This window comes from Maribacter taeanensis, from assembly GCF_047345145.1.
Taxonomy (GTDB): domain Bacteria; phylum Bacteroidota; class Bacteroidia; order Flavobacteriales; family Flavobacteriaceae; genus Maribacter_C.
This window is the reverse complement of sequence record NZ_JBLFER010000007.1, coordinates 115,343-173,013: the sequence shown is the minus strand read 5'-3', so window position 1 is coordinate 173,013 and position 57,671 is coordinate 115,343. Positions and strand designations below refer to the sequence as shown.

Here is a 57,671-nt window from a genome sequence, read left to right as displayed (position 1 = left end):
ATCAAAGAACCCAAAGAGGTTTTAATGACCGATGTGATGCGGGTTTTAGAAGGGCCGATAGCTATGGTGCCGTGTGTAAGCCTTAATTTCTACGAAAAGTGTGATGATTGTCCCAGTGAGGAAGATTGTTCAGTACACATGTTAATGCTTAAAGTGCGCGATAGTGCTTTGGAAGTGTATCGCAACAATACGTTGGCGGATTTAATTGCGTAACTTTTATTTTCATTCCGGAGCCTGTACTGAATTCATTTCAGTAAAGTCAGGAATCTGTTTAATTATCCACCTAAATTCCCATCAACATTTCTCTTTTTGTATTAAAGAATTATCAAAAAAAGAGTTTGATTTTTATTAATCTATTAAATCTATAGGTTAATAGTAGTTTTATAACCTTTTTAACGTTTCGGAGTTATAAATAATTCTATTTTTGATTATCCTACTAAATCTATGGGTTATTATATTATGAAAAAAAATATCGATTTAGACTATTACAACAAACAGTTTCAGGGCATACCTCCAGAGGAAATTATAAGTTGGGCGCTCCAGTTATCTAATAAGAGAATCATTACCACAAGTTTTGGAAAATATTCCGCTGTGCTACTTAGCACCTTTCAGAAAATTGACCCCAAGATTAATGTAGTGTGGTGCGATACGGGTTATAATCTTCCGGAGACTTATGAGCATGCTGAATATTTAAAAAGGCGATTTAATTTGAATCTAAAGACGTACGTGCCCAAAGAAACTAGAGCTTTTACTGAGCATCGCTTAGGCTTTCCTTCGGCTGAGCAACCCGAGCATTCTGAGTTTTCAGAAATTGTAAAACTAGAACCATTTCGAAGAGCTTTAGAAGAGCACCAGCCTGACATTTGGTTTACTAACATTCGAATTCGTCAAACTGAACTAAGAAGTTCTAAAGATATTTTAAGCCAAAGTAAAAATGGAATTTTAAAGGTTAGTCCATTTTATTATTGGACAGATGACGATTTGGATAATTATTTAGAAGCCAACGACCTGCCAAAGAACAGCACCTATTTTGACCCCGTTAAAGCCCTTGAGACTAGGGAATGTGGAATTCATCTTCAGTAAATACCCTCAGTACAGGCCCACGAGGCACTAAAAGAAAAGTTAACATTGATTTCGACGTCCCGAGGATTCGGGATCGAATCATTTTAAATCTCGATTATCGAGTAAGTTATGCAAAGTTTTAGAACAGAAATAGAAAATCCAGTAGTTGAAAAAGACATTCTTGAACTCGAGCGAAAAATACGCGAGTTTAAAGAAGGGAATTTAGATGAGGAGAAATTTCGAAGCCTGCGATTGGCAAGAGGGGTTTACGGACAACGCCAACAAGGTGTTCAGATGATTCGTATCAAACTGCCTTATGGAAAAGTGACCTCGAAACAACTTAAAAGAATCGCTGATGTTTCAGACGAATATTCTACGGGTCGTTTGCACATAACTACACGTCAAGATTTACAGATTCACTACGTAGATTTAGACCGAACACCTGAGCTTTGGGCGCAATTAGAAAAGGATGATGTTACACTGCGTGAAGCCTGCGGAAATGCCGTTCGAAATGTAACCGCAAGTGAAACAGCGGGTATTGCTATTGATGAACCCTTTGATGTTTCTCCGTATGCTGAGGCTTTGTTCAAATATTTTCTTCGGAATCCGATAAGTCAAGAAATGGGTAGAAAGTTCAAGGTTTCCTTTTCAGGAAGTGATGCCGATACCGGACTTTCATACATGCACGATTTAGGTTTTATCGCTAAAATCGAAAATGGGGTAAGAGGTTTTAAAGTGATGTTGGGCGGTGGTTTAGGTTCACAACCACGTTATGCTGATGTGCTTTTTGAGTTTCTGACATCGGATAAAATCATTCCACTTATGGATGGCGTGATTCGTGTTTTTGATAGGTATGGTGAACGAAAAAGTAGAGCCAAGGCGAGATTAAAATTCTTATTAAAAGACTTGGGTCTTGACGGTTTCAAAGATTTGTTAGCGGAAGAACAAAAAGCGGTCCCGCACAAAACTTTTCCAATCGATGCCGAAAGCTATCCTAAAATCAAGGTTGCCGAAAACGAGATTCCGAATGTTGAAATCAATAATAAAGAGGTTTTTGAAATCTGGAAGTCCACCAATTTGGTCCCTCAAAAACAGAGTGGCTTTGTAGCCATCGGAATCAAAGTTTTACTCGGGGATTTCTACTCAGATAAAGCAAGATTACTTGCCTATTTGGTTGAGAAGTATGCTGCGGGAGAAATTCGTTTGTCCCTAAGACAGAACATTTTGATTCCTTATGTAAAAGAAGAATTGGTTCCGTTTTTCTATTCGGAATTAGAGAAATTAGGTTTCGTAGAAGCGGGTTATAATAAGGCCTTAGATATCACCGCATGCCCTGGAACAGACACCTGTAACTTAGGAATTGCCAGCAGCACCGGAATCGCTGAAGAACTAGAACGTGTTATAAAAGCAGAATATCCGGAGTATATCAGCAACCCAGATGTGGTTATCAAAATTAGCGGTTGCATGAATGCCTGTGGGCAGCATAATATGGCCAATATCGGATTTCAGGGCATGAGTGTTCGTACCAAAGACAAATTAGTAGCTCCCGCGCTTCAAGTTTTATTGGGAGGAGGTAACGATGGAAATGGAAATGGTCGCTTTGCTGATAAGGTAGTGAAAGTGCCAAGCAGAAGAGGTCCAGAAGCTTTGCGCTTAATTCTTGATGATTTTAATACCAACGGCAACGGAAACACTTTTGCGGATTATTATGCCGAAAAAGGAGAGCATTATTTCTATGATTTTCTAAAACCCTTAACAGCTATTGATAATTTAACCCAAGAAGATTTTATCGATTGGGGGAATTCCGAAAAATATAAAAAGGAAATCGGTATTGGCGAATGTGCAGGTGTTGTAATTGATTTGATAGCTACGTTGTTGTTCGAAAGCGAGGAAAAAATTCAGAATTCAGAGGAAGCCTTTACGGCAGGTAATTGGGCGGCAAGCATTTATTATGCCTATACCTCAATGGTCAATACAGCAAAAGCTTTACTAACTGCTGAAAAGACTAAGACCAATACACATTCTAGCATTATTAAAGATTTCGATGAAAAGTTTGTGAAAGACGGCCGCCTTGAGATTCAAGGAGGTTTTGAAAATCTGGTGCTGCAATTGAATAGAAATGAACCCAGTGAGGACTTCGCCAAAAGCTATTTGGAAGATGCAAAAGGCTTTTTACAATCAGTTGAGACATATAGAAGGCAGGAATTAGCAGAAGTATAGAAATGATTAATAGAGAAGCAAATTTTAAAGATATCGATTCCCTCCTTGAGGGGGGCTTGGGGGGTGTTTCCATCCGAGTAAAAGTCCCCCCTTCGGGGGCTAGGGGGCTCTTAACGGTAGTAGGTGCAGGTCCTGGTGATGTGGAGTTGATAACGCTCAAAGGAATTCGAGTGTTGGAAAATGCTGATGTCGTCTTGTACGATGCTTTGGCGGCTACCGAATTGCTGGAGTATGCACCCCAAGCGGAACATATTTTTGTTGGGAAGCGCAAGGGATGCTATTCCTATCAACAAGAACAAATCAACGAATTGATTGTAAGTCGAGCCAATAGTCATGGGCACGTGGTTCGATTAAAAGGGGGTGACCCTTTTGTTTTTGGTAGGGGTTCAGAGGAGATGGAATATGCAGCCGAGCATGGACTAGAAGTTGCCATGGTACCCGGAATATCCTCTTGTCTTTCTGTTCCTGCGGCGCAGAACATTCCGGTAACCAAAAGAGGTTCTTCGGAGAGTTTTTGGGTAATTACGGGTACGACAAAAGAACACAAATTATCTAATGATGTAAGATTGGCAGCGAAGTCAAGTGCAACAGTGGTCATACTTATGGGAATGTCGAAACTCCCGCAAATAGTGGAACTTTTCAGAAAGGAAGGAAAATCCAAAACGCCAATTGCGATAATTCAAAATGGTACCAGAGCTGATGAGAAAGTAGGGGTAGGAACAATTGCATCCATAGAAAAAGAGGTATCGCGACAAGAATTGGTAAATCCAGCAATCATCATTATAGGTGAGGTGGTTCGCCATCGCAAGCAAGTTTTGGAGATTCAAAAACAGTATGATAGACAACAACTTATTGAATTAGTTTAAAAGGTCTGGTCTAGTGCAGTCGAGACCTATTATTTCAAAATCAGCATATGATTTAACAGATTCCCTTCTTCAAGGGAATGAAATTAAACAGTAGTAATGGAACGAAACAATCTTTATCCGGTTTTTCTAAAGACTTCAAATCTTCATATTCTGATTGTAGGTGGAGGAAATGTGGCAGAAGAAAAATTACACTTTTTGACAAAGTCGAGTCCTGATGCTAAGGTAACTATGGTTTCTCCCATGTATCGAAAGGCAACGAAAGAGTTGGCGCTAAAGTTCGATGTAGATTTGATTACCGATTCATACCAAGCCAAATATTTGATGGGAAAGCATATGGTAATTGCCACAACCGATGTCCCTGAAGTGAATATTCAGGTATATAATGACTGTAGGTCTTTTGATAAACTGGTGAATGTTGCCGACAATCCGCCATACTGTGATTTTTATATGGGCGGAATCGTAACCAAAGGAAACGTGAAAATTGCCATTTCGACGAACGGAAAATCACCTACAACAGCAAAAAGATTGCGTCAGTTTTTTGAAGATGTTATTCCAGAAGATATCACCAAAATGGTGCAAAATTTGAACGATTATAGAAAAACGATAAAGGGTGATTTTGAGCAAAAAGTGGACAAAATGAACGAAATAACTCAAAAATTAATCGAAAAAGTATAAAAAAAAAGTAAAAAGTACGAAGTATAAAGTATAAGTAAAAAAAATACTGAAACACTCTTTGTACTCATTACTTAAGACTTAATACTAAAAAAGAAATGATAAAAACAGATATACTGATAATCGGTGCAGGTCCGACCGGACTCTTCACAGTTTTTGAAGCGGGATTGCTAAAATTGAAATGCCATTTGATAGATGCATTACCACAACCAGGTGGACAATGTTCTGAAATCTATCCGAAGAAACCGATTTATGATATTCCTGCATTTCCAGAAATATTAGCGGGTGATTTGGTAGACAATCTCGTGGAGCAAATAAAACCTTTTGAAGCAGGTTTTACCTTGGGAGAACGCGCCGAAACTTTAGACAAGCAAGAAGATGATTCGTATGTCGTTACGACAAACAAAGGGACCAAGCACCACGCTCCTGTAGTTGTCATTGCAGGCGGATTAGGTTCTTTCGAACCGCGAAAACCGCCTATTGAGAATATTACTGATTTTGAGGATAAAGGAGTTGCCTATATCATCAAGAATCCCGAGGTGTATCGCGATAAGAAGGTGGTCATTGCAGGTGGTGGCGATTCTGCCTTAGACTGGGCAATTTATCTAACCGATGTCGCTTCAGAAGTTTCTTTGGTACACAGAAGAAATGAGTTTAGAGGGGCATTGGATTCCGTAGAAAAAGCATCTGAATTAGCAAAACTGGGAAAAATCAAATTGTTCACAGAAGCGCAGGTGAAAAAGCTTTATGGTGATGAACAGTTAGAGGCGGTTGTCGTAAAGCACAATGATTCTGAGAAAGGAGAAACCTATTTGGAAGTGGACAACTTTATTCCCTTATTCGGACTATCTCCAAAGTTAGGTCCCATAGGCGATTGGGGACTTGAGATAGAGAAAAACGCTATAAAGGTGAACAATGCCAAGGACTATCAGACGAACATTCCAGGAGTGTTTGCTATTGGAGATGTAAACACCTACGAAGGGAAACTTAAATTGATTTTATCTGGTTTTCATGAGGCGGCTGTGATGTGTCAGTATGCGTATCAAATCATAAATCCAGGTAAGCGTTATGTAATAAAATATACTACCGTAGGCGGAGTTGAAGGTTTTGATGGTACTAAAAAGGAGGCTAAAAAAGAAGTAGTCCAAAGCATTCTCTAGAACATTCCATTTTTAATTCGCTAGAAACCCTTCTTTTATTATAATAGGGTTTTTCGTTTGTCTTTAACATTATCAAAAAAAGCATCTATAATTTGGTTTTCATTGGTCTGTAGCTTTACTTTGTGATTAGTTCATATAAACATTGAAATTGTTATCAAGAAAGGTGGAGGGATTAGACCCTATGAAACCTTAGCAACCCTTTAACTTTAAAGAAGGTGCTACATTCTATCTTAATTCTGAACTAGTTTCAGGACCAGTTTGAGAAATCGATTGGTTTAAGGCAGATAACCAAGAAAGACATTACGTCTTACACTTCTCCTTACTTGATAATTTACATAACCAATCCATTGTATTTGGAGATTATTTTATGGTAAATATCAAAGATATATTACAAGAACGAATTCTCGTTTTAGATGGTGCGATGGGCACCATGTTACAACGTTATAAATTCCAAGAAGAAGATTTTCGTGGAGAACGTTTCAAAGATTGGAAGCATCCATTACAGGGCAATAATGATTTACTATCAATAACACAACCAGAAGCTATTGCAACAGTACATGCAAAATATTTTGAAGCGGGTGCCGATATTGTTGAAACCAATACATTTTCAGGTACCACTATCGCAATGGCAGATTATTATATGGAAGATTTGGTCTATGAGCTGAACTATGAATCCGCCAAAATTGCCAAAAAGGTTGCCGATGAGTTCACAGCTAAAGAACCTCATAAACCAAGGTTTGTAGCGGGCAGTATGGGCCCGACGAACAAAACGGCAAGCATGTCTCCAGACGTAAATGACCCAGGGTTTCGAGCAGTTTCTTTTGATGAATTGCGGATTGCCTATAAACAACAGGCAGAAGCTTTGTTAGATGGAGGTTCGGATATTTTACTTGTCGAAACAATTTTCGATACGCTAAATGCCAAAGCGGCTCTTTTTGCCATTGAAGAAGTTAAAGAAGAGCGAAATATTGATGTTCCGATTATGGTCAGTGGAACAATTACGGATGCCTCCGGTAGAACTTTGTCAGGTCAAACTGCCGAAGCATTTTTAATTTCTATTTCTCACATTTCGATTTTGTCCGTAGGATTTAATTGCGCCTTAGGAGCGAATCAGTTGGTGCCTCATTTAGAGGTTTTATCAAGTAGAACTGAGCATGCGGTTTCTGCGCATCCGAATGCAGGATTACCGAATGCTTTCGGGGAATATGACGAATCGCCCGAACAGATGGCTGAACAGATAAAAGAATATGTTGAAAAGGGTTTAGTGAATATCGTTGGAGGATGCTGTGGAACAACTCCGGAACATATTCAGGCAATTGCAGAATTGGTAAAAGAATATGGTCCTAGAAATTTGATTTCAGAAACCGTTTAGTACATGATATTAGAAGTAGCTACATTAAATGTCAAAGCAGGAATGGAGTTTGAATTTGAACAAAAATTCATCCAAGCTTCGTCTATCATTGAATCAATGAAGGGGTATATATCACATGAACTTAAAAAGTGTATCGAAAAGAAAAACCAATATCTATTATTGGTGAATTGGAATACATTGGAAGACCACGAAATAGGCTTTCGAAAATCTCCTGAATATCAAGATTGGAAAAGTTTGCTCCATCATTTTTACGAACCCTTTCCTGAAGTATTGCATTATAGCTAATGACCGAAACAAAGCCAAAATATTTAAAGCTTAGCGGACTTGAACCTCTTGTGGTTACTCCAGAAACCAACTTTATAAATGTTGGGGAAAGAACCAATGTAGCTGGTTCTAAGAAGTTCCTACGTCTTATAAAAGAAGAAAAGTTTGAAGAAGCTTTAGATGTTGCAAGACATCAAGTTGAGGGCGGTGCTCAGATTATTGATATTAATATGGATGATGGACTCATTGATGGTAAAGAGGCCATGGTGAAGTTCTTGAATCTTGTTATTGCGGAACCCGATATTGCTCGAGTCCCCATAATGATAGATAGCTCCAAATGGGAAATCATAGAAGCAGGTTTACAAGTGGTGCAAGGTAAATGTGTAGTGAATTCCATTAGTCTCAAAGAAGGCGAGGAAGAATTCATTCATCATGCGAAGTTGATAAAAAGATACGGAGCTGCTGTAATTGTAATGGCCTTTGATGAAGTAGGACAAGCGGATAATTATGAGCGACGTTTGGAAATTTCGAAACGCTCCTATGATATTTTAGTAGACAAAGTTGGTTTTCCTCCAGAGGATATCATTTTCGATTTAAATATTTTCCCTGTTGCCACGGGAATGGATGAGCATAAATTAAATGCTTTAGACTTTATCAAGGCAACGAAATGGGTTAAAGAAAATCTTCCGTATTGTAGTGTTAGTGGAGGAGTTAGTAATGTTTCGTTTTCTTTTAGAGGGAATAACCCGGTAAGAGAAGCGATGCATTCCGTGTTCTTATATCATGCGATTAAAGCGGGAATGAACATGGGTATTGTCAACCCGACCATGCTTGAAGTCTATGATGATATTCCGAAAGATTTATTGGAGCATGTGGAAGATGTTATGCTAAATCGCCGAGACGATGCTACAGAAAGACTGCTCGATTTTGCAGAGTCTGTTGTTGGCAAAGCCAAAGAAAGTAAAGTCGATTTATCTTGGCGCGAAGAGCCATTGCAAGATAGAATTACAAGAGCATTGGTTAAAGGTATTGACCAATATATTGAGGAAGATGTTGAAGAAGCAAGACAGGCAGCCGACAAACCTATAGAAGTTATCGAGGGTAATTTGATGACCGGAATGAACGTAGTTGGCGACCTCTTTGGTAGTGGAAAAATGTTCTTGCCGCAAGTGGTGAAATCTGCTCGAGTAATGAAAAAAGCGGTGGCGTATCTCTTACCGTATATTGAAGAAGAGAAGTTATTGAATCCTCAAGAGGGAGATTCTGATGGAGCTGGAAAAATTCTCATGGCAACTGTAAAAGGCGATGTACATGATATTGGCAAAAACATTGTAAGTGTAGTTTTAGCTTGTAATAATTATGAGATTGTTGATTTGGGCGTAATGGTGCCACCCGAAAAAATTATTGCCGCTGCCATAGAACATAATGTAGATGTCATCGGTCTAAGCGGATTGATTACGCCATCATTAGATGAGATGGTGCATTTGGCAAAGGAAATGGAGCGTAAAAATTTTACAGTTCCTTTATTAATTGGGGGAGCTACTACAAGTAAAGCGCATACGGCTGTAAAGATTGACCCACAGTATAGTCAGGCGGTTGTGCATGTAAATGATGCTTCTCGAGCAGTTACTGTCGTGGGTGATTTGTTGCAGAAAGAAACATCTGATAGTTATAAAAAATCCATCAAAGAAGATTACGACGTCTTTCGGGATAAATTTTTGAAACGCTCTGTAAAGAAGGAATACAAATCCATAGAAAAAGCTAGAGAAAATAAGTTTAAGATTGATTGGAGCACATCCGAAATCGTAAAGCCAAATGAATTGGGAATCCAAATTATTGAAGATATGGATTTGGAAAAACTGGTCCCTTTTATTGACTGGACACCTTTTTTCAGAAGTTGGGAGCTCCATGGAAAATATCCTGATATCCTGACGGATAATGTTGTAGGAACTCAAGCAACCGATTTGTTTGCTGATGCCCAAAAGATGTTGAAAGAGGTTTTATCAGAAAAGAAATTAAAAGCAAAAGCTATCTTCGGATTATTCCCAGCGAATACAATCAATGACGATGATATCGAAGTGAAATGTCATCCCGAGCGCAGTCGAGGGCTTTCTGGTAATGAAGGTGAAACGTATACATTCAGAACCTTACGTCAACAACTCCAAAGAAGAGAAGGAGTCGCTGATTTCGCCTTAGCAGATTTCGTTGCCCCGAAAGAAAGCGAGAAACAAGATTATATGGGCTGTTTCTGTGTGTCCACAGGATTTGGTACTGCCGAATTAGCCGCAGCCTATGAAAAGGATTTGGACGATTACAGTTCCATAATGATAAAAGCTTTGGCAGACCGTTTGGCGGAAGCCTTTGCGGAGTACTTGCATAAAGAAGTGCGAACGAAACATTGGGGCTATGCTGTAAACGAAGATTTAAGTAATGAAGATTTAATTAAGGAATCATATAAGGGAATTCGCCCAGCGCCAGGTTATCCAGCTTGCCCAGATCATTTAGAAAAATTGACTATTTGGGAAATGCTCCAAGTAGAAGAAAAAACAGGTGTGAAATTAACTGAGAGTCTGGCCATGTGGCCCGCGGCATCCGTAAGTGGATACTATTTTGGAAACCCTGAAGCGCGCTATTTTGGACTAGGAAAAATAAAAGAAGACCAAGTAGCCGATTTTGCGACAAGAAAGGGAATCGATTTTGAAGAAGCGAAAAAATGGTTGGCGCCAAATATTGCCGAAGATTAATATGACTAAATATATAGAGATAACATTGGGAAACCATATGATAAGTCATGGTTATAATGACGATAACAAAGAAGTAACGGAAATTGTTCGTGTCGAAGGATTTTCCAAAAAAGTAGTAGCAGTCAGTCGAATAAAATCGCTTAGCGAAAAATATATACTAACAAATTATTTAGATGGCCGATGGATATATTGGGAGTATGAGGAAGATTATGAAACCATAAAAAAACTTCTTTTGGACAAACAATAATTAATTAAAGGCTTCCTTTTAGGTTAGTTTCCTCAAGTTGGCCAATAGAGTTGAGTTAGGGATTGCAGCCGCATCTTTTTTATTTGTCTCTTTGAGCGCTCGCCTGAATGACAAAGTCGGGCAGGCAGTCGAGAAGTAGTCAAATAAAAAAATACAGCGGAAAGCCCGTCGTGTCGCCGAAAGGAAGACCCGAACGCCCAAAAAAGAAATGAAGAAATAATAATTAATAAAATTCCGTTTTAGCTCCCTCTCCCTGGGAGAGGGCGGGGGGAGAGGACATGAAAGTAACAGAACACATAGAAGCATCAAAAGGAAAAACATTGTTTTCCTTTGAAATTATTCCCCCTGTAAAGGGTCGAAGCATCCAAGAATTATATGATAATATCGACCCACTGATGGAGTACAAACCTCCATTTATTGATGTTACCACCTCACGCGAGGAATACGTTTATATTGACCGTTCTGGGCTCTTGGATAAAAAGTTAACACGCATGCGTCCGGGTACGGTGGGTATCTGTGCGTCCATTAAGCATAAGTATGATGTAGATACTGTGCCACATGTACTTTGTGGTGGTTTTACCAAGGAAGAAACTGAGTACCTTCTGGTTGATTGCCACTATTTGGGGATTCAGAATGTAATGGCCCTACGCGGTGATGCGATGCGTGAAGAAAAGTATTTTGAGCCGACCAAAGGCGGACATCCGTTTGCCATAAACTTGGTTGAGCAGATTCAAAATTTGAATTGTGGAAAGTATTTGCACGAAGTTATAGAAACTGATGATTGCGCGGATTTTTGTATCGGCGTTGCCGGATATCCAGAGAAGCATTTGGAATCACCATCTTTAAAATCAGATTTGAAAAGACTCAAAGAAAAAGTAGATGCCGGTGCCGATTATGTCGTAACGCAAATGTTCTTTGATAATCAAAAATATTTCGAATTTGTTGGGGCAGCAAAAGAAATGGGAATCAATGTTCCCATCATTCCGGGGATTAAACCCATCGCCGTAAAACGACATTTACAACTGTTACCTCAAGTATTTCGAATTGATTTACCGCAAGATTTGATTGATGCAGTTGATGATTGCGAGAATAACAAAGCGGTTCGCCAAGTAGGCATTGAATGGGCGATTCAACAGTCGAAGGAGTTGAAGGAAGCAGGTGTGCCTGTTTTGCATTATTATTCCATGGGAAAATCAGATAATATACAGGCGATTGCTAAAAGTCTGTTTTAGAGTCTCGACTCAAAGTTCAAAGTTTTCAAACTTCGTACCTCGAATTTCGAACTTCGTACTTACCTTTGACTTCCATGAGCCTAAGGGTATTCCTACTTATCATATTTTTCTCTGGATTTTGCTTTGCACAAGATGAGGACAAGCGAGTCAACTACACCTTTGATGCAAATGCATTTTACGGGTCAATAATTCTTCATAATCCGGATATTAATCATCTGATTACCGAACATCCTGAGGGTTTGATTTTTGCCTATAATCGAAAAACCTATGGATCGGAGGATTGGGAACAATGGTATAACTATCCAGACTTAGGCGCTTCTTTTATTTTTCAAAGGTCGAACAACCCCACTTTGGGTGATAATCTGGGACTGTACGCCCATTTCAATTTCTATTTTTTAAAAAGGAACGTTCAATTGCGCATAGGGCAGGGGATTTCCTATGCTACCAACCCGTATGATAGGGTTGAAAACTTTCGAAACAATGCTTATGGGTCAAGACTATTAAGTTCAACTTTTTTGATGTTGAATTATCATAAGGAGAACATTTTTGAAGGCTTGGGTTTTAAAGCGGGAATCTCTGTTGTTCACTATTCCAACGCCAATGTAAAAGCACCAAATACATCAACCAATACTTTGGCTTTTAATGCCGGATTGACCTATACATTAAAACAAGACGAACCAGAATACATTAGAAGAGAGAAAGTTAAGATTACAGAACCTATCAAATACAATATCGTTTTTCGGTCTGGTATTAATGAGAGTGATGTGATTGGTTCTGGCCAGTTTCCTTTTTACATAGCTTCTGCTTACGCAGATAAACGTGTTGGCAGAAAAAGTGCAATTCAATTGGGGACAGATGTTTTTTTTAGTAATTTTTTAAAGGATTTGATTCGGTTTCAGTCGACTTCATTTCCTGAGAATAATGTTGCTGCAGATACAGATTATAAGCGAATAGGGGTTTTCGTAGGGCATGAACTTTTTATTAATAAATTATCTATTGAAACACAATTGGGTTATTATATATATTATCCCTTCGATTTTGAAGGAAAGGTGTATAATCGCTTTAGTCTAAAAAGATATTTTGGAGAAAAAGTCTTTGGAGCTATTAGCTTGAAATCACATGGGGCAGCGGCCGAAGCTGTTGAATTTGGAGTGGGAATAAGATTATAAAGTGCGAAATACAAAATACGAGGTACGAAATTGGATGCATGACTTTGAAGATTTATATAAGGTAATTCCCCCTTTGAAGGGGGCCAGGGGGATGAATTCCCTTGTGGAAAAATTATTCGTGATAATACTTTTGTTTTGTGTGGTGTCAGCATGCAACTCCGACTCCGCCCCCGATTGCTTCCAAAGTGCAGGAGACCTAATTCGAGAAGAAGTTAAGGTTGCCGATTTTACCAAAATCACAGTTTTCGAAAATGTCGGATTGGTTTTGAAGCAAGGGCCCGAAATCAAAGTTGAAGTAGAAACAGGTGAAAATTTGCTAAATGAAGTTGAGGTAACAGTAGAAGATGGTCGTCTGCTTTTACGAGATACCAATGATTGTAATTTTGTTCGAGAATACGGTTTAACAAGAATTTTTGTGACAGCACCAAATATTGGGGAAATACGAAGTAGTACAGGATTGAAAATCGAAAGTGATGGCGTACTTGCCTATCCAATTTTAAGGCTCATATCAGAGAGTTTTAATAACCCAGAAAGTGAAACTACTGACGGTGAATTTGATCTTGAGTTGGATACCAATGACGTCACTGTTATAGTAAACGGAATAGCCTATTTTAGACTTCAAGGAGAAACGGGGTTTTTTGGTGCTACTATTGCCGCAGGAGATTCCCGAATCGAAGCGCAAGATTTGATTGCTAATTTAGTAGATATAGACCATCGAGGGTCAAATGATATTCTGGTAAATCCTCAACAAATTATTAAAGGAGAGATAAGAGGAACAGGTGACGTAATTAGTTTTAATGAGCCAGATTTAATTCAAGTAGAACAGCTATTTAAAGGGAGGTTGATTTTCAAGGACTAACCGATCAATCACTAATGTAAAGCGGTCATTCATTTTGAACCCCATATCTAAATATCTAAAAAATCTTTTCGCCAAAAAAAGAATTAAAGGCGATGAAACTCAGCTTCGAGGTTTGCTGAAAGCAGATACGCTGCTCAATAGTTTGGTAAATGAAAAAAAAGTCCTTGGTTTAGCTATTACTGTTTTAAGGGATGGCAAGAAGTTTCTTCAAAAGGGATATGGTCAATCTAATTTGGAAAATAAAACTCCAATAACCCCCCAAAAAACAATCTTCCGAATAGCAAGTGTTTCCAAACCTATTTCGGCAACTGCTTTGGCACATATGGTGCAGGATGGGTTGATAGATTTAGATACTTCCTTTTACGAATATGTGCCTTACTACCCTAAAAAGAAATGGGACTTTACTATTAGACAATTAGCGAGTCACACGGCAGGTATCAGAGGTTATCAAGGCACCGAATATGGGCTCAATAAATCGTATTCCATTAAAGAAAGCATTGAAATTTTCAAAGATGATGATCTATTATTTGAACCAGGAACGGACTATCTATATAACAGCTATGATTGGGTTTTGATTTCTCTAGCTATGCAAGAGGTAAGCGGAATTCCGTTTGAAGAATATGTGAAAGAAAAGGTTTTGAACCCCTTGGGAATGACAAATACTTTGGCTGAATGTCAAGCTGAGCCTGTCGACGGGCTTTCTGGGAATAAAAAAATGCTAGGACAAGCTCAGCAAGACAATAAGGAAAATAGATTAACAACTTTCTACTCCAAAAACCGCCTAGGCTTCCGCAAAGCAATTCCTGTGAACAATTATTATAAACTAGCGGGTGGTGGATATCTATCCACAACTGAAGATATTGCCAATTTCGGTCAAGCGTATTTAGATAGAAAAGTCTTAAATGAAGAAATACTTGCTCCTTTTTTGACCTCTGAAACTATCAATGAAAACAAAACCTACTACGGACTCGGCTGGCAGGTAAGTGAAGATAAAAAGGGAAGGAATTACTATGGACATGTTGGCAATGGAGTAGGAGGCTATTCTAACTTCTTTGTATATCCGAAACAGCAGATGGTTTTTGCTATTCTAATCAACTGCACTAATCCTAATGTGCAAGTGGAATTGGATGAGGTAGTAAATGCTTTGATTTCAGAAACCACCGAGCAGGCGTTTACTTAAGCTCCAATATTTTATCTTCTTTTTTTGTTTATTGCTATATTTAAGTTGTTTGCTACCAATACCTTATGAATTATGAGAAATACGATTGTTTTTTTAACTGCCGTCATTAGTTTGTTGGCTTGCAAGTCTGATAAAAAACACATGTCCTCAGAAAATGCTACAAAGGTTGCCATAGAACAACAATCGATTAAGAAGATAGATGTTCATGCGCACTATAAATATGAGCGGGACTATCTGGCTGATTTCTTCAAAAAATGGAATATGCAGGGTGTATTGGTTGATGTTTCTATAGCTGATTCTGTTGGTGTGAATAGAAGTTGGAATGAATATTTAGACCATGTAAAAGCCGAACCAAATTTATTTTACCTCTGTTCTTCATTGATAGGGGTAGGTATCGACAATCCTGATTTTGCCCAAAAGTCCATTGAAAGACTAGAACAAGAAATACACTCTGGAGCTCGAATGGTCAAAGTATGGAAGAATTTCGGTATGGTCACCAAAGATGCTTCAGGAAATTTTATTCAAATAGATGATGCCCGTTTGCAGCCTATTTGGGATTTTCTAAAAGAACGTAAAATTCCAGTTATGGCCCATATAGGTGAACCTGTTCAAGCATGGCGACCTCTTGATGACCCAAATAATCCGCATTACGGTTATTATACGGACCACCCCGAGTATCATGCGTATAAGCACCCTGAAATTCCAACTTATGAAACGATTATCACAGCGCGGGATAAGTGGATAGCGAATAATCCTGATTTAAAGATTTTATGTGCCCATTTGGGGAGTATGTCGCACGATGTAGATATGGTTGCCGAGCGATTGGATAAATTTCCCAATATTTACGTAGAACCTGCGGCCCGCTTTGGTGATTTAGTTGGTCAAGATTCAGATAAATTGAGGGCCTTATTTGAAAAATACCAAGATCGTATTCTATTCGGAACGGATTATGGGACTTCAAGTCCGCAAAGTGAAAAAACAACCGAAGAATTAAAAGCGGAGGAGCAAAACCTAGAAGAAAGTTATAGTCGACTCTGGACCTACTTAAGTACTTCAGATTCCGTAGCGTTACGCGGGCAGAAAAACAAAGGTCTAGCACTCTCAGAACAGATTTTGAATAAGTTCTATTATCAGAATGCAGCCGATTTCTTGAAGCTAAATTAATGAAGAACACCAAAACTTCTTTACTAGGTAATTCGTATTTTAGTAAAGCTTATTGTTGGTCTCTATGAAGAAATATTATCTGTTTATCCAACTGTTCTTAATCGGTTACGGTCTGCTCGCCCAAAACGGCATATCAGGATATATTGACATCGAAAATGACGAGTCTGTTACAGAAATTCATTTATCTCAAATTGCTTTAGAAAATATTTCAGATACGAATAAAGCGAAATACATTACTTCGACATCTATCGGTGAAAATGGTTTTTTCCGTTTTAAAAAAAGCCTGATTTCAAAGAAGGAGGCAATCTATCGACTGCACGTCACTCGTTTCGAAAAAGCATTGAGGGATACCTTACAAGTTGGCCAGGTGTTTTTACTCTCCAATCAGGATAGCATCCAGTTTAAAAAGAGCAAAATTCCATTTGGAACATATACCAACAGTAGTTTGGCTGATAAGGAATGGCAAAAATTAGTGCGATTTGAACGTCAATTGCGGAATACGGATTTTAAAAGAGAAGATAGTCTTTCTGAAGCATATATCGGTAACTTGAAAACATACACAAAAGACTCCCTTGAAATCTTGATGGTGAAGTTGATAAGCATCAAACAACTTGATAATAAAGACTTACTTGAGAAAGATATCGCTAAGAACCCAGACTACTATGTGGCTCTTTTGACAGAACTCAAGGAAAGTGATATCGAACGTTCAGAATATCTGTTTTTGGAAAATAAATTGGCTTTTTTGACAACTGAAGCGGCTGAAAATAAATATGCGACCAGCAAGATTATCATTGTCCTCTTGAGTTTGCTTGTTGCAAGTTTACTATTCTTTGTTTTCCATTTACGACAAAGAAAAACTCGGCAGGCGATTGCGGATCTAAGCAAACAAGAAAAGAATATTCAAGGTCTCATTTTACAAGGGAAGAGCAATAAAGAGATTGCTAATGAACTTTTTATCAGTTTGAGTACAGTAAAAACACATATTACCAATATATATAGTAAGTTACGTGTGTCTAGTCGGCAAGAATTACTTCAAAAAATTCAAAATTCATAGGGGTACTAGTACTTAAATCAGACCCTTTTTCCTCTCCTGTTTACTCTACTTCAAGTTACTTTGGTTTTAAAATTTTGAACCATGAAAGATATACTTGTTCTTCTAATGGCATGTTGTCAATTCTTTGTTGCACATGCTCAATTAATAACTAAAGAAACCCTTGATATCATTGATGAGCATAATTTATATATCAACGATAGTACATCTACAGATTTACATTATTATCAAATCTTACCAGAAGAAGGAAAGCCGAAAGGGGTTATTGTTGTTTTACCCTCAGGAGCTGAACGAACTGAAGATACACTTAAAAGCATAACTCTGCACGAACTGGCAGTTGATAACTCGATTATGACAATCATACCTTCGATTAATTGGGGAACCGATACAATGGAAGCTGAAATAGAATTTCTTGATTTTATTTTCAAGGAAGTCATTAAAAATCATGGTGTTTCAAAGGACAAATTTATTTTGGGTGGACTTTCAAATGGGGGAATGATTTCCTTGACCTATGCGGAGATAGCTGTTAAAAATCCTGAGAGCACTTTTTTACTTCCTAAGGGCGTTTTTGCCTTAGACACGCCTTTAGATGAAACTCATCTTTATGAGTATTACGAAAGAGAAATTAAACGAAATTTTTCAGAAGCCGGTATGTTGGAAGCTAAATATTTTCTTGAAGAATATAATGAGAATTATGGAGGGTCGCCTCAAGATTTTCCAGAAAGATACATTGAAGGGTCAATTTATTCGCATAGCGAAGAAAATGGAGGGAATGCAGAATATTTGAAAGATATGCCAATTCGAATGTATACTGATTTAGATGTTGAGTGGCTTATGAATGAACGTCATAGAGATTTGTATGATTGGAACGGCACTGATATCGTAGCCATGATTAATCAATTGAAAATTCTGGGGAATACCGATGCGAATGTAAAAATCAGCCAGGGAAAGGGTGTTCGTCTAGATGGAACGAGACATCCCCACTCGTGGTCAATATTGGATACTGAGGATTGTCTCAAATGGATTATAGATTTGTTTAATAATTAATTAAGAATAATATGAAACGATTACTGATTCTAATATTATTGGGTTTTGTATCATCAACTCTATTGGCCCAAGGGGATAATTTTATCAAAGACTATTTAGAACGATTGGAAAATTCTCGTGAGTACTTACTTCTAGTAGCAGAAATTATGCCCGAAGATAAATACAGTTTCAAAGCGACATCAGAGGAAAAGACCTTTGCCGAAAACCTGATGCACATCGGCTATGCAATGGACTGGCATAGCCAGTCCTTATTAGGAGGAAGAGAACCTAGAGATTGGAAGACTGATACCACATTTATTGTTGCCAATAAGTCTAAAGCGGAAATGATTACAGTGATTGATAAGACCTTTGATGAAGTAATCAAATTTATTGCAGACTTTGAAACAGTCCATTTTGATGACCGCCTTGACTATTTTGGATTGGATAGAACAAAGCGACAAATTTTCTTTTTACTTGCTGACCACATAACACATCACAGAGGACAAATGCTGGTTTATCTCAGGTTGAACGGTCTTGTACCACCCAAATACGTTAAGTTTCAATAATTGGAAAAGAAGATTTCGATAGATTTATCAAAAGAGAGATTGAGCAAATAGAATAGTTATACTTCAGTTTTGTTTTAACACTTCTATAGTCATTTGTTTAATGATTATTTATTATCTTTAAACAAAAATTTATACCATGAAAAAATTAGTAGTCGCCATTTTATTTTTGGGCATGTGTTCAACAGGTTTAAAGGCTCAAGAGATAACTGTGTTCTCAGGAACTTGGGGGCCTGAATTCTATCAAGACCAGAAGAAATTGAATTGGAAAGAAGTAGATGCTTTGATGATGGGAAATTCGGTCTCCGAAATGCATTGGAAAAAATCGAAGAAGAATCTTTTAGGAGGAATGATTTTTGGAGCGGTGAACTTCGGAGCTGGCATTTGGGCAATATCAAACGAAGTAAACAATAAACCCTTAACTGAACCTGCAATTGCTTTCGGAGTGAGTGCGTTGATAGGATCTATTTTTGGGCAGTCAGCTTTGAAGAATAAAAAGATGGCTATTTTAAAGTATAATGATAGTCTGGGTAAAGAGACTTCTTTTTACTTGGTGCCAACAAGCAATGAAAATGGATTGGGCCTTGCCTTGAAATTTTAACAAAACGCTGTCAAATTGAAAAAAAATTCCCTGTACAGGGAATTTTTAAATTTAATTCATACATTAGCCACGGTTTAAGTGTATTATGACAAAGCAATATTTTTATAACAGATTCTTTTTCTATTTCTTTTTTAAGAGAGTAGTAGGACTGTTATAGTATATTGAAATGAGATATAATATAGAAGTCCTGCAGAAAGCAGGACTTTTTTTTGTTCTCAAATTCAAAGAATTTGAGAACCCTGAATTTATTTCAGGGTCTATCGAAAATAGAAGAATAATAGGTAGCATGAGTTTAATAATAGCCATACAAGGAATTCAAGGTTCAAACCACCATCAAGTGGCTAAGAACTATTATGGAGATAACATCGAGCTTGTAGAATGTATGTCTTTCGATGCTTTAGTAGATCAGCTTTTAAATGGTCACGCCGACAAAGGCGTGATGGCTATCGAGAATTCTATTGCAGGTTCTATCATCCCGAATTATAATCTGGTTTATCATAACGGACTCCATATCATCGGTGAACATTATTTGAACATTCATCATAATTTGATGGTGTTAAAAGGTCAAGAAATTGAAGATATTAAAGAGGTGCATTCGCATCCTATGGCCCTATTGCAGTGCAAAGAATTTTTCCGTCAATATCCAAAGATAAAATTGATGGAAGATGTCGATACTGCAGAGACTGCCAGACGTATTCAAGAGGGTCAATTAAAACATGTGGCGGCGATTGCTCCCAATGTAGCAGCTGATTTATATGATTTGGACATCGTAGCATCAGACATACAAACCATTAAGAATAATGCCACGCGATTTATCATTGTAAAAACAAAAAATAAGGAGCTTCCAAAAGAGGATATAAATAAAGCATCGGTACGTTTCATAACGGACCACAAACGCGGTAGTTTGGCGGCTATGCTTAATGTTATGAGTGATTGCAATTTGAACTTGACGAAAATTCAAAGCCTTCCCATTATTGAGACCCCTTGGAAATATGCCTTCTTTGTTGACATAACTTTTGAAGGTTATGCCAATTTTGAAAAAGCAAAAGCGCTGTTGAACATCATGTCAGAAGATTTTAAAGTATTGGGTGAATATAAAAATGCCAGAGGATGATACAGACGGCCGATAGACTTGAAACGGTTCAGGAATATTACTTCTCAAAAAAGTTACGAGAGGTACGCGGACTTATGGCTGATGGAAAACCGATTATCAATATGGGAATTGGTAGTCCTGATTTAGTTCCATCTGAAGCCGTGATTAAGGCAATTCAGAATGCAGTTCATGACTCTGGAGCCCATCAATATCAGAGCTATCAAGGTCTGCCTGAATTACGCGAAGCGATTGCGAAATTCTATTTATCGAAATTTGGAGTGGAAGCAGATGCTGCAACCGAAATTCTTCCGTTGATGGGCTCGAAAGAAGGTATCATGCATATCAGCATGGCTTTCTTGAATGAAGGAGATGGGGTGTTGATTCCTAACCCAGGATATCCTACCTACACTGCGGTGAGTAAGTTGGTTGGGGCGATTCCGAAGTATTACGATTTGGTAGAAGATAAGGGCTGGTTTCCAGATTTGGAGGAATTGGAAAAAGAAGATTTATCGAAAGTAAAATTGATGTGGGTGAGCTATCCGCATATGCCAACGGGAGCCACGGCTACTAAAATGCAGTTTGAAAAATTGATTGCTTTTGCGCGACGGAATAATATCCTATTAATCAATGATAACCCGTATAGCTTTGTTTTGAATGATAATCCGACAAGCATTCTCAGTATTGATGGTGCTAAGGATGTTGCTTTGGAACTGAATTCCCTAAGTAAAACCTTCAATATGGCAGGATGGCGTGTGGGTATGGTTTTAGGGAATGAAGAAAACTTAAAGTCCATATTAAAAGTAAAAAGTAATATGGATTCGGGTATGTTCTACGGAATTCAAAAAGGGGCGATTGCCGCTTTGGGAAGCTCTCAAGAATGGTTTGATAATTTGAACAAGGTATACACGGTTCGTAAGGAATTAATGTTGCAGTTGGTGAAAAAGTTAGGATGTACTTATGATTCCACTTCCGTGGGACTATTCGTTTGGGCGAAGTTGCCTTACGGAGTGCCATCCGCAGAAAAATTTATCGATGACATCTTATATGATAAAGATATTTTCATAACCCCCGGAACCATTTTCGGAAGCAACGGAGAAGGATACATACGATTTTCACTATGTGTGCCAGAGGAAAAGATTCAAGAAGCAATCAATAGATTTTAGAAAAAAGATATGAGACTTGAGACTTTTAATTTTAAGAATATAACTTTTCTAAAATCTCAATTCTAATATCTAGAATCTCAAAAAGATGAATGTTTTTATAATAGGTATCGGATTAATTGGAGGATCTTTCGCGAAGGACATTAAACGCATTATGCCGGAATCTAAGATTTACGGAATCGATGCCAACGATTCCCACTTAGAAGAAGCTTTTGCTTTGAATCTGATTGATGTAAAATCAAGCTATGAAGATTTGGGAGTAGCTGATATGGTGATTGTATCTATTCCTGTAGATGTCTTGGTAACGGAGCTTCCCAAAATACTAGATGCTGTAAATGATGATTGTGTCGTTTTCGATGGTGGTTCTACAAAACAATTGATTTGCAAACAGTTGGATAGTCATCCGAAGCGCAGAAATTATTTAGCGGCTCATCCTATTGCAGGAACAGAATTTTCTGGTCCTTCAGCAGCTATTGAAGGTTTGTATGAAGGAAAGACGAATATCATCTGTGAAGTAGAAAAGACCGCTTTCAAATTACAGGAAAGGGCTTTGGAGTTGTTCCAAAAAATGGGAATGCGTATTCGATATATGAATCCTGAAGCGCATGACAAGCACATCGCTTACGTGTCACATTTGTCGCATATAAGTTCTTTTATGTTAGGAAAGACGGTCATCGAAAAAGAGAAAAACGAACGTGATATTTTTGATATGGCGGGTTCAGGTTTCGAAAGCACCGTGCGTTTGGCAAAAAGTTCACCAGCGATGTGGACTCCTATTTTCGAGCAAAATAAAGAGAATGTTGTAGAAACACTTGAGGAGTACATTCAAAACCTAGAAGAATTCAAACAAATGCTTCTAGAGAACGACTTTGACGGCATTTATAATGAAATGAATAGTACGAATAAGATTAAAGAAATATTGAATGGAATTCCTTTGAATAAAAAGTGATTTTAGAGACAAGAGACAAGAGACAAGAGACAAGAGAATTAAAAAGATCGTAAACAATTAATATTTAAATAGAAAGAAGACGCGAGAGAGTGAAAACCTTTACCCTTCACCTTTAAACGCTTCACCCAAAAACAAAGTAATGGAGAATACAAAAGAAATGAGAACATGGTTGGATGATATGGGTTTAGATCATCCACTAGTGATAGCAGGGCCATGTAGTGCAGAAACCGAAGAGCAAGTGTTAGGAATAGCACATAGCTTGAAAGATACCGATGTCAACTACTACCGCGCAGGTATCTGGAAGCCTCGAACGCGCCCTGGAAATTTTGAAGGCGTTGGTGCTTTAGGTTTAAAATGGCTCCAGAAAGTAAAAGCTGAGACAGGCTTGAAAACGGCTACTGAAGTGGCGAACCGAGCTCACGTGGAACTAGCTTTAGAACATGATATTGATTTGTTATGGATTGGTGCACGCTCAACGGTAAGTCCGTTTATCATGCAAGAACTAGCAGATGCTATGGCTGGGACTGATAAGATTGTTTTGGTAAAGAATCCAGTCAATCCTGATTTGGCCCTTTGGTTAGGTGGAATCGAGCGTTTGCATACAGCTGGAATCAAAAAATTAGGTGCCATCCACAGAGGATTTTCTACCTATGAAAAATCGAAATACAGAAATATTCCAGAATGGCAATTGGCGATTGAATTTCAGAATAAATTCCCTGATTTGCCATTGATCAATGACCCATCGCACATCACAGGAAAACGCGATATGATTTTTGATGTGTCACAAACGGCCTTAGATTTAAATTTTGACGGATTGATGATTGAAACACATCATGACCCTGATAATGCTTGGAGTGATGCTGCGCAGCAAGTAACTCCGGATAGACTAGTTCAGATTATGAACGATTTGAAAATCAGAAAAGAATCAGACCCTGAAGCAGAATACAACAGTCAATTGAGCAACCTAAGAGCTCAGATTGATGTTATTGACAATCAGTTGATAGAGACAATGGGTAAACGAATGAAAGTTTCTGATGGCATCGGTCAATTGAAGAAGACACGAAATGTCGCTGTTTTACAATCTAGTCGTTGGAATGAAATTTTAGGCAAGATGATTCTAGAAGGAGAAACAAAAGGGTTGAGCGAAGAGTTCGTACTTCGTATGTTCAAAGCAATCCACCAAGAGTCAATTAATCATCAAGAAAAGATTGTAAAAGCATAAACGTTTTACTTTCTCGTAAAGACGAACTAAAAAAGCCTCATCAAATTTTTGATGAGGCTTTTCTTCTAGGAGATTATTTCTATTCTTTTTTAAAGATGTATCGGGTAATAAAAATACCTTGTCCGTCATCACCTCCGGCATCGGCTTCAACACCGCTGGTTACAAACATCAACTCCCATCCATCTTGAATCATTGAGGTCAATTTTGATGAAATTACCGCATCGTTGGCAGCAATATTTTGAAAACGGATTCCTGCAATATTATAAAAGTTAAGCAACTTGGTTTCCTCGAAATTCTTAACGCGAATATCCCCTCTTTTTGATTTGTTTCTCGTGTTGTCCTCTTCAGTTTGGGTTGAAGTATATTCTCCAAAATTTTTCTCCTCTTGGGCGTCAACAATACGCGAACGGCCTAAGCCGCTAGGTACAATTGATTCTACACTGGTGATTACTTTGATTTGTTGTGCGTTAACCTCCATTGCGGTAAGTAAAACCAAGCTTGCAATAAGTACAATTTTCTTCATGATTTAATATTTATATGTTAGAATTTAAAGACAATAAGTATGTAGAAAGGTTGCATCAAATTATTACTTTTTGAAGTGCTACAAATTATATATATGATGTTACTACCTTCAGAAACAACCTAATATAAAAGTATTGCTTTTCTTTGTAACCTAAATGTAATGAATGCAAGGGATTGTCTATAAATCTACTGGAAGCTGGTATACCGTAAAAACTGAAGATGGTACTTTTTATGAGTGTCGTATCAAAGGGAAATTTCGCATTCAGGGGATTAAAAGTACCAATCCAATAGCGGTAGGTGATGTTGTGCGATTTGAGATTGAAGAATTAGGTGATGCCACTGTTGGAACTATTTCAACTATTGAAGAACGCAAGAATTATATCATACGTAAGTCGGTAAATCTCTCTAAGCAAACGCATATTATTGCCGCCAATTTGGATCAGGTTTTCTTGTTGATAACACTAAATAACCCGAAGACGTATCCCGTCTTTATTGATCGATTTTTAGCTACAGCAGAAGCATACGATATTCCTGTTGTATTACTTTTCAATAAAGTCGACACCTATAATGAAGAAGAATTGTTGGAGGTAAAATATTTGGCGGTACTTTACCGAAGCATAGGATATGAGTGTATTGGAATATCGGCGACAACAGGTAAAAATGTAGAAAAGGTCAAAGAACTTATGATAGAAAAAACAAGCATGTTTGCAGGTCATTCGGGAGCTGGTAAATCTACTTTAGTCAATGCCCTAGAGATAACCCTAGAACTCAAAACAAAGGAAATTTCAGAACAGCATTTACAAGGGCAACATACAACTACTTTCGCCGAAATGTATGACTTGAGTTTCGATGCCAGGATTATTGATACGCCGGGCATTAAAGGTTTTGGAATCGTCGATATGGAGAAAGAAGAAATCGGAGATTACTTTCGGGAATTCTTTAAATTAAAAATCAATTGCAAGTTCAATAATTGCCTTCATTTAGATGAACCCAAATGTGCCGTGAAAGAGGCCTTGGATAATGATGAGGTAGCCTGGAGTCGGTACAAAAGCTATGTGCAGATGGTTACGGGTGAGGAAGAAAATTATAGAATCGATATTCACAATATAAAAAAGTAAAAGTATTCCCTCCCCTCTTGGGAGGGCTAGGGAGGGGACTTATGAGAGCAGTAATTCAAAGAGTTTCAAGAGCAAGTGTAACGGTTGAAGGGAAAATCATTTCTGAAATCGAAACAGGCTTGCTTATTTTACTAGGAATAGAAAGTGAAGATTCGAAGGAAGATATAGCATGGCTTTCGCGCAAAGTAGCCAATCTGCGTATTTTTAATGATGAAGAAGGCGTGATGAATAAATCGCTTCTTGAAATTGACGGTAATGCAATTGTAGTAAGTCAGTTTACTTTACATGCTTCCACAAAAAAGGGAAATCGACCTTCTTATTTAAAAGCGGCAAAACCGGATGTGTCAATTCCCTTGTACGAAAAATTTCTAATTCAGCTACAAACAGATTTAGGTAAATCTGTAGGAACAGGTATTTTTGGTGCCGATATGAAAGTTGACCTGTTGAACGACGGCCCTGTTACTATTGTAATTGATACAAAGAATAGGGAATAGTCTATTTTATCACCTCTTCATCGATTTAGGTGCCAAAAGTAAGAATTATCCGTTATGTTTGTCATCACCAATACCAACCAATGCGCTTATTTTTTCTATCAGTTTCCCTATTCCTATTTTTTATTAGTTCAGCACAAGAATATCAGGCATTTTCCCTAGATAAGACTCTGACAAAAAATGCCGATGCCGTAGTTCGACTGGATGAAATGTACGTTAGTATTGATAGTCATCAGTCCATGATCGTTTCAAGCAAACGGGTTGTAACCGTATTAAATGAGGATGGTAAAGAACATATTCATGCGCTTGCGTATTATGATGATAACCATAAAATAAATCAATTATCAGCCATCATTTATAACGCCCAGGGTGATGAGATAAAGAAATTCAAGAAGAAAGACTTTATTGATCAAAGCGCTTCTGGTAACGGCACATTATATTCTGACAATAGGGTTAAGTATATGAGATACACTCCCATAGCTTATCCATATACGGTTGTATTAGAAAAGTCTTACGAAACTTCTGATACAGCCTTCATTCCTAAATGGTACTTTTTAGATGGTTATAATGTTAGCACTGAAAAAACTAAATACACCTTTGATTTAAAAGTAAATATTCCATTTCGATTTAAAGAAAACAACTTGGAAGAATTCGGTATTACCGTTAAAAAAAATGACAATAAGCTTATTTATTCAGCGGAAAATCTAAGTGCATTAAAAAGTGAACCTTATGCTGCAGATTTTTCTAGTTTCGGCCCTAATGTAAAATTTGCTCTTGAAAAATTTCATCTTAAAGGAGTTGATGGGCAAGCAAGTAATTGGGAAGAGTTTGGTGTATGGATTTATAATTCACTTTTGACAGGTCAAGATGTTTTAAGTAGTTCGGCAAAAGCAAAGGTAATGCAACTAGTTGCTGGTATTTCTGATCCCAAGGAAAAAGTTAAAAAAGTATATGATTATGTTCAAAATAATACGAGATATATAAGTGTTCAATTGGGGATAGGTGGTTGGCAGCCTATAAGTGCAGAAGAAGTAGATCGCGTAAAATATGGTGATTGCAAAGGCTTGACAAACTATACCATGGCACTTTTAAAAGAAGTTGGAATAGAGTCTTATTATACTGTGGTATATGCCGATGCAGGAAAGAGGGATCTAGATCCAGAATTTCCATCCCTACAAGGAAATCATGTTTTTTTGAACGTTCCACTTGAGACTGAGGAAATGTGGTTGGAATGTACGAATCAAGAGGTGCCTGCTAACTATTTAGGAACCTTTACAGATGATAGGTATGTACTGAAGGTGACCCCAAGAGGAGGAGAATTAGTGAAATCAAGAAAATATGAAGATGTTGAAAACAAACAAAAAACGAAAGCCAATTTGATTATCAATTCCTCAGGAACAATTACCGGTCAAGTAAACATAACTTCTGAGGGGATACAGTATAATCAAAAATATGGGCTTACCAGAAACAAGGAAAACGAACTAGAAAAACATTATAAAGAATATTGGAGTTATGTTACCAATTTGAGAATTAATAAAACTGATTTTGAGAATGATAAAAACAATATATCTATTCTAGAGAATGTAACGATTAGTGTCGAAGATTATGTTTCTATGGCGGGTGATAGATGGCTAGTAGTACCAAATATGTTTAATCGCTATGGGAATATACCCAAACGCATTAGAAATAGAAATCGAGAAGTTGAATTGAAAAGAGGATTTATAGATGAAGATGAATTCATTTTTGAAATACCAGAAAATATGGAAATCGAGACGCTTTTCACCCCTATTGATTTCACAACAGATTTTGGGGAGTATATGGCTGAGGCTGAGAAAATTTCTGAAAATAAAATAAAATATAAGAGGCGATTTCTTTTCAAATCTGGTAAATATTCGAAAGATAGATACAATGAATTTAGAGATTTTATCAAACAGATTGCAAGACACGATAACAACAAAATAGTACTGATCAAAAAATAACCACAAATGAAATTAAGAGTTTTAGCATTTTTATTTCTACTAGTTTCCTATGCAAATGCCCAAGATGAAAAAATAAAATTTGGTAACATAGACAAAGCAGATGTAGAACAAACCAAGCATCCGATCGAACAAGATGCGGAGGCCGCGGTTCTCTACAAAAAAGAACGTGTTTTTTATGATTATAACTCAGAAGATGGCTTTGTCACAACTAGATACGCGCATTACCGTATTAAAATTTATGACAAATCTGCCCTTGATTGGGGCACAATTGAGGTGCCATTATATACTTCTAGTAACGGTGAAGAAAGAATAATTGCTGTGAAGGGCTACACTTACAACCTAGTGAATGGTAAAGTGGTAGAAACAAAACTTAAAAAGGATGGAATTTTTAAAGAAAATGTTTCAAAATATAGAAATAAAGCCTCTATAGCTATGCCCGAAGTTAAAGAAGGGAGTATAATAGAAGTTGAATACAAAATTACCTCAGATATGGCCGGTAATATTGATGACTTTAAATTTCAATATGGTATTCCGGTAAATAGAGCAGAGCTTAGCGTTGAAATTCCCCAGTATTATATTTTTAAAAAACATACAAGAGGGTTTTATCCTATTGATTTAAAACAATCAAGAAAAAACAGAAAAATAGAAGTTCGTTATAGGGTTGAAAATGATCCGGGTAGATTGAACTCTAGCAGTCGAACCAGTAACCTTGAATTTTACGAAAACGTGTATACCGCGAATATTGCTAATGTTCCCTCCTTAAAAGAAGAAGATTACACTGATAATATGAACAATTATAGAAGTTCAATGAAATTTGAACTTGCCTCTACCCAATTTCCTAACAGCTCCTATAAGAATTATAGCAGAACATGGGAAGATGTGGCGAAGGCAATTTACAAATATGATAGTTTTGGCGGAGAGCTGAAAAAGTCTAAAACTTTAAAAGATGCTGTTGAAGTAATTAAGAGCAAAACACCTGATAAAAATCAACTAGTAAATTCCATTTATGAACATGTCAAAAATAGAATGACATGGAATGATTTCTATGGTGTAGGAAGTGAAAATGGACTTAAGAAAGCTTACGAGCAAAAATCTGGGAATTCGGGAGATATTAACTTGATGTTAGTTTCAATGCTAAGATATGCGGGCTTTAAGGCAAATCCCGTCTTGGTAAGTACAAAATCTCATGGTATTCCTTTATTTCCAACCAATGGTGGTTTTAACTATGTTATAGCTTCTATTGAAGATGGTGATACTACAATTTTAATGGATGCCACTGAAAAAATGGCTCCTATAAATGTTTTGCCTACGAGGGTAATTAATTGGACTGGGCGGTTGATCAGAGAAGATGGAACTTCAAAAGGAATTAGTTTACTGCCAAAAAAAGCTTCAAAAAGAGTGGTTTTTATAAATGCCAATATGAAAGAAGATGGCACTATTGAAGGCAAGTTGAGAACTCAGCTCACCGGTAATTCAGGTTTTAGCTACCGAGATTCAAATAAGGAAAAGAGTATAGAGGATTTGATGAATGAAATGGAGGAAAAATATTTAGAAATGGAAGTTGATGACTTAGAAATAAAAAACCTAGATGATTATAGCAAGCCTATAGTAGAGACTTGTTCTTTTGTGAAAGAGAATCAGATTGAAATTATTGACAATAAGATTTATTTTAAACCTGCTCTTTTTATGGCAATGAACAGGAATCCCTTTAAAATTGATCAGAGGGAATACCCTGTGGATTTTGTTTATCCTAAATCGAATAAAATAACAATTAATTTCAGTTTGCCAGAAGGTTATCAAGTAGAATCTATTCCTGAATCAAAAGCCCTGGCGTTACCCGATAATATGGGAAGTTTTAAGTACGCGATAAAAGAGAATGGTAATAGTTTACAATTCAGCAGTACTTTAAATATAAATAGTGGGAATATACCCTCAAATCATTATAATTCTTTAAAAGAATTTTATAATCAAATGGTCATTAAATATTCGGAAAGAGTAGTTTTGTCTAAAATCTAGTCAGATGAACATACAAGATTCTCAACAAGCAGTAGATAGTTGGATTAAAGAACACGGAGTGCGCTACTTTGACGAGCTCACTAATATGGCTCAACTAACAGAAGAGGTAGGGGAGGTAGCTCGAATTATTGCTCGTAGATACGGAGAGCAGAGTGAAAAAGAATCGGATAAGAATAAAGATCTAGGTGAAGAACTCGCTGATGTTCTTTTCGTTGTACTCTGTCTAGCCAATCAAACCGGAGTAAATCTTCAAGAGGCTTTTGACAAGAAACTTGACCTAAAAGCGAAGCGAGATCACGACCGACATCACAATAACAAAAAGTTGAAATAGTGTTATCTTTACCCCTTAATTTCGGGCTGTCTTTTGGAATGTTTTTATTAACAGGATTCCGAAAAATGAAAACAACTTAAAGAGAATACTACATTGAAATTACATCTATCAGGCCCCTCCAATAATCTTCTTCAACAAGACATCCAAATAACAGGATCTAAGAGCGAATCAAACCGTTCTTTATTGTTGCAAGCATTGTACTCAGGTATTTCCATCAGCAATCTTTCTAACTCAGATGATGCCGAGGTCATGCAAAAAGGCCTGCAGATTTCCAGTGGTATTGTCGATATTCATCATGCAGGTACAGCAATGCGTTTTCTGACTAGTTATTTTGCTTCTCAAGAAGGTAAAGAGGTTACACTCACAGGATCTCAAAGAATGACTGAGCGGCCCATTAAAGTTTTAGTAGATGCTTTAAGGAATTTGGGGGCGGACATTGAATATGAAAAGAACGATGGCTATCCTCCTATTCGCATTACAGGAAAGAAACTAACCAAAAACAGAGTAAGTCTGCCGGCAGATATTAGTAGTCAGTATATTTCATCTTTATTACTCACAGCTCCAAGTTTAGAAAATGGACTCGAACTAGAATTAATAGGGAAAATTACTTCGGTGCCCTATATCAAAATGACATTAGCATTATTGAATGAAATAGGTGTTGAAAGTTCATTTGAAGGAAATACAATCAAGGTGATTCCAAAAGCATCTGTAAATAAGACAAATTTGGTTGTAGAATCAGATTGGAGTTCGGCTTCATACTTTTATAGTATTGTTGCGCTTTCTGATGTCGGGACAGAAATTATATTATCCGCATATAAAGAGAATAGCCTTCAAGGCGATAGTGTTCTGGCAAAAATTTATACTGATTTCGGAGTTCAAACTATTTTCGAAGACCATAAAATTATAGTAAAGAAAACGGAGAATTGTCAACTGCAAGGTGTTCAATATGATCTTGCTAATGCTCCCGATATTGCCCAAACGATAGCAGTGACTTGCTTTGGTCTAGGAATTAGTTGTATACTCACAGGCCTTCACACATTAAAAATTAAAGAGACTGATCGTTTAGAGGCTTTGCATACCGAACTTTCAAAACTAGGAGCGGTTATTTTTGTTTCAGACGAAGATTTGACTTTGGCTCCTTCCACTGATATAAAATCAGACATCGCTATTGATACCTATAATGATCACAGAATGGCTATGGCTTTTGCTCCTTTGGCCATGAGAACATCAATCATTTTGAACGATGCTGAAGTAGTTTCAAAATCGTATCCCGATTATTGGAAGGACCTTAAAACTCTCAAATTTGGGGTAAAAGAATTATAATTGTCATTTAATCTGGCTTTTACTTGACATCCCCTATACCAGCATCGTATATTTGCAGCCGCAAAAACCTTATTAAAACACGGTAAATGAAACTATCACATTTCAGCTTTGAACTTCCAGATAATTTACTAGCAGAGTATCCTTCTGAAAATAGAGATGAATCTAAATTAATGGTCATCCATAGAGAAACAGGAAAAATTGAACATAAGATGTTCAAAGATATGATCGACTACTTTGAAGAAGATGATATTATGGTCATCAACAATACCAAAGTATTTCCTGCAAGATTATACGGAAACAAAGAGAAAACAGGTGCACGTATCGAAGTTTTTTTACTTCGTGAACTTAATGAAGAACAACGTCTTTGGGATGTTTTGGTAGATCCTGCTAGAAAGATACGTATTGGTAACAAGTTGTATTTCGGAGAAGATGAAACCCTAGTGGCTGAGGTAATTGATAATACTACTTCTAGAGGAAGAACTTTACGTTTTCTCTACGATGGTTCGTATAATGATTTTAGAAGAAAACTCAGAGAATTAGGTGAGACTCCGTTGCCAAAATATATCAAAAGAGATGTAGAACCAGAAGATGAAGATCGTTACCAAACAATTTATGCCAAGCATGAAGGTGCGGTTGCGGCTCCTACGGCGGGTTTACACTTTTCGAAACACTTGTTAAAACGTCTGGAAATTAAAGGCGTTAATTTTGCAGAGCTAACATTGCATGTTGGTTTAGGTACGTTTAACCCAGTAGAGGTTGAAGACTTGTCGAAACACAAAATGGATAGTGAAGAGCTAATCATTGACGAAAAGGCTACTGAAATTGTGAACAATGCAAAGGCGAATAAAAGAAGAATTTGTGCAGTGGGTACCACTGCAATGCGTGGTTTGGAAAGTGCAGTTTCTTCACAGAAAACACTGAATACTTTTGACGGGTGGACAAATAAGTTCGTTTTCCCTCCTTATGAATTTAGTATTGCCAATGCAATGGTTACTAACTTTCATTTACCAAAATCTACTTTATTGATGATGGTTTCAGCTTTTATGGGGCATGATTTGATGAAGAAATCATATAAAGAAGCAATTTTGGAAGGCTATAAGTTTTATTCTTATGGCGATGCTATGTTAATAATCTAAAAATTTTATGGTCATTTCCGCGCCTATGCTAAGTTCACTTCGGTAAAGGCAGGAATCTATTAATCCCTCTTTACATTTGAAATAGATTGAAGAGGGATTTTTTTATCAAGTGGAAACTAAAAAGAAAGATATACGTGCCTTAACGCGAGAACAACTTCGCGATTTCTTCGTTCAAAACGAAGACAAAGCCTTTCGTGGTAATCAGGTGTATGAATGGCTTTGGCAGAAGTCCGCACATTCTTTTGAGGTAATGACTAATCTCTCAAAGGAAACGCGAGAGATGTTAGAAGCTAATTTTGTTATCAACCATATCAAAGTTGACGTAATGCAACGAAGTACCGATGGTACTATTAAGAATGCAGTTCGTTTGCACGATGATTTGGTTGTAGAATCGGTATTAATCCCCACGAATACAAGAACAACAGCCTGTGTGTCAAGTCAAGTTGGCTGTAGTTTGGACTGCAAATTTTGTGCAACCTCTAGATTGAAAAGAATGCGCAACTTGAACCCTGATGAGATTTACGATCAAGTGGTCGCTATTGATAATGAAAGTCGACTTTATTTTGATCGACCTTTAAGTAATATTGTCTTTATGGGAATGGGTGAGCCTCTCATGAACTACAACAATGTGTTGAAAGCTATCGATAAGATTACGTCTAAGGAGGGATTGGGCATGTCTCCTAAAAGGATAACGGTGTCTACATCCGGTGTGCCTAAGATGATTCGAAAGATGGCTGATGACCAGGTTAAATTTAACCTTGCGGTTTCTCTTCATTCGGCAATTGATACTATTCGAACATCCATTATGCCATTCAACGCAACATTTACTTTGGTTGATCTAAGGGAAGCTTTAGCATATTGGTATAGTAAAACGAAAAGCAGAATCACTTATGAATATGTCGTTTGGAAAGACATTAACGATACGCAAAAAGATGTTGATGCTTTGGTGGATTTTTGTCGTTTTGCGCCATCAAAAGTCAATTTGATCGAATATAATCCCATTGATGATGGCGAGTTTCAACAGGCATCGAACAAAGCTATTGATATGTACGTAAACACATTAGAGCGAAGTAGAATTGTAGTTACGGTTCGTCGCTCAAGAGGAAAAGACATTGACGCAGCCTGCGGGCAGTTGGCAAATAAGGCCTAGTCTATTCTACTAATTACTGGACTCTAAAGACTATTTACTCCCACCTTTTGCTTAGTTTTATACTTCTGAACAAGTTAGCCCGCAAAACATAATATCCTTTGAAGATAGTATCTCAAATAAAAGATCCGATTCGACCTGAAATGGAACTCTTTGAGTCGAAGTTTCGCGATTCAATGTCTTCTAAAGTTGCACTCTTAAACAGAATTACCCACTATATTGTAAATAGAAAAGGGAAGCAAATGCGGCCCATGTTCGTTTTTCTAACAGCAAAATTATTGAACAATGGGCAGGTGAATGAACGCACCTATCGCGGAGCCTCAGTGATTGAATTAATACATACGGCAACTTTAGTGCATGATGATGTAGTTGATGAAAGTAGTAAACGTCGTGGTTTTTTCTCGATCAATGCGCTTTGGAAAAACAAAATAGCCGTACTAGTCGGGGATTATTTATTATCAAAAGGCTTGCTGTTATCTATTGATCACGGTGATTTTGATTTGTTGCGTATAATTTCAGTTGCTGTTCGCGAGATGAGTGAGGGAGAACTACTTCAGATAGAAAAAGCACGTCGTTTAGATATTACCGAAGAAGTATACTATGATATTATTCGTCAGAAGACTGCAACTCTTATTGCAGCTTGCTGTGGACTTGGCGCGTGTTCCGTAAAGCCTGATTCTGAAGATGTAGAAACTTTTCGAAAATTCGGGGAACTCTGCGGAATGGCATTTCAAATAAAAGATGACCTTTTTGATTATGGAAGTACCGCAATTGGTAAGCCCACAGGAATTGATATTAAGGAGCAAAAAATGACACTTCCCCTAATTCATGTATTGAATATTTGCTCAAAGGATGAAAAAAAATGGCTTATCAACTCCGTTAAGAATCACAACAAAGACAAGAAAAGAGTTAAGGAGGTGATTGCTTTTGTAAAAGAAAAAGGAGGATTGGATTATGCTGTCGAAAAAATGTTGGCCTATAAAAATCAGGCACTCACTTTACTAGAAACTTACCCTGAATCTGATTATAAGGCTTCTTTGGAGCTCATGGTCAACTACGTGGTGGACCGTAAAAAATAACTTTCAACTTTTTTCACCTACTTAGGCAACGTTTTTGAAACACTCCTCGTCTATGCTAATAGAAGATAACTAAAACCGTTTTGAAAATTATTTCATTCTATACAAATGAGAAGCAGCTGATAAAAAAATCGGCATCAGGCAATCGAGAGGCGCAACAGCACCTTTACGAAAAGTATGCTCCTAAGATGCTAGGTGTATGTAGGCAATATATAAAGGATATTCATTTTGCCGAAGACGTTATGGTGAACGGTTTTGTAAAAGTTTTCAAACACCTCGACAGTTTTAGGTTTGATGGGAGTTTTGAAGGTTGGATACGCAGAATTATGGTCCGAGAGAGTATTAGTCACCTTAGAAAAAGACAATTTGTTGTTTATGATGATAGTATCTATGAAAGGACATCCTTAGAAAGTACACCTTCATCTTCGGAATTAGATGTAGCGCACATTCAAAATTTGATTGACGCGCTTCCAGAGGGATATAGAGCGGTATTTGTACTATTTGCAATAGAGGGCTATTCTCATACGGAAATAGCAGAGATGTTAAGTATTTCTGAGGGAACATCAAGATCGCAATTATTCAAGTCAAGAAAAATGCTCAAAGAAAAATTAAAGCAACAAAATATCATTGGTTATGGCACCGAATAAATTTGAAAAACATATTAAAAAGCAGCTTCAGGAGCGAGAGATACAGCCTTCTGCAAATGCATGGGAGAAGTTGTCTGAAAAATTAGATTTAGATGCTGATGCACCTCAATCAAAGAAAAGGAATTATTTCTGGTATAGTATTGCAGCTAGTTTTATAGGGCTTTTAATTATTTCGGTAGTTTATTTTAGTTCAGGCAGCCCTTTAAATACTAGTCCAGATGTTCAAATTGTAGAAACAAAAGAGGATGCAAGCGATACTAAAACAGATTCGATTTTAAAAGATGATAAAGAAATTGAAGAAACTGTTGCTGAAAATGATAAAACTGAACTAGCACCAGCTCGAAAAGTAGAAAGAATAATTGGTAGTCAAACTTCTGAATTAAAGGACCAAATTACTTCTGTAGATCCAGTTAATAAAGAGGCTGAAGCAGCTGTTGAAAAGAGTTCAAAACCGACTTATTTTAAAGAAGAAATCATCAATACTAAAATTTTGGAAATAGTTGCGACTGTCGATTCACTTGAACTGAATAGAGATGCCTTGACAGAAGCTGAAGTAGATGATTTGCTAAGAAATGCACAAGATGAAATACTACGCGAAAAACTTTTTAACCAAAATGGATCGGTTGACGCTATGGCGTTGTTAACAGAGGTTGAAGACGAATTGGATAAATCATTTAGAGATCAAATATTCGAGTCTTTAAAAACAGGATTTTTAAAAGTACGTACAGCTGTTGCCGATCGCAACAAGTGAAATAGCTATAGGCAATATCAAAATATATATTTAAAAAACTAGGTTTCGAGCTAAACCTAAGAACAATTAAATCTCGATTATCGAGTAAATATTCATCAATCATTAATTCAGTCTCTATGCACTCCTCTTTTTACGGAGAGGGGTGGTAAGAGACATCTAAATCAAAGTTATTATGAGAACCATTACCATTTATTTTTTACTACTGTTTGTGTCTTTTTTATCGCAAGACCTTAGTGCTCAAGAGGAACAATTTGAGAGAAAAATCGAAGTTCTTCAGAACTTAAAAGATAAGATAGTTACACAAGAAAAAGAAGCCTTGAAAGAAGAGGTGGAAAAAATAAATGAACAACTTAAAAACGAAGACATTACTGCAGAACAAGCCAAGGTTTTGAAAGAAGAAGCGGCTAAAAAGCATGCTTTAAACATTGAAAATAAAATCGCTATCGTCGACAATAAAATTGCCCTTTTGAAACGGAATGAAGATGATGTAATTGCTATTGAAAAGACTGAATATAGTGATGATGATGGAATGTTTAAAATTGATGTGAATGGAGAACGTGTGGTATCTATAAATTCAAAAGACTGGAAGAGAGAAATAAAGTATGATCGTCGTACATACCTGGATCCTGTTATTGCAGTTGGTTTTAACAATACAATAATTGATGGACAATCTTTAGAAGATTCCCCATATAAATTGGGAGGAAGTAGGTTTCTAGAATTTGGTTGGGCTTGGCGCACCCGTGTATTTAAGAATTCAAATGCCCTTCGCTTAAGCTACGGGGTTTCATTTCAGTTTAATGGATTGAAGCCAAAAAACAATCAGTATTTTGTTGTTGATAATGGAGAAACTGAACTTCAAGAATTTGAGTTTGATTTGAGAAAATCGAAGTTTCGTATGGATAACTTGGTATTTCCGATACACTTTGAGTTTGGACCTTCTAAATTTAGCAAAACGGATAAAAGAATTCGATATTCGATTCGTAATCAATTTCGATTAGGCATAGGAGGTTATGGAGGTTTCAATATTGGATCAAGACAAAAACTGAAATATAAAAACGAAGAAGGTAGAAACGTTAAAGATAAACTGAAAGGGGGTTACGATACTTCCAGTTTTGTATACGGTCTAAGTGCATATGTTGGTTTTGATGGCATACAGCTATACGCTAAATATGATTTGAACCCTATTTTCAGAAATGCTGCAGTTGAGCAACGAAACATCTCATTGGGAGTACGATTTGATTTAGACTAGTTCTAAAACCGCTTCAATTCGGACTTCTTAAACGTCCACTCCGGAGTACGTAATTTATTGGAAATTTCAGAAACCCCATACCATGGACTCAAATCTGTGTTATTGGGGTTTTTAAGTACCTGAATTTCTTGAGCAGGCATATAACTTTGTGCCAAAAGAAATATTTTTTCATTTGTATCTTTTTTATGTGCCATATCTACTACGATTAACGCATGACCGGGAAATCCACCTTTAATAAAGACATCACCTATTCGCATTTCAGCCAATGAAATTGATTTCATTTCTTTTTCCAAAGATGCGGTCCCCGCATAACTAAAAACCATTTCGAGATATTTCCAGAAATCCTTCGCTGAATCTGAGGCTTGTGAATTCTGTTTCCAAGAGACTTTATTTCCTTTGACTAGAATTCGTTTTCCTTTGCGCCAATTTGCGTAATCAGCTTTGAATCCATTTATGAAATTAAAATGTATGCTGTCATACTTTTTGTTTTGAAAAAGATAATCCGCTCGCAAACGCATAACAGCGTCGGCACATTGGTGAAGGTCTCGTTTACCAATGGGTAAATCTACAACGGCATCGTAGACGTTTTGATTTGGTTTGACATCTCCGTTAAAATAGGTGACTAAAGAACCAGCTGGTTTTAAGGGAAGATTTCTTAAATAAGAAGAAAATGAATTACTATCTGCGGAAATCCTATCAAAGCCTTCAGGTACTTGGAATCTTGTCACAATTGTGTTTCCCGTAGTATCGATTTTCTGTGAAACTTCTGCTATGGCTAGTCTTTTCTTATCAGTTGATTTGTTTTGTCCACAGTTCAAGAGCATCCAAAAAGTACACCCAAAAAGAAAAAAAAGATTAATGCCAGTTCTCATATGATATAAATATCTTTTTTGATTAGTGTTTTGAAAAGGAAAACCCCGTTAGTCAAATTAATGATTCACAGGGTTTTCCATAAACAACCAACTAAAATTTGTTATTGCAATTCAAAGGAAACAGATATGTAATAATCTCTTTTATCTTTGACACTGCTATAATACATTGATTCTGATATTTTTTTGGTGTTGGTGTCACTTAAGTAAATAGCTTTTCCGGTTGTTCTTCCAATTTTTGCTGCTATTGCATCGGCTTTTGTTTTGGCGTTTTCAAAGGCGGCCTTAGCGTAGTCTGCCATTTGAGCGTCGGTCAATTCCATTTCTAAAGTTGTGTCTGAACGTGTTACTCCGATTGATTTCACATTTAGAAACTTCTGCATTTCTTCTAAAGAGTTCGTTTTGAAGACAATAATCGTCCCCTCTTTTTCGTATCCTAGAAGGGCATAGTGTAAATTATCTTCAGTAAGACGGTCACTACTAATACCAACTTTCGCCAACTTATCGAAATATCCTGATTTGACCTCAGACATACTCATGGTCTGCGAGTCGTAATAGACATTGTTAAGACTAACAATCATTTTGCTAGAATATTCGGGGTTGATGCTATAAGAGTGCACCCCATTTACGGTAATATTGTTTTGATAATTTTGAGCCATTGCTGTCATTGTTATAAGAAACATTACTAAACTTGCTGCTAATTTTTTCATTTGTGATATTTTTTAATTGTTGTTTTGATTTTCCAAACTGAACTATTTCAAGGTTTGGACTTAAGGTTATCAGTTAAAATTCTAACGCTTTATTTAAGGGAAACTTATGCTACTGTCCACATAAATGAAGCGACTATCATCCAAATACCTACCACTATACCAACAATACCTAATTTACCTTGCTTAGGCGCTATTTTTTGTCTTAATTCTTCAGCTTTTGCCTTGGCCGCTTCGTTTTTAGACAAGAATATTTTGTTAATTAAACCTGAACCCAACATGAAACCAAGAGCTGCTGACACGACATTTCCTGCTAATAAAGTGATCCACCAAATAGGAGCACTACTAAGCCAGTTTAGGTTCAGAACGGCAGTAATAATTCCCCAAAGGCCCCAGAAGCAAAAAACGAGGCCAATCCAGCCTTGATAGGGCTCTATTTTTTCTAATAGTTCTTTTGCGTTTGGTTTTTTCGACAGTATTAAAGATGGTACTGCGATAATGCTTAATAAGATCAATGTAATTCCCCAGATCATAATTTTTTGTTTTTAGGTTATTAAAAGGGTTCGTAATTCTTCGATACAAAGTTGCGGCAGTTTGGGCGCTAATTTTACCCTATCGCTAGCGAAAAAGTACTCCCTGAAAATGGGGATATGGGGTTTTTACAAGGATTCATTTTACCTTATATTTACTGACACTGATAATTGTATTAATTAATAGAGAAGGAGACTGATTTGATTTCAAAATCTACGATAGACCAAGTATATGAAACAGCCCGCCTAGAAGAGGTGATAGGGGATTTTGTACAATTGAAAAAATCAGGATCTAACTTTAAAGGTTTGAGCCCTTTTACGGATGAACGCTCTCCGAGTTTTATGGTATCTCCGGTAAAACAAATTTGGAAAGATTTCAGTAGCGGAAAAGGTGGAAATGTTGTCGCTTTCTTAATGGAACATGAGCACTTCACCTATCCGGAAGCTATAAAATACCTTGCGAAGAAATACAATATTGAGGTAGAAGAAACCGAACGTACAGATGAACAGAAGCAGGAAGCTAATGAACGTGAAAGTATGTATTTGGTTTCTGAATATGCACAGAAGTACTTTTCAGATGTTTTATGGGAAAGTGAATTGGGCAAGGCAATCGGACTGAGCTATTTCAAGGAAAGGGGTTTTACCGATGAGACCATCAAAAAATTTCATTTAGGCTACTGCCTAGATCAATGGGATGGATTTACAATGGCTGCGTTAGAAAATGGCTATCAGCTCAATTATCTAGAAAAAACAGGATTAACCATTGTTAAGGAAGATATTTCTAATCCTAATAATTCGAAAAAGTTTGACCGCTTTAAAGCCAGAGTGATGTTTCCAATTCATTCGATGAGTGGGAGAGTTTTAGGTTTTGGTGGGCGAATTTTGACGAATGATAAAAAAGTAGCGAAGTATTTAAACTCCCCTGAGAGTGATATTTACCATAAAAGTAAAGTGCTCTATGGCATCTATTATGCAAAACAATCGATTGCCAAAGAAGACAATTGTTACTTGGTAGAAGGATATACTGATGTCATTCAATTTCACCAACGCGGAATTCAAAATGTTGTGGCTTCAAGTGGAACTGCCTTAACTCCAGAACAAATTCGACTCGTCAATCGACTAACTAAAAACATTACAGTTCTCTTTGACGGAGATGCTGCGGGATTAAGAGCCTCACTTCGGGGAATCGATTTAATACTAGAACAGGGCATGAATGTTAAGGTCTGTACCTTTCCTGAAGGAGAAGACCCCGATAGTTTTTCAAAGAACAATGATTTAGAAGAAGTTTTAGAATATCTCAATGCGAACTCTAAAGATTTTATTCAGTTCAAGGCAAATTTACTGGCCGAGGAAGCCGCCGATGATCCTATAAAACGAGCAGATACGGTTCGTGATATCGTGAATAGTATTGCCAAGATACCAGATGCAATAAAGCGGGAAATTTATATCCAGGAGTGTGCTAATATTATGAATGTCTCTGAGGGAGTTCTTTTTAGTACCCTCGCTCAAATTGGAAAAAAGGACATAGCTGACGCTTCAAAAAAAGTAAAACAAGAACAAAAGGCCTTTGATGTAGTAAAGAATGAAGTAGCGGTTGAAAAGGTAGACGTACAATATGAGTTGGAACGGAAGATTATTGAAATTCTCTTGTTATATGGAAAAGAGGAACAGCAGTTTGAAGATTTGGTGTTAAAGGAAAATGAAGAGGGCGATTTGGTTTTAGAGCCTGCATCTTTAGAAATTAAGGTTTACGAGAAAATTTATTTAGATCTTCAGGATGATGAAATTGAATTAACCAATGATAGATTCCGAAATATTTATCAAAAGTTAATTGAAGAGCTGAATGAGAAAGAAGATTTTACCGTAAATACCTTCTTGGCGAATCTAGATCAAGAAATGGTTTCTGAGATTTCGTCTATCTTGATGGAAGAAGAGAAATATATGCTGCACGATTGGGCACGCAAAGACATCTATCCTAAGGAAAAGAAAACGGTAATTGCGCAATTAGTAAGTGAAACCATATTGACTTTACGCTGTTATTTGATTAAGAAGCGAATGTTAGCACTTCAAGAGGCTACGCAAGACAAACAAGAAGACAATCGCGAGACACTTGAAGAGATTATGAACTACTTGCAATTGAATACACTTCTGAATAGAAAATTAAATAGAGTACTTTCTTAGTTATCAAAATTTATAAAATAAAAAAGCCCAGCAAATGCCAGGCTTTTTTATGAGACTTTTATAAACCGGTTCTAGTACAATTCTAGAGCTTTGGCTTGCTGCAAGAGATCAACCATGTTGTCAACGTTTAATTTCTTCATTAAACGTGCCTTGTAGGTGCTTACAGTCTTTTCGTTTAAATTAAGGCCAAGGGCAACATCTTTGTTACGTTTTCCGCTGGCTAACAATTTCAATACTTCAACTTCTCTTGTAGAGAGTTTTCTGAAGAATCGACGAGGTTTTTGCGTTCCTTCATCGAAGGCTAAACGCTGGGCAAGTTCATTTGTAATGAACATGTTACCTTCACTTACCTTTTTTACCGCTGAAATGATATAATCAATATCAGAAGCTTTAGATAAGTAACCAAAAGCACCCGCTCTAATAGTACTTAATGCATAGACATCTTCCGATTGTCCACTGTACATTAAGACTTTAATGTCTGGATACTCTTTCTTGATTTTTCGTAGAGTGGCGATTCCATTAATTTCTGGAATATCCATTTCTAACATAACAACGTCTGGAGTTACTTTTTCCAAACGCTCAAATAATTCCACTGTGTTTGAAACAGCGTCCACGACCTGAAAACCGTTTGCGGAATCCAATACGTGTTTAACCCCCATCCTAATGATTGGGTGGTTGTCTGCAATTAGTACTTTAATCATTTTTGATTATGTTTTTGGGACAAAAAACCTTGGTTGCTCGGTCTGTCTATAATTACTGACACGCAATGTAAGGCTTAATTATCTAATTCGGGAACAAAAGTTTATTTTTTTTTACAGATAACGCAATTTTTGTGATTTTATTCGTCTTAATTACAAGTATTTAGGTCAAAATGCTAAATTAGAGTACTTGGAATCTTACAAATTGGTATCGGAATCATCTTATGCTTATTGGCAGAATTAAATCTTTTGTAAATTATAAAAACCTCTTTTTTACGACCCTCAAAATCATCAATACCCTTTCCTTGATCATCCATTTCCATGGCCCATTCCAGTTCTGGATATGATGCTCCAATTTGATCTTCGTCAGTTCGGTCATCTCCCCAAAGACCGTCGGTGGGGGCAGCTTCTTGTATGTCTTTGTTAACTCCTAAAAATTTTGCGATTGCATAAACTTGAGATTTGTATAAATCCGCAATAGGGCTCAAATCCACACCTCCATCACCATATTTCGTATAAAATCCCACCCCAAAATCTTCAACTTTATTTCCTGTACCGGCAACCAAGTATCCGTTTAATGCCGCAAAATAATATAAAGTAGTCATTCTTAATCGTGCTCGGGTATTTGCTAATGACATAAATCGACTTTCTTCATTCTCAACTGTAGGAAGATTCGCAACTAAACTATCGAAAACTGGTGTCAAGTTTACAGGTTGACGCGCTACATTGGCGAAATTTGATTGTAACCATTCTATGTGTTTAGAAGCTCGGTTCTCTTGATTTGGAGCTTGATGAATAGGCATTTCCAAACATAAAAGATCAAGGCCAGTTTTAGCGCAGAGCGTAGAAGTTACTGCTGAATCAATTCCACCAGATATACCTATGGTAAAACCTTTTATACTTGCATTTACCGCATAGTCTTTTAGCCAATTCACGATATGATCTACTACTTTTTCAGTTTGCATGTATTAGTTCTTTATATAAACGATTAACTTTGTGCCTAAAAATAAACCGAACTAGTCTAATATTAAAATGTTACGGAAATTACTTTCTATGAGAAGACCTATTTTTATTGTTTTGATAATGGCTTTAGTTATTTTTGGATGTAATGATACTGACAAAATTGAAGCTGAAATAGCAAAAATTCCTGTCAAGGTAGATGTTTCAAGATTTGATCGAGAATTTGCAAAGGCTAAATCAGAAGACCTTCCTGAATTAAAAAGCACGTACCCCTATTTATTTCCTAATCAATATCCAGATAGTGTTTGGGAAGCTAAACTAAAGGATACTATTCAGATTGAACTTTTCGATGAAGTTGGTAAGTCCTTTCCCGATTTTGAGGAGGAAACACAAGATTTAACAGCCCTTTTTCAACATATTAAATATTATTATCCAGAATTTAAGGTACCCAAAGTCATTACATTGACTTCAGAAGTACAATATAACAGTAGAGTGATCCTTGCCGACACTTTACTGCTACTGGGTTTGGATAATTATTTGGGTGCTGATCATAAGTTTTATGTGGGTATTCAGGAATATATTTCAGCTGAGCTGGATAGAAAGTTTATGATAAGCGATGTGGCTGATAACTTTGCGCGTAAAGTAGTACCGCGTTTGAGTGATCGTACTTTTTTAGCTGATATGATTTACTACGGAAAGATCCTATATATAAAGGACAAACTATTACCCAATGCTGATGATGTCATTAAAATGGGATATTCGAAAGATCAGCTTGATTGGGCAGCTGCGAATGAGGAACCTATTTGGCGAAATTTTATCGAACAAGAGCATTTATACAGTACAGACCTTAATTTAAGACAACGATTCATAGATCCAGCACCCTTTTCAAAATTCGGACTGGAATTAGACAATGAATCACCAGGTCGCTTAGGTCAATATATAGGATGGCAGATTGTTCGTGCCTTTATGGATAAAAATGAGATTACCCTTCAACAATTGGTGAATATATCAGCCGAGGAAATCTTTAAAAAAGCAAACTATAAACCCCGAAATTAACATGGCAGACTTACATACTTCAGAAATTACATTAACTGTTGGTTTAGACGAAAACAGAGTGCCAGAAACTCTTAACTGGTCTGCTCAGGATGGCGGTGTCGACAATGAAGAGGCCAAAGCCATGCTCTTATCCGTTTGGGATAGTAAAAATAAAGAGTCTTTGAAAATCGATTTGTGGACAAAAGACATGCCTGTTGATGAGATGAAAATCTTTTTTCACCAGACATTAGTATCGCTTTCTGATACGTTTATGAAAGCTACACACGATGAAAAGATGACTGCCCAGATGAAAGATTTCTGTGATTACTTTGCTGAGAAGTTGGAATTGAAATAGGCAATTTTATTCCATTTGCACCGTAATCGGCCACCCATCAAACTGTTTTGCACCCTCTTTGGTGACATCGACATACCGAGGCCAGCACTCAAAAGTAGTTTCCTTAGTTGTTTTGTTGAAACGAATCAAACCATAACCACTTCCTTTCGAAGGGCTTTCTGGGTTCACATAAGTCATCACACTAATTTTATTATTGAATCCATCAAGATAGTCACCTGTCCAAGGTAGGAATGTATTTTTATTAGGGTTGGCTCCAGCTTTCTCATCTTCTGGCCACCACCATCTGCTATAGTAATCATTTACTATTGCAGGTACGACGAAAGCCCAAGGACCATCACCAAATACATTGATACCTTGTTTGATAACTGTTGCCAAATGTTGATCTCCGGCGATATGAACTGCACCAGCTTTTTGAATAAGTTTTAAAGCCTTTTTTCGACCTGTTTGTGGCCATCCGTTACTATCTAAGTCCGCATGGAGTCGATTATCTAAACTACCATGAATATGAGCCCCGCCACAGAAACCAGTTTGAGAAAGTACCACCTTGATATTCTCTTTGTTGGTATCTCCCCAATGCTCTAAAAATTGCAATTGACGGTCTCCTAATAAAGTAAGTCCCGGTAAATCTATTGAGGCAGGGTCGTATTCAGGATTTCGAATGTGGTCTGGTCTTGGGCCTTGTTGTGGAATCTTTCCTTCTGGCCCAGATTTGAATTTCCGGTCTTCGAGAATGGCAAAGTCAATTCCCCCTAGAAGAAGATTAGTATAATAAACGCTAATACCACGTTCAATAGGAGTGGGATCATAAGGGTCGGGTAGGTGAGCGGTTTGACAACGTTCGACCATTTTTACATATTCGGTATGATAACGATAGCCACCATCTGGACTACCTTTGGTAACAGATAATTTTCCATTTTCTCCCCAAAGGTTTCCTTGCCCTATATCGTGATCATCAGGAATTGTAATTGCTGGGCGATGCCGAAAGGTTTCGCGAAACTGTAGTCCGAATTTCAGCCATGCTGCTGTATGTTCCGTATGATCATAAGATTGGTCACCAGCAAAAAACATCAAATCGGGATTTTGATGATTAATATTCCGCACATAATTTTCGCGCATACCACGGTCTTGATTAGAATTACAGGAAAGTGCAGCTAGACTTATTTCATTTTTTGTTTTTGGGTCTTTTCGAATCGTGCCATCGAAGTATGCATTTTCTCCATGGCGAAGGCGGTATTTCGTGTCACGAGTATCATCCCAATTTTCTATTCGAAAAAGTGCAGACCAGCCAATATCATTGATTTGTTGTTTCTGGATTTCTTCCCACTCTCCGTCTTTCTTAATTTCTAATCGAACTTCACGAGATTCATCAGGGTATAAGGGATATAACTGCGCAGATAGCTTTAAGGTTTGATTGGAAACGGTATAAATCCCAAAGGCAACAACACTATCTCTATCAACTTTCAAATTAATAATAGGGTTGTCGGCTCGGTTCCACCAATCATTAATCGCCAAGGTGTCTACATCATCAAAAGGAGCTAGAACAGGCGGTGTTTGTTCCTTTGGGTTTTCGGACCTTTCGTTACATCCTATTAATAGGGATAATGTTAAAATACACAGCAAGGTATTTTTCATGTCAATTGGTTTTAAAGAGTTCTTCAGTGTAATCTAAGAGTTCTATTCCGCCAGGCTTACCATGACCAGGTACAACCATCTTTAAATTGGGGAAATTCTTTTTTATGTTTTGAATTGTATTGCTCCATTCCATAACATTGGCATCTTCAAGATTTCCTTTTGAAGCATTTACCGTTTTTACCATGCAACCGCCATAAATCAGTTCCTCACTTGGAATGTAACTTATGATGTTGTCTTTCGTATGCGCTTCTCCAAAATGTTTATTCATAATTGTAGCGCCACCTATTTCCAATTCGTTCTGAAGTTTGAAACCTTCTTGTGGGATGTTTGCGTTATCCTTTTTAGCCAGTTCTATGGTTTTTTCATTGGCATAAGAAGGAATATTATGATTGTGAAAAGCAGCAAGTCCCCCTAAACAATCAATGTGAAAATGATTAACTACAACTGCTTTTACAGTTGCTTTTTTTTCATTGGTCAGCCACGCTAATAGTTCCTCTGATTCTTTGTCATGGGTTGGCGTGTCAAATACTACTGCTTCATTATTCTTTATGAAAATGAGACCATTGCAGGCTACCTTGCCAAAATCTTTAGTTTCCAAGTAGGAAACATGTCGGAAGACGTTTTCAGATACGGGTATTATTTTCAGAATTTCAGAGGTGTAAGCTAAGTCCACTTTCTGTGACTTACACTGTAATTGAAACAAGATTAAAAAGAGGAGAAGATTGATGTTTTTGAGCGACATAAATAGTTTTTAAATAGAAATAACCTCGGGGCAAGCCCGCAAGGCATTAAAAAGAAAATTAACTCTGATTTCAACGCAAGCGTTGGAGCATTTTAAATTTCGATTATCGAATAAAATGGTTTAACCCACTTTATCATAAATATATAGCTTTACCTTTCAAAAATGAAGGATACCAAATTGCAAAAACTCATTTTTATCTACAATGCCGATTCAGGAATTCGAAATATGATTATGGATAGTGCACATAAAATCTTTAGTCCTGATACCTATGAGTGCAGTCTCTGCGATATTACCTATGGTGCTTTTACAGAGAATTCGGTTTGGAAGAAGTACAGAAAGGAAACCAATTTACAAATGGAATTTTTACATAAGGATGAATTTGCAAAGGCCTACGCTTCAAAATTCGGATATAAGTTTACTTTTCCAATAGTTTTGGCTGAAACGAATGATGGGTTGGAAATTTTTGTAAAGACCGAGGAGCTAGATAAGGCAAAGAATGCCGAGGAGTTGATTGGTTTGATTAAAGAGCGTTCTCTTTAGAAAAACCTTTATTTACTTCATGAATAAAATTCAATAATTCATCTCTTCCAATGCTTTTTGAAGAAGAGGTAATAAAATGCTGAGGAGCTTCTTCCCAAATACCATTGATCATTTCTTGAAGATAAGCATCTACATTTTTTAGGATGACATTTGGTTTCAATTTGTCAGCTTTGGTGAAGATGATGCAAAATGGAATTCCATTTTCGCCCATCCATTCCATAAACTCCATATCTACTTTTTGAGGCTCGTGCCTGATATCTACTAAAACAAAGGAACAGACCAATTGTTCTCGCTGTTCAAAATAATTAGTAATGTATTTCTGAAATGTGTTTTTATCTTTTTTAGAAACTCGCGCATAGCCGTAGCCAGGTAGATCTACCAAGAACCAATTATCGTTGACTTTAAAGTGATTGATAAGTTGCGTTTTTCCTGGTCTTCCTGAGGTTTTTGCCAGGTGTTTACGATCCATCAGCATGTTTATAAGCGAAGACTTGCCAACATTCGACCTACCAATAAATGCGTATTCTGGTAAGGGTTCAGAGGGACATTTAGTCACATCCGAATTACTCATCACGAAGCGGGCAGATTTGATTTTCACGATATGCTAAGTTGTGTGTTGTGTAAAGAGAAAAAACGACTAAAACTTCTTAAAATCCACGCTTTTCTAACCAAGCATCTAGAATTTGATTAAACTCTTCAGGATGTTCCATCATAGGGGCGTGTCCACATTTTTTCATCCAGAATAAATCAGAGTCCGGCAGCAGTTCGTGAAATAAGTCGGCAACGTCTGGTGGCGTAACTCCATCATCTTCCCCCCAAATAATACAAGTTGGCGTCGTCATTTTGGGCAGATCTTCTGCCATATTATGTCTAATAGCACTTTTCGCAATTGCTAAGGTTTTTACAATCTTACTACGATCATTTACAGTTGCAAAAACTTCATCCACAATTTCTTTTGTAGCTACAGCTGGATCATAGAAAACATCTTGTGCCTTTTTTTTAATAAATTCATAATCACCCCTTCTTGGATAGCCATCACCCATGGCGCTTTCGTACAGGCCTGAGCTTCCCGTGATAACCAATGCTTTTACCATTTCAGGATAAAGTTTGGTGTGTAGTAAACCAATATGACCGCCCAAAGAATTTCCAAGAAGAATAACATCTTTCAATCCCTTAAATTCAATGAATTTTTCCAAATACTTTGCAAATTGCTTCACATTGGTCTTTAACATGGGCATGTCGTAGATGGGTAATTCAGGAATAAGAATCTTATATCCTTTTTTTGGAAAATGGTCGGTAACACCATGAAAATTACTTAGGCCTCCCATGAGACCGTGTAAAATGACAATAGGGGTTCCTTCCCCTATTTCAATATACTTGAATTTTCCTTCAGTAATAATTTTTTCTTCCATTCAAGGGGTGCTTCTGTCTCTGCAGGCAAATATACAATTTACCTTCTTATAAGCAGGCGTGGTTAGATAACGGAAAAGATAGGCGTTTTCTTGCTAAAAGCAAGAAAGCGAACCTGAAATTGAATTTTTCAAGCACATGTTTTATGACTCAAATAGGTGCACTTCATCTAAAAAATGGCTTTTTTATCAACAAAGTGGTAAAATGTGGTAAAATGTGGTAATAAAATATATATATTTGAGTTATTAAATGAAAACCAAGCCTTTAAGTGATTCTTTTCGACGAAACATACGATTGCAAGGCCGATGCCAAAGGTAGGGTAATGTTGCCTGTTGCCCTAAAAAATCAGCTTTCTCCAGTATTAAATGAGGGATTTATCATAAAGAGGTCTATTAGTGGTGCTTGTTTAGAGTTGTGGCCAAGGTCTGAATGGAATATTCAAATGCAGGAGATTAATAAGCTAAATCGCTTTGTTAAAAAGAATGCTGACTTCATTCGTGTTTTTACCGCAGGCGTAAAAAAAGTGGAAATTGATAGTACGGGAAGGCTTTTGATTCCAAAAAATTTGGTTGCAATAGCAGGTATTTCCAAAGAGATAACATTGAGTTCTGCCATCAATATCATTGAAATATGGGATAAGGCTAGCTATGAAAATGTGATTGAGAAAACAGCTGAAAATTTTGAAACCCTAGCTGAAGAGGTGATGGGAGGTCAGAATTCAGAAAACAAAACTGATGTATCATAATCCTGTTTTATTGAAAGAGTCGATTGATGGACTTGCAGTAAAAGAGGATGGAATATATGTAGATGTAACCTTTGGGGGCGGTGGCCATTCCAAAGAGATTTTGAAACGTTTGGGTGATAAAGGCAAGTTGATAGCCTTTGATCAAGATGAAGATGCTTTGGCAAATGCACTTGATGATGATCGATTTACCCTTATTAATGAGAATTTCAGATACATCAAACAATTTTTAAAGTTCTATGGCATTCGGAAAGTGGACGGAATCTTAGCAGATTTTGGAGTTTCATCTCATCAATTTGATATAGCAGAACGGGGTTTTTCTACTCGTTTTGATGCTGATTTAGATATGCGGATGAGTAAAAAGAATCAGTTGTCTGCCCATGATGTGGTGAACAACTATGCCTTTGAAGAGTTAAGAGATGTTCTGTTTAAATATGGCGATTTAAGAAGTGGTGGTGCAATGGCTAATGCAATAATAGCGCAAAGGGAACAAAGCCCGATTCAAACCACAGAACAATTGAAAGAAGCATTGCGGCAATTTTTGCCCAAGTCAAAAGAGCATAAAGTTTTGGCGCAAATCTATCAGGCGATTCGAATTGAGGTGAATCAAGAAATTGTGGTGATTGAGGAGTTTTTGATGCAAACTTCTGATTTATTAGATAAAGGAGGGCGATTAAGTGCAATCAGTTACCATTCATTAGAAGATCGATTGGTAAAACGCTTTATAAGAGCTGGGTTATTTGAAGGAGAGCCAGAAAAAGATTTTTACGGAAATATAGATGTTCCTTTTAAGAAGGTAGGAGGATTAATAGTTCCGTCACGAGAAGAAATACAAAAGAACAATAGAGCTAGAAGTGCCAAGTTGCGAATCGCAGAACGCATATAACATTACTTCCCTCTTAATAAGGAGGGATTTAGGGAGGTGTAGCTGAGGGTTTGAATTGAAGAAGAGATTCCCGACTTCTCGGGAATGACAATAAAATAATTAGTAATGAAAAAAGGAATTTTAGACATTTTAAAAGGTAAGTTTTTGGTGAGTGGTGATGCTCCCAAAAACTGGCTGTTTATCATTTTCGTGTCCTTTTTGGCGGCTGTAATGATAGGTAGTTCTCATAGTGCTGATAAAAAAGTACATCAAATAGCTGCCTTAAATGAACAGGTAAAAGAGCTCACCAATGAGTTTGTTGATGTGCGATCTGATGTTCAAAAATTAAAATTAGAATCGAAAATAACTGAGGTGCTTCAGGTAAAAGAATTGTATCCGTCAGAAACACCACCAAAAAAAATTAAAGTAAAAGCGAAGAAAATAGAATAGTGGCAGTAAGCGATAAAAAAATATTAACCCGATTATATGTAGTGGCTGGTGGTCTCTTTCTATTTGCTTGCGCTGTTGTTTTTAAACTGATTAGTATTCAGGTAGTTGATGGTGATAGGTATCGTGATTTAGCGGAGAAACGCACGGAAAAAGTGTTCACGATTGCTCCGAATAGAGGTAATCTAATTTCTGATGATGGTAGTTTGCTAGCTACATCAGTTTCTCGTTACACCATTCGTTTTGATGCAGTTACTGTAAAAGACGAAGATTTTAAGGAAAATATTAAGCCGCTTTCAGCTAAACTTTCTGAGCTATTGGGAAAATCTGCCTCGCATTATCAGCAAATCCTTAGAAAAGCAAAAGAAAACAAGAATCGATACACTTTAATCGCTCGGAATTTGGACTATTCCGAATACATGGATGTGAAAAAGTTCCCCTTATTTGAAAAAGGACCTTATAAAGGAGGATTAATTATCGAGCAGAAAACAGTTAGAGAGCATCCCTTAGGAAAAATTGCAGAACGCAGCGTAGGTTATGAAAATGTTGATGAAAATGGATACTATAGTGGTGTAGGCTTAGAACGTGCTTTTGGACAATATTTACGTGGTGTAGAAGGAAAACGTTTAAAGCAAAAGATAGCCAAAGGGCAATGGAAACCTATCGGATGGGATAATATCGTTGAGCCTAAAGACGGTTACGATTTGATCTCAACTATCGATATTAACATTCAAGATATTGCGCATCACGCACTGCTCGGACAATTAGAAAAATACAAAGCTGATCACGGTTGTGTCATTGTAATGGAGACTGAAACGGGTGAAGTGAAGGCTATTTCTAATTTAGGAAGAACCGCAGAAGGCAAGTATTATGAGAGACTGAACTATGCCATTGGTGAATCACATGAGCCAGGTTCTACTTTCAAATTAATGAGCATGGTTGCCGCTTTAGAGGATAAGGTGATTGATACCAGTTCAGTTTTAGATACAGAAAAGGGAAGGTGGAGGATTTATGATCGTACAGTTCGAGATTCCAAATGGGGCGGTTATGGTAAGATTTCCGCGGCAAAGGCCTTCGAGCTTTCGTCAAATACAGCTTTTGCGAAAATGATTCACAATGGTTACAAAGAAAAACCTTCTCGTTTTGTGAATCGATTGATGAGTATGAATCTGCATGAGGAATTAGGCCTTCCTATTAAAGGGGAAGGTACTCCCGTAATTAGATATCCTGGGGATAAAGGTTGGTCTGGAATTTCACTCGCATGGATGTCGCACGGATATGAAGTTTCGATGACGCCATTGCAGACACTAACGTTTTACAATGCCATTGCAAACGATGGTGTGATGGTAAAACCTAGACTGATTAAAGAGGTAAAAGAGTGGAACAAAACCATTCAAAAATTTGAAAAGGAAATTATCAATCCGGCGGTTTGTTCTAGGGAAACTGCAAAGAAAGTACAACAAATGTTGAAGAATGTGGTAGAGAAGAAACATGGTACAGGTCATGGTTTATACTCTCCGAATTTCTCTATGGCCGGTAAGACGGGTACAGCGCAGAAAAACTATGTGAGCAAAGATCCAGACAAATTAAAGTACATATCAACTTTCTCAGGATATTTTCCAGCGGATGAGCCTAAATATTCTTGCATTGTTGTGATTCACGAACCCGATAAAAGTGTGGGATATTACGGTGCTGATGTTTCTGGCCCTGTTTTCAAATCAATCGCCCAAAAAGTCTATGCTACTTCTCCTTTGGTTGACGAAGTGGACATGTTTGAAGCGAAATATGAAAGCCTAGATGATGCTTATCAGAAGTATTATGCTGAAGCTCAGAAGAAATATAATAAAGTGCCTAATGTAAAAGGAATGAGTGGAATGGATGCTGTCTCCATTTTAGAAAATTTAGGCCTACAGGTAGAGATTAAAGGAAACGGAAAAGTCAAAAAACAATCTGTTTCTCACGGAACAGATATTACTAAATCGCAAAAAATAGTACTCGAACTTTCATGAAGTTGTTGAAAGACATATTATATGCAGTTGGCCTGCGAGCAGTAAGTGGCTCGACAAATGTGATGGTCAATGACGTTCACTTTGACTCTAGAAAAGTCAAAATGGATGATGTCTTTATTGCCGTTAGAGGAACTATTACTGATGGACACAAATACATTGAAAAAGCAATTAATTCTGGTGCTAAAGCAATTGTTTGTGAAGAGCTTCCTGAACAGCTTATTAATGAAATTACCTATGTAGAAGTTGATGATTGTAATAAGGCATTGGCAATCATGGCGTCCAATTATTATGATAATCCCTCCAAAAATCTAAAACTAGTTGGTATAACTGGTACGAATGGAAAAACGACAGTAAGTAGCCTTTTATATCAATTGTTTAAAAAGGCTGGGTACAAGGTTGGTTTGATCTCAACTATTAAAATAATGGTTGATAATGCCGAGTACGCAACAAGTCATACTACTCCTGATGCTTTGGTTATTAATAACCATTTGAAACTCATGAACGATGCAGGTGTCGAGTTTTGCTTTATGGAAGTAAGCTCACACGGTATTCATCAAAAAAGAACCGAAGGATTGGTATTTGAGGGAGCGATTTTTACAAATTTATCACATGATCATTTAGATTACCATAAGACTTTTGCGGAGTACCGAGATACCAAAAAGAAATTGTTTGATGATTTATCTAAAAAGGCTTTTGCCCTAACGAATATTGATGATAAGAACGGTCTTGTGATGCTTCAAAATACGCCGGCAAGAAAGAAAACCTATGCACTAAAAAATTATGCAGATTACCGCGCGCAGATTTTAGAGAATCAGTTTGACGGACAATTGCTAAAGATTGACGACAATGAGCTATGGTCCAAACTTATTGGTCATTTCAATGCCTATAATATGTTAGCTATTTATGCTACAGCGGAGTTGTTAGGTCTTGACAAATTAGAAATATTAAGATTATTAAGTGAATTGGAAAACGTCGATGGGCGCTTCCAATATTTTATATCAAAAGAAAAAGTAACAGCGATAGTAGATTATGCCCATACACCGGATGCGCTAAAAAACGTGCTTGAAACTATAAACACGTTGAGAACTGGAAATGAAAACGTCATCACCGTTGTGGGGTGTGGTGGCGATAGAGACAGATCTAAGCGCCCGGTTATGGGTCATATCGCTTCCGAAATGAGTAATACTGCCATTTTTACTTCTGATAATCCGCGTACGGAATCTCCCGCTCTAATTATTGAAGAGATGGAAGGTGGTGTAGAACCTCAGAATGTCAAGAAAATAGTATCCATAGAAAATAGAAAACAAGCCATAAAAACGGCTTGTCAGCTTGCTTCTGCCAATGATATTATTCTGGTAGCGGGTAAAGGGCATGAAACGTATCAAGAGACTAATGGCAAACGCATTGATTTTGATGATTTTAAGATGGTAAAAGACTTTTTGAAAAGTCTCAATAAATAAAGAGAAAACTAGATGTTATACTATCTGTTCGAATATTTAGAAAACCAATACCAAGTGCCTGGGGCTGGCTTGTTCCAGTTTACCACTTTCCGCGCTGGTATGGCTGTTCTATTCTCTTTAATTATTGCTACTGCTTACGGTAAACGTATCATCCTCTTTTTACAGAAAAAACAGATTGGCGAAACAGTCCGTGATTTAGGGTTAGACGGTCAAAAGCAAAAGGCGGGTACTCCAACCATGGGAGGATTGATCATTATTCTTGCCACTTTAATTCCAGTGCTATTATTTGCCAAACTTGAAAATATCTACATCATTTTATTGATAGGAACAACAATCTGGATGGGTATTATCGGTTTTGCAGATGACTACATCAAAGTATTTCGTAAAAATAAGGAAGGTCTTAAGGGGCGCTTTAAAGTATTGGGTCAAGTAGGTTTAGGGTTGATTGTTGGCGCAACGCTTTATTTTCACCCTGAAGTGACTATGCGTGAACATACACGTACAATGATCACAGAGCAGTTTACAGTAGAGGAGGTAAAAGGTGAGGAAATTAAATCCACAATGACTACCGTACCTTTTTTCAAGAATAATGAATTCAATTATAGTGACCTTATTTCATGGGCAGGCGATGGAGCAAAGCAATACGCTTGGCTGATTTTTATTCCTATCATCATTTTGATCGTAACTGCAGTTTCGAACGGCGCTAATTTGACTGATGGTATAGATGGTCTCGCTGCCGGAAGTTCTGCTATAATTGCGCTTACTCTTGGTGTGTTCACCTTGGTTTCAGGTAATATTTTCTTTTCCGAATATTTAGATATCATGTTCATCCCGAATGCGGCTGAAGTATTGGTTTTTGTTACTGCATTTCTTGGAGCGCTCGTTGGGTTTTTATGGTACAATGCTTTTCCTGCACAAGTATTTATGGGTGATACCGGAAGTTTAACGATTGGTGGTATTATCGCGGTAATAGCAATTATCCTTAGAAAGGAAATATTGATCCCTCTGTTATGTGGAGTATTCTTTTTGGAGACAATTTCAGTCATGATTCAGGTAGGTTATTTTAAGTACACTAGGAAAAGATTGGGTGAGGGAAAGCGTATTTTTTTAATGGCTCCTTTGCATCATCACTATCAGAAAAAGGGATACCACGAGAGTAAAATCGTTACCCGTTTTTGGATTGTAGGTATCGCTTTAGCCGTTGCGACTATAGTGACTTTAAAAATCCGCTAAGATGAAGCGATTAGTTGTCCTTGGAGGAGGAGAGAGCGGGGTAGGAACAGCCATTTTAGGGTTGAAAAAAGGATACGAAGTTTTTGTGTCTGATAAAGGAAAGATTAAAGAGAAGTACAAAAAAGTTCTTGAACATTTTGAGATTGATTGGGAAGATGAAAAGCATACCGAAGCTAAGATTCTAAACGCCGATTTGGTAATGAAGAGTCCCGGTATTCCAGATACGGCGCCATTGGTGGCTCGGTTGACGGAAAAAGGAATTCCTGTGATTTCAGAGATTGAGTTTGCATCAAAATATACAGATGCTACGATCATTGGAATTACCGGAAGCAACGGAAAGACCACAACTACCATGCTGACGAATCACATTTTTGAGCAAGCAAATCTCAATGTGGGGATGGCTGGTAATATTGGAGATAGTTATGCTAAAATGGTAGCCGAAAACGACTTTGATTTCTATGTTTTAGAAATCAGCAGCTTTCAACTTGACGGCATATTGGATTTCAGACCGCATATAGCAATTCTAACCAATATTACCCCAGATCATTTAGATCGATATAATTATCAATTTGAAAACTATGTCGCTTCTAAGTTCCGGATTGCTATGAATCAGACAAGCGATGATTATCTGATTTATGATGCCGATGATGAGGTAATTGTAAACTGGTTAAAAAATCATCCTGTTCAATCTAAATTAATGCCCTTTTCTATACAGCAGGAATTTGAAGAAGGGGTATATCTCAAGAATAATAACATAGAAATAACAATTGATAACAATACAATGCAAATGACCACAGACAATTTAGCACTTGAAGGAAAACATAACCTTAAGAATACTATGGCAGCTACTACAGCCGCTAAGCTTGTAAGCATACGAAAGCAAACTATTCGAGAGAGTATTGTGAATTTTCAAGGCGCTCCACATCGTTTAGAAAAGGTGTTGAAAATTGGTCATGTGCAATATATAAATGACTCAAAAGCGACCAATGTAAATGCCACATATTATGCATTGGATAGTATGAGCGCTCCAACAGTTTGGATCGTGGGTGGTGTTGATAAAGGCAATGATTATATGGAACTAATGCCCTTGGTACGTGAAAAAGTAAAAGCAATTATTTGTTTGGGAATGGATAATTCAAAAATAAAAGATGCTTTCGGCAATGTAGTAGACCTGATGGTTGAAACGTTTGCGATGGAGGAAGCGATTAAGGTTGCTTACAAGATTGCGGACCGCGGAGATACAGTTTTACTTTCACCAGCATGTGCGAGTTTCGATCTCTTTGAAAATTATGAAGATCGCGGTAATCAATTTAAAAATGCCATTAAAAATTTATAACAGGTGTTAGCATTATTTAAAAATATAAACGGAGATAAAGCGCTTTGGGCAGTTGTAGCCTTATTGGGCCTTTTCTCTTTTTTGCCTGTTTATAGTGCTAGTAGCAACCTTGTCTACGTAGTAGGTAATGGCACTCCCATTGGTCATCTGGTTAAACACGCAGTATTTTTAATTTTCGGATTCGGAATAATATATGGTATTCATCGAATTCCTACACATTTTTTCAAAGGCTTATCTCTAATTGCAATGCCCATTGTT

At 37.2% G+C, this 57,671-nt stretch carries 57 protein-coding genes and 1 riboswitch (2 of these 58 running past the window's edge); of the genes, 47 read left to right on the top strand and 10 right to left on the bottom strand.

Translation table 11 applies throughout. The features are described from left to right. The 23 genes from ACKWCD_RS18615 to ACKWCD_RS18505 form a co-directional block, all read left to right on the top strand. On the top strand, nt 1-213 hold the 3' portion of the coding sequence (locus ACKWCD_RS18615; protein WP_413985476.1) for an RrF2 family transcriptional regulator. The gene continues 198 nt to the left of window position 1, outside the view; only the last 213 of its 411 coding nucleotides appear in the window; its start codon lies off the left edge, out of view; its stop codon occupies nt 211-213. A 246-nt stretch (nt 214-459) separates the two neighbouring features. After that, nucleotides 460-1,083 (top strand): phosphoadenosine phosphosulfate reductase domain-containing protein, encoded by a 624-nt coding sequence (locus tag ACKWCD_RS18610; protein ID WP_413985475.1) that lies wholly within the window; start codon nt 460-462, stop codon nt 1,081-1,083. 108 nt (nt 1,084-1,191) lie between these two features. Further along, nucleotides 1,192-3,282, top strand: a complete 2,091-nt coding sequence (locus ACKWCD_RS18605) for a nitrite reductase (protein ID WP_413985474.1) — start codon at nt 1,192-1,194, stop codon at nt 3,280-3,282. A 2-nt stretch (nt 3,283-3,284) separates the two neighbouring features. After that, nucleotides 3,285-4,148, top strand: coding sequence for a uroporphyrinogen-III C-methyltransferase (gene cobA / locus ACKWCD_RS18600; RefSeq protein WP_413985473.1), 864 nt, complete (start codon nt 3,285-3,287; stop codon nt 4,146-4,148). A 96-nt stretch (nt 4,149-4,244) separates the two neighbouring features. Further along, entirely contained in the window at nt 4,245-4,823 is a 579-nt protein-coding gene (locus tag ACKWCD_RS18595) for a precorrin-2 dehydrogenase/sirohydrochlorin ferrochelatase family protein (protein ID WP_413985472.1), read from the top strand. 95 nt (nt 4,824-4,918) lie between these two features. Further along, nucleotides 4,919-5,980, top strand: a complete 1,062-nt coding sequence (locus tag ACKWCD_RS18590; protein WP_413985471.1) for an NAD(P)/FAD-dependent oxidoreductase — start codon at nt 4,919-4,921, stop codon at nt 5,978-5,980. Nucleotides 5,981-6,128: 148 nt separating this feature from the next. Next, nucleotides 6,129-6,250: riboswitch (SAM riboswitch) on the top strand. Between the two features lie 97 nt (nt 6,251-6,347). Further along, the gene (locus ACKWCD_RS18585) at nt 6,348-7,352 is read left to right on the top strand and encodes a homocysteine S-methyltransferase family protein (protein WP_413985470.1); all 1,005 of its coding nucleotides are present in this window, start codon (nt 6,348-6,350) and stop codon (nt 7,350-7,352) included. Nucleotides 7,353-7,355: 3 nt separating this feature from the next. Next, on the top strand, nt 7,356-7,637 hold the full coding sequence (locus ACKWCD_RS18580) for an antibiotic biosynthesis monooxygenase family protein (protein ID WP_413985469.1): 282 nt from the start codon (nt 7,356-7,358) through the stop codon (nt 7,635-7,637). Then, entirely contained in the window at nt 7,637-10,360 is a 2,724-nt protein-coding gene (gene metH / locus ACKWCD_RS18575) for a methionine synthase (RefSeq protein WP_413985468.1), read from the top strand. Before ACKWCD_RS18580 ends, metH begins: the two co-directional genes overlap by 1 nt. Nucleotide 10,361: 1 nt before the next feature. Then, nucleotides 10,362-10,607 carry a hypothetical protein gene (locus tag ACKWCD_RS18570; RefSeq protein ID WP_413985467.1) on the top strand — a complete coding sequence of 82 codons (246 nt, stop codon included), beginning with the start codon at nt 10,362-10,364 and terminating at the stop codon, nt 10,605-10,607. 278 nt (nt 10,608-10,885) lie between these two features. Continuing rightward, entirely contained in the window at nt 10,886-11,839 is a 954-nt protein-coding gene (metF, locus tag ACKWCD_RS18565) for a methylenetetrahydrofolate reductase [NAD(P)H] (protein ID WP_413985466.1), read from the top strand. Between the two features lie 74 nt (nt 11,840-11,913). After that, nucleotides 11,914-13,008 carry an acyloxyacyl hydrolase gene (locus ACKWCD_RS18560; RefSeq protein ID WP_413985465.1) on the top strand — a complete coding sequence of 365 codons (1,095 nt, stop codon included), beginning with the start codon at nt 11,914-11,916 and terminating at the stop codon, nt 13,006-13,008. Between the two features lie 142 nt (nt 13,009-13,150). Continuing rightward, nucleotides 13,151-13,867 carry a head GIN domain-containing protein gene (locus ACKWCD_RS18555; RefSeq protein ID WP_413985464.1) on the top strand — a complete coding sequence of 239 codons (717 nt, stop codon included), beginning with the start codon at nt 13,151-13,153 and terminating at the stop codon, nt 13,865-13,867. A 34-nt stretch (nt 13,868-13,901) separates the two neighbouring features. Then, a complete protein-coding gene (locus ACKWCD_RS18550; RefSeq protein ID WP_413985463.1) occupies nt 13,902-15,047 on the top strand; it encodes a serine hydrolase domain-containing protein in 1,146 nt (381 codons plus the stop codon). Between the two features lie 72 nt (nt 15,048-15,119). Beyond that, nucleotides 15,120-16,211, top strand: coding sequence for an amidohydrolase family protein (locus ACKWCD_RS18545; protein WP_413985462.1), 1,092 nt, complete (start codon nt 15,120-15,122; stop codon nt 16,209-16,211). A gap of 64 nt (nt 16,212-16,275) precedes the next feature. Continuing rightward, nucleotides 16,276-17,265 carry a helix-turn-helix transcriptional regulator gene (locus ACKWCD_RS18540; RefSeq protein WP_413985461.1) on the top strand — a complete coding sequence of 330 codons (990 nt, stop codon included), beginning with the start codon at nt 16,276-16,278 and terminating at the stop codon, nt 17,263-17,265. Between the two features lie 81 nt (nt 17,266-17,346). Then, nucleotides 17,347-18,309 (top strand): hypothetical protein, encoded by a 963-nt coding sequence (locus ACKWCD_RS18535; protein WP_413985460.1) that lies wholly within the window; start codon nt 17,347-17,349, stop codon nt 18,307-18,309. Nucleotides 18,310-18,320: 11 nt separating this feature from the next. Then, the gene (locus ACKWCD_RS18530; RefSeq protein ID WP_413985459.1) at nt 18,321-18,854 is read left to right on the top strand and encodes a DinB family protein; all 534 of its coding nucleotides are present in this window, start codon (nt 18,321-18,323) and stop codon (nt 18,852-18,854) included. Nucleotides 18,855-18,990: 136 nt separating this feature from the next. Next, nucleotides 18,991-19,452 (top strand): hypothetical protein, encoded by a 462-nt coding sequence (locus ACKWCD_RS18525; RefSeq protein WP_413985458.1) that lies wholly within the window; start codon nt 18,991-18,993, stop codon nt 19,450-19,452. A 286-nt stretch (nt 19,453-19,738) separates the two neighbouring features. Further along, nucleotides 19,739-20,566 (top strand): prephenate dehydratase, encoded by an 828-nt coding sequence (locus tag ACKWCD_RS18520; RefSeq protein ID WP_413985534.1) that lies wholly within the window; start codon nt 19,739-19,741, stop codon nt 20,564-20,566. Further along, the gene (locus ACKWCD_RS18515; RefSeq protein ID WP_413985457.1) at nt 20,563-21,708 is read left to right on the top strand and encodes a pyridoxal phosphate-dependent aminotransferase; all 1,146 of its coding nucleotides are present in this window, start codon (nt 20,563-20,565) and stop codon (nt 21,706-21,708) included. Before ACKWCD_RS18520 ends, ACKWCD_RS18515 begins: the two co-directional genes overlap by 4 nt. 85 nt (nt 21,709-21,793) lie before the next feature. After that, the gene (locus ACKWCD_RS18510; protein ID WP_413985456.1) at nt 21,794-22,654 is read left to right on the top strand and encodes a prephenate dehydrogenase; all 861 of its coding nucleotides are present in this window, start codon (nt 21,794-21,796) and stop codon (nt 22,652-22,654) included. 139 nt (nt 22,655-22,793) lie between these two features. Then, nucleotides 22,794-23,876: a chorismate mutase gene (locus ACKWCD_RS18505; protein WP_413985455.1), complete on the top strand. Its 1,083-nt coding sequence runs from the start codon at nt 22,794-22,796 to the stop codon at nt 23,874-23,876. Nucleotides 23,877-23,955: 79 nt separating this feature from the next. Here ACKWCD_RS18505 and ACKWCD_RS18500 read toward each other — a convergent pair whose 3' ends face one another. Next, a complete protein-coding gene (locus ACKWCD_RS18500) occupies nt 23,956-24,399 on the bottom strand; it encodes a hypothetical protein (protein ID WP_413985454.1) in 444 nt (147 codons plus the stop codon). A gap of 163 nt (nt 24,400-24,562) precedes the next feature. Between ACKWCD_RS18500 and rsgA the strand changes: the two genes are divergently transcribed. The 12 genes from rsgA (at nt 24,563) to ACKWCD_RS18440 (ending at nt 37,662) form a co-directional block, all read left to right on the top strand. Beyond that, nucleotides 24,563-25,516, top strand: coding sequence for a ribosome small subunit-dependent GTPase A (rsgA, locus tag ACKWCD_RS18495; protein WP_413985453.1), 954 nt, complete (start codon nt 24,563-24,565; stop codon nt 25,514-25,516). Nucleotides 25,517-25,557: 41 nt separating this feature from the next. Beyond that, on the top strand, nt 25,558-26,010 hold the full coding sequence (dtd, locus tag ACKWCD_RS18490) for a D-aminoacyl-tRNA deacylase (RefSeq protein ID WP_413985452.1): 453 nt from the start codon (nt 25,558-25,560) through the stop codon (nt 26,008-26,010). 80 nt (nt 26,011-26,090) lie between these two features. Next, the gene (locus tag ACKWCD_RS18485; RefSeq protein WP_413985451.1) at nt 26,091-27,986 is read left to right on the top strand and encodes a DUF3857 domain-containing protein; all 1,896 of its coding nucleotides are present in this window, start codon (nt 26,091-26,093) and stop codon (nt 27,984-27,986) included. A gap of 6 nt (nt 27,987-27,992) precedes the next feature. After that, nucleotides 27,993-30,002 (top strand): DUF3857 domain-containing protein, encoded by a 2,010-nt coding sequence (locus ACKWCD_RS18480; RefSeq protein WP_413985450.1) that lies wholly within the window; start codon nt 27,993-27,995, stop codon nt 30,000-30,002. Nucleotides 30,003-30,006: 4 nt separating this feature from the next. Continuing rightward, nucleotides 30,007-30,333, top strand: coding sequence for a nucleotide pyrophosphohydrolase (locus ACKWCD_RS18475; RefSeq protein WP_413985449.1), 327 nt, complete (start codon nt 30,007-30,009; stop codon nt 30,331-30,333). Between the two features lie 93 nt (nt 30,334-30,426). Next, on the top strand, nt 30,427-31,656 hold the full coding sequence (locus ACKWCD_RS18470) for a 3-phosphoshikimate 1-carboxyvinyltransferase (RefSeq protein ID WP_413985448.1): 1,230 nt from the start codon (nt 30,427-30,429) through the stop codon (nt 31,654-31,656). Between the two features lie 86 nt (nt 31,657-31,742). Continuing rightward, nucleotides 31,743-32,792, top strand: coding sequence for a tRNA preQ1(34) S-adenosylmethionine ribosyltransferase-isomerase QueA (gene queA, locus ACKWCD_RS18465; protein ID WP_413985447.1), 1,050 nt, complete (start codon nt 31,743-31,745; stop codon nt 32,790-32,792). Between the two features lie 109 nt (nt 32,793-32,901). Beyond that, nucleotides 32,902-33,942 (top strand): dual-specificity RNA methyltransferase RlmN, encoded by a 1,041-nt coding sequence (rlmN, locus tag ACKWCD_RS18460; RefSeq protein ID WP_413985446.1) that lies wholly within the window; start codon nt 32,902-32,904, stop codon nt 33,940-33,942. Nucleotides 33,943-34,040: 98 nt separating this feature from the next. Continuing rightward, nucleotides 34,041-35,018, top strand: a complete 978-nt coding sequence (locus ACKWCD_RS18455) for a polyprenyl synthetase family protein (RefSeq protein WP_413985445.1) — start codon at nt 34,041-34,043, stop codon at nt 35,016-35,018. Between the two features lie 80 nt (nt 35,019-35,098). Beyond that, a complete protein-coding gene (locus tag ACKWCD_RS18450) occupies nt 35,099-35,662 on the top strand; it encodes an RNA polymerase sigma factor (RefSeq protein ID WP_413985444.1) in 564 nt (187 codons plus the stop codon). Continuing rightward, the gene (locus ACKWCD_RS18445) at nt 35,649-36,413 is read left to right on the top strand and encodes a hypothetical protein (RefSeq protein WP_413985443.1); all 765 of its coding nucleotides are present in this window, start codon (nt 35,649-35,651) and stop codon (nt 36,411-36,413) included. Before ACKWCD_RS18450 ends, ACKWCD_RS18445 begins: the two co-directional genes overlap by 14 nt. Before the next feature lie 172 nt (nt 36,414-36,585). Continuing rightward, the gene (locus ACKWCD_RS18440; protein ID WP_413985442.1) at nt 36,586-37,662 is read left to right on the top strand and encodes a hypothetical protein; all 1,077 of its coding nucleotides are present in this window, start codon (nt 36,586-36,588) and stop codon (nt 37,660-37,662) included. 2 nt (nt 37,663-37,664) lie between these two features. Here the strand turns inward: ACKWCD_RS18440 and ACKWCD_RS18435 are convergent, their stop codons facing one another. The 3 genes from ACKWCD_RS18435 to ACKWCD_RS18425 form a co-directional block, all read right to left on the bottom strand. Further along, nucleotides 37,665-38,534: a DUF4846 domain-containing protein gene (locus ACKWCD_RS18435; RefSeq protein ID WP_413985441.1), complete on the bottom strand. Its 870-nt coding sequence runs from the start codon at nt 38,532-38,534 to the stop codon at nt 37,665-37,667. 101 nt (nt 38,535-38,635) lie between these two features. Next, nucleotides 38,636-39,241 carry an SIMPL domain-containing protein gene (locus ACKWCD_RS18430; RefSeq protein WP_413985440.1) on the bottom strand — a complete coding sequence of 202 codons (606 nt, stop codon included), beginning with the start codon at nt 39,239-39,241 and terminating at the stop codon, nt 38,636-38,638. Between the two features lie 104 nt (nt 39,242-39,345). Next, nucleotides 39,346-39,771, bottom strand: coding sequence for a hypothetical protein (locus tag ACKWCD_RS18425; RefSeq protein ID WP_413985439.1), 426 nt, complete (start codon nt 39,769-39,771; stop codon nt 39,346-39,348). A 198-nt stretch (nt 39,772-39,969) separates the two neighbouring features. Here ACKWCD_RS18425 and dnaG point away from each other — a divergent pair, with 198 nt between their 5' ends. Beyond that, entirely contained in the window at nt 39,970-41,949 is a 1,980-nt protein-coding gene (gene dnaG / locus ACKWCD_RS18420; RefSeq protein WP_413985438.1) for a DNA primase, read from the top strand. Nucleotides 41,950-42,020: 71 nt separating this feature from the next. On the opposite strand, the gene ACKWCD_RS18415 is transcribed toward dnaG, so the two are convergent. Then, complete coding sequence (locus ACKWCD_RS18415) at nt 42,021-42,650, bottom strand: response regulator (RefSeq protein WP_413985437.1); 630 nt, start codon at nt 42,648-42,650, stop codon at nt 42,021-42,023. A 173-nt stretch (nt 42,651-42,823) separates the two neighbouring features. Beyond that, the gene (nadE, locus tag ACKWCD_RS18410) at nt 42,824-43,612 is read right to left on the bottom strand and encodes an NAD(+) synthase (RefSeq protein WP_413985436.1); all 789 of its coding nucleotides are present in this window, start codon (nt 43,610-43,612) and stop codon (nt 42,824-42,826) included. An 88-nt stretch (nt 43,613-43,700) separates the two neighbouring features. On the opposite strand from nadE, the gene gldB reads away from it, so the two are divergent. Both gldB and gldC read left to right on the top strand, forming a co-directional pair. After that, complete coding sequence (gene gldB, locus ACKWCD_RS18405; protein WP_413985435.1) at nt 43,701-44,663, top strand: gliding motility lipoprotein GldB; 963 nt, start codon at nt 43,701-43,703, stop codon at nt 44,661-44,663. A 1-nt stretch (nt 44,664) separates the two neighbouring features. Further along, nucleotides 44,665-44,997, top strand: a complete 333-nt coding sequence (gldC, locus tag ACKWCD_RS18400; protein ID WP_413985434.1) for a gliding motility protein GldC — start codon at nt 44,665-44,667, stop codon at nt 44,995-44,997. Between the two features lie 6 nt (nt 44,998-45,003). On the opposite strand, the gene ACKWCD_RS18395 is transcribed toward gldC, so the two are convergent. Both ACKWCD_RS18395 and bla read right to left on the bottom strand, forming a co-directional pair. After that, nucleotides 45,004-46,629, bottom strand: coding sequence for a metallophosphoesterase family protein (locus ACKWCD_RS18395; protein ID WP_413985433.1), 1,626 nt, complete (start codon nt 46,627-46,629; stop codon nt 45,004-45,006). 1 nt (nt 46,630) lies between these two features. Beyond that, nucleotides 46,631-47,371 carry a subclass B1 metallo-beta-lactamase gene (bla, locus tag ACKWCD_RS18390; protein WP_413985432.1) on the bottom strand — a complete coding sequence of 247 codons (741 nt, stop codon included), beginning with the start codon at nt 47,369-47,371 and terminating at the stop codon, nt 46,631-46,633. A gap of 162 nt (nt 47,372-47,533) precedes the next feature. Between bla and ACKWCD_RS18385 the strand changes: the two genes are divergently transcribed. Continuing rightward, a complete protein-coding gene (locus tag ACKWCD_RS18385) occupies nt 47,534-47,911 on the top strand; it encodes a GTPase (RefSeq protein ID WP_413985431.1) in 378 nt (125 codons plus the stop codon). Here ACKWCD_RS18385 and yihA read toward each other — a convergent pair. Both yihA and ACKWCD_RS18375 read right to left on the bottom strand, forming a co-directional pair. Beyond that, nucleotides 47,892-48,509 carry a ribosome biogenesis GTP-binding protein YihA/YsxC gene (yihA, locus tag ACKWCD_RS18380; protein ID WP_413985430.1) on the bottom strand — a complete coding sequence of 206 codons (618 nt, stop codon included), beginning with the start codon at nt 48,507-48,509 and terminating at the stop codon, nt 47,892-47,894. The two genes, ACKWCD_RS18385 and yihA, sit on opposite strands and share 20 nt — an antisense overlap. A gap of 49 nt (nt 48,510-48,558) precedes the next feature. Continuing rightward, a complete protein-coding gene (locus tag ACKWCD_RS18375; RefSeq protein ID WP_413985429.1) occupies nt 48,559-49,323 on the bottom strand; it encodes an alpha/beta fold hydrolase in 765 nt (254 codons plus the stop codon). 266 nt (nt 49,324-49,589) lie between these two features. Between ACKWCD_RS18375 and ACKWCD_RS18370 the strand changes: the two genes are divergently transcribed. The 8 genes from ACKWCD_RS18370 to ACKWCD_RS18335 all read left to right on the top strand — a co-directional run. Continuing rightward, on the top strand, nt 49,590-50,066 hold the full coding sequence (locus ACKWCD_RS18370) for a division/cell wall cluster transcriptional repressor MraZ (protein ID WP_413985428.1): 477 nt from the start codon (nt 49,590-49,592) through the stop codon (nt 50,064-50,066). Beyond that, on the top strand, nt 50,053-50,949 hold the full coding sequence (gene rsmH / locus ACKWCD_RS18365; RefSeq protein WP_413985533.1) for a 16S rRNA (cytosine(1402)-N(4))-methyltransferase RsmH: 897 nt from the start codon (nt 50,053-50,055) through the stop codon (nt 50,947-50,949). The genes ACKWCD_RS18370 and rsmH overlap by 14 nt, the downstream gene beginning before the upstream one ends. A 105-nt stretch (nt 50,950-51,054) precedes the next feature. Next, nucleotides 51,055-51,378 (top strand): FtsL-like putative cell division protein, encoded by a 324-nt coding sequence (locus ACKWCD_RS18360; RefSeq protein ID WP_413985427.1) that lies wholly within the window; start codon nt 51,055-51,057, stop codon nt 51,376-51,378. After that, a complete protein-coding gene (locus tag ACKWCD_RS18355) occupies nt 51,378-53,384 on the top strand; it encodes a penicillin-binding protein (RefSeq protein ID WP_413985426.1) in 2,007 nt (668 codons plus the stop codon). Before ACKWCD_RS18360 ends, ACKWCD_RS18355 begins: the two co-directional genes overlap by 1 nt. Next, the gene (locus tag ACKWCD_RS18350; RefSeq protein WP_413985425.1) at nt 53,381-54,844 is read left to right on the top strand and encodes a UDP-N-acetylmuramoyl-L-alanyl-D-glutamate--2,6-diaminopimelate ligase; all 1,464 of its coding nucleotides are present in this window, start codon (nt 53,381-53,383) and stop codon (nt 54,842-54,844) included. Before ACKWCD_RS18355 ends, ACKWCD_RS18350 begins: the two co-directional genes overlap by 4 nt. A gap of 12 nt (nt 54,845-54,856) precedes the next feature. Continuing rightward, on the top strand, nt 54,857-56,077 hold the full coding sequence (gene mraY / locus ACKWCD_RS18345; protein ID WP_413985424.1) for a phospho-N-acetylmuramoyl-pentapeptide-transferase: 1,221 nt from the start codon (nt 54,857-54,859) through the stop codon (nt 56,075-56,077). A gap of 1 nt (nt 56,078) precedes the next feature. Then, nucleotides 56,079-57,413, top strand: coding sequence for a UDP-N-acetylmuramoyl-L-alanine--D-glutamate ligase (gene murD / locus ACKWCD_RS18340; protein WP_413985423.1), 1,335 nt, complete (start codon nt 56,079-56,081; stop codon nt 57,411-57,413). A 3-nt stretch (nt 57,414-57,416) separates the two neighbouring features. Beyond that, a protein-coding gene (locus tag ACKWCD_RS18335) for an FtsW/RodA/SpoVE family cell cycle protein (protein ID WP_413985422.1) crosses the window boundary here: on the top strand, nt 57,417-57,671 show its beginning. The gene runs 939 nt beyond the window's last position; only the first 255 of its 1,194 coding nucleotides appear in the window; its start codon is at nt 57,417-57,419; the stop codon falls past the right edge of the window.

Excerpts from the sequence above, each read along its gene's own strand:
- ACKWCD_RS18610 (WP_413985475.1), top strand. The coding sequence starts at position 460 with ATGAAAAAAAATATCGATTTAGACTATTACAACAAACAGTTTCAGGGC.
- ACKWCD_RS18605 (WP_413985474.1), top strand. The coding sequence starts at position 1,192 with ATGCAAAGTTTTAGAACAGAAATAGAAAATCCAGTAGTTGAAAAAGAC.
- cobA (WP_413985473.1), top strand. The coding sequence starts at position 3,285 with ATGATTAATAGAGAAGCAAATTTTAAAGATATCGATTCCCTCCTTGAG.
- ACKWCD_RS18595 (WP_413985472.1), top strand. The coding sequence starts at position 4,245 with ATGGAACGAAACAATCTTTATCCGGTTTTTCTAAAGACTTCAAATCTT.
- ACKWCD_RS18590 (WP_413985471.1), top strand. The coding sequence starts at position 4,919 with ATGATAAAAACAGATATACTGATAATCGGTGCAGGTCCGACCGGACTC.
- ACKWCD_RS18585 (WP_413985470.1), top strand. The coding sequence starts at position 6,348 with ATGGTAAATATCAAAGATATATTACAAGAACGAATTCTCGTTTTAGAT.
- ACKWCD_RS18580 (WP_413985469.1), top strand. The coding sequence starts at position 7,356 with ATGATATTAGAAGTAGCTACATTAAATGTCAAAGCAGGAATGGAGTTT.
- metH (WP_413985468.1), top strand. The coding sequence starts at position 7,637 with ATGACCGAAACAAAGCCAAAATATTTAAAGCTTAGCGGACTTGAACCT.
- ACKWCD_RS18570 (WP_413985467.1), top strand. The coding sequence starts at position 10,362 with ATGACTAAATATATAGAGATAACATTGGGAAACCATATGATAAGTCAT.
- metF (WP_413985466.1), top strand. The coding sequence starts at position 10,886 with ATGAAAGTAACAGAACACATAGAAGCATCAAAAGGAAAAACATTGTTT.
- ACKWCD_RS18560 (WP_413985465.1), top strand. The coding sequence starts at position 11,914 with ATGAGCCTAAGGGTATTCCTACTTATCATATTTTTCTCTGGATTTTGC.
- ACKWCD_RS18545 (WP_413985462.1), top strand. The coding sequence starts at position 15,120 with ATGAGAAATACGATTGTTTTTTTAACTGCCGTCATTAGTTTGTTGGCT.
- ACKWCD_RS18540 (WP_413985461.1), top strand. The coding sequence starts at position 16,276 with ATGAAGAAATATTATCTGTTTATCCAACTGTTCTTAATCGGTTACGGT.
- ACKWCD_RS18535 (WP_413985460.1), top strand. The coding sequence starts at position 17,347 with ATGAAAGATATACTTGTTCTTCTAATGGCATGTTGTCAATTCTTTGTT.
- ACKWCD_RS18530 (WP_413985459.1), top strand. The coding sequence starts at position 18,321 with ATGAAACGATTACTGATTCTAATATTATTGGGTTTTGTATCATCAACT.
- ACKWCD_RS18525 (WP_413985458.1), top strand. The coding sequence starts at position 18,991 with ATGAAAAAATTAGTAGTCGCCATTTTATTTTTGGGCATGTGTTCAACA.
- ACKWCD_RS18520 (WP_413985534.1), top strand. The coding sequence starts at position 19,739 with ATGAGTTTAATAATAGCCATACAAGGAATTCAAGGTTCAAACCACCAT.
- ACKWCD_RS18515 (WP_413985457.1), top strand. The coding sequence starts at position 20,563 with ATGATACAGACGGCCGATAGACTTGAAACGGTTCAGGAATATTACTTC.
- ACKWCD_RS18510 (WP_413985456.1), top strand. The coding sequence starts at position 21,794 with ATGAATGTTTTTATAATAGGTATCGGATTAATTGGAGGATCTTTCGCG.
- ACKWCD_RS18505 (WP_413985455.1), top strand. The coding sequence starts at position 22,794 with ATGGAGAATACAAAAGAAATGAGAACATGGTTGGATGATATGGGTTTA.
- ACKWCD_RS18500 (WP_413985454.1), bottom strand. The coding sequence starts at position 24,399 with ATGAAGAAAATTGTACTTATTGCAAGCTTGGTTTTACTTACCGCAATG.
- rsgA (WP_413985453.1), top strand. The coding sequence starts at position 24,563 with ATGCAAGGGATTGTCTATAAATCTACTGGAAGCTGGTATACCGTAAAA.
- dtd (WP_413985452.1), top strand. The coding sequence starts at position 25,558 with ATGAGAGCAGTAATTCAAAGAGTTTCAAGAGCAAGTGTAACGGTTGAA.
- ACKWCD_RS18485 (WP_413985451.1), top strand. The coding sequence starts at position 26,091 with ATGCGCTTATTTTTTCTATCAGTTTCCCTATTCCTATTTTTTATTAGT.
- ACKWCD_RS18480 (WP_413985450.1), top strand. The coding sequence starts at position 27,993 with ATGAAATTAAGAGTTTTAGCATTTTTATTTCTACTAGTTTCCTATGCA.
- ACKWCD_RS18475 (WP_413985449.1), top strand. The coding sequence starts at position 30,007 with ATGAACATACAAGATTCTCAACAAGCAGTAGATAGTTGGATTAAAGAA.
- queA (WP_413985447.1), top strand. The coding sequence starts at position 31,743 with ATGAAACTATCACATTTCAGCTTTGAACTTCCAGATAATTTACTAGCA.
- ACKWCD_RS18445 (WP_413985443.1), top strand. The coding sequence starts at position 35,649 with ATGGCACCGAATAAATTTGAAAAACATATTAAAAAGCAGCTTCAGGAG.
- ACKWCD_RS18440 (WP_413985442.1), top strand. The coding sequence starts at position 36,586 with ATGAGAACCATTACCATTTATTTTTTACTACTGTTTGTGTCTTTTTTA.
- ACKWCD_RS18435 (WP_413985441.1), bottom strand. The coding sequence starts at position 38,534 with ATGAGAACTGGCATTAATCTTTTTTTTCTTTTTGGGTGTACTTTTTGG.
- ACKWCD_RS18430 (WP_413985440.1), bottom strand. The coding sequence starts at position 39,241 with ATGAAAAAATTAGCAGCAAGTTTAGTAATGTTTCTTATAACAATGACA.
- ACKWCD_RS18425 (WP_413985439.1), bottom strand. The coding sequence starts at position 39,771 with ATGATCTGGGGAATTACATTGATCTTATTAAGCATTATCGCAGTACCA.
- ACKWCD_RS18415 (WP_413985437.1), bottom strand. The coding sequence starts at position 42,650 with ATGATTAAAGTACTAATTGCAGACAACCACCCAATCATTAGGATGGGG.
- nadE (WP_413985436.1), bottom strand. The coding sequence starts at position 43,612 with ATGCAAACTGAAAAAGTAGTAGATCATATCGTGAATTGGCTAAAAGAC.
- gldB (WP_413985435.1), top strand. The coding sequence starts at position 43,701 with ATGAGAAGACCTATTTTTATTGTTTTGATAATGGCTTTAGTTATTTTT.
- gldC (WP_413985434.1), top strand. The coding sequence starts at position 44,665 with ATGGCAGACTTACATACTTCAGAAATTACATTAACTGTTGGTTTAGAC.
- ACKWCD_RS18395 (WP_413985433.1), bottom strand. The coding sequence starts at position 46,629 with ATGAAAAATACCTTGCTGTGTATTTTAACATTATCCCTATTAATAGGA.
- bla (WP_413985432.1), bottom strand. The coding sequence starts at position 47,371 with ATGTCGCTCAAAAACATCAATCTTCTCCTCTTTTTAATCTTGTTTCAA.
- ACKWCD_RS18385 (WP_413985431.1), top strand. The coding sequence starts at position 47,534 with ATGAAGGATACCAAATTGCAAAAACTCATTTTTATCTACAATGCCGAT.
- ACKWCD_RS18375 (WP_413985429.1), bottom strand. The coding sequence starts at position 49,323 with ATGGAAGAAAAAATTATTACTGAAGGAAAATTCAAGTATATTGAAATA.
- ACKWCD_RS18360 (WP_413985427.1), top strand. The coding sequence starts at position 51,055 with ATGAAAAAAGGAATTTTAGACATTTTAAAAGGTAAGTTTTTGGTGAGT.
- ACKWCD_RS18350 (WP_413985425.1), top strand. The coding sequence starts at position 53,381 with ATGAAGTTGTTGAAAGACATATTATATGCAGTTGGCCTGCGAGCAGTA.
- mraY (WP_413985424.1), top strand. The coding sequence starts at position 54,857 with ATGTTATACTATCTGTTCGAATATTTAGAAAACCAATACCAAGTGCCT.
- murD (WP_413985423.1), top strand. The coding sequence starts at position 56,079 with ATGAAGCGATTAGTTGTCCTTGGAGGAGGAGAGAGCGGGGTAGGAACA.